The following is a 56511-nucleotide window of genomic DNA, read 5'->3' as shown; positions in this document are numbered from 1 at the left end:
GTGGTCCACGTCGACGAGGTCGACACGGACTCCGCGACCGCCGATGGCGCCCACGACGGTACGCAGAGCGCGTGCGGTGCGGCCGTTGCGGCCGATCACCTTGCCGAGGTCGTCGGGGTGGACCCGGACCTCCAGCACACGCCCGCGGCGCAGGTTGCGCGAGGCGACCTGCACATCGTCAGGGTTGTCGACGATGCCCTTCACGAGGTGCTCGAGAGCCTCCTCGAGCATGCTCAGGCCTCGGTCGACTCAGCCGAGGAGGACTCGGCAGCGGCCTCGTCCTTCTTCTCGGCCTTCTTCTTCTGGGTGATCGCCTCACCCTTGGCGTCGTCGTCGCCGCCGATGGCCTCGAACGACGGACGCGCGGGCTTCTCGGCCCGCTGCAGCAGCGGCGCCGGGGCGGGCTCGCCCTTGAACTTCTGCCAGTCGCCGGTCTTCTTCAGGATGGCGAGCACGGGCTCGGTCGGCTGGGCGCCGACGGAGAGCCAGTACGCCACGCGCTCGGCGTCGACCTCCATGACCGACGGGTTGTACGTCGGCTGGTACTTGCCGATCTCCTCGATGGCCCGGCCGTCACGGCGGGTGCGGGAGTCGGCGACGACGATGCGGTAGTGAGGCGAACGGATCTTGCCCAGACGCTTCAGCTTGATCTTGACTGCCACGGGAGTGGATTCTCCTGGAATTGACGTGGTTGGGCACGGCGGGTTCGCCGCGTGGGGTTGCGGTACCCGAGTGCCCGATGGACGCGTCAGCCGGAGGAGAGAGGGGTCCTGTGCGACTGTCGAGTACAGCTAGCCATTGTGCCACACCCTGCGGTCCGGTCCGGGCCGCAGGGTGCAGGGACCAGGGCATGCCGAAGGCGCATCCGGCGGCGACCTGAGGATCGCCGCCGGATGCGCGGCCCGGCGCTACGGGGTGACGCCGTGCGGCACCGGCAGCCACGAGATGCCGGTGCCGGACGTCCGCCCGCTACGCCGCACCCACGACCTCCGGGATCCGGAACGGCTTGCCGCAGCCGCCGCAGACGATCGGCGCCTGGGCCAGGACCGACGGGACGACGCGGACGTTGCGGCCGCAGTCGCAGACGGCCTTGACGCGCACGCCCCCACCGGAGGAGCCGTGCCGGGCGGCAGGGCCGCGGAAGGCACGGGTGGTCTCGGCCGAGGTCGCCGCCGAGTGGGCCTTGAGAGCGCGTTGCAGCCGCTCCATGGTCGGACGGTAGCGCCGCTTGGCCTCGGGGCTCAGCGTGACCAGGGAGAAGCCGCTGCTCGGGTGCGGTTCGTCCGGATGGTCCAGGCCGAGCTCCTCCGCCACGGCGAGGAATCTGCGGTTGTGGTAGCGGCCGGCACGGGAGGTGTCGCGCACGCCGCGCGCGGCGGCGACGCCATGGACTGCCTCATGAAGCAGTCGCTCGAAGGAGAGCTCGTGACCGCACGCGGACGACGACTCCCCGATCAGGGACTCGGGTGCGGCAAGGTCCGGCAGCTCGGGGTGGTACCGCTGAATGTCGGCCCACGCCTGTGCCAGCTCTGCGGCGAGTACAGGTGGTGTCTGTGTCGTGCTCACGTAATGACAACGAGCCGGAGGGCCTCTGTGTTCCGATTCCGGGCCATCCCAAATAATTTGCACGTACCCGTCAGTTGCGGCTGATGCCTCCCGACGAGGGCGGGTGCGCTGATCTGCGGAGAAGCCTCACAGCTCCCCCTAAGGCGGTACGTAGTCCGATGTAGGACCATCCGTCCGCCACCGCCCTCCGCGCTCGGACCCTCCCCCGGGCACCCGGCCGGTCCGGCACGCGAACGGGCCGCACGCCGTGACGGCAGGGCCGGCGGTTGCGCAAGAGGTGTTTCGGACACGCCCCAGCCGAAAGCCCGCTGTATCAGTAAGCGCGCGCGACGGCCGCGGCGTCACCCGGGGCGTACTCGGCCTCCGGAACCGGCCCTTACTCGGCGACCGGACACCGCACGGTCACGCCCCGCCCGGCGAGCCCCGCCTCTCCGTTCTCACCGAGTGAGGCCCACGGACACCCTCGAGCGCGTTCGCGGTGTACCCGTCCCCTTGATCCGGGTGCCCCTCGCGGCCGGCATCCGCTCCCACGGGGCGGACCCGTACGGGCGGATCACCACGGTGCCCCGCACCGGGCCGTTGTCCGCCGGCTCCGCCTCGGCGACGAGGTCCTGGTACCAGCGGGGGAGGTCTCGGCGCGCGGGGTGACAACCGGTGTCCTGGCCATGGCGCGATGGTACGGGCCGACGTTGCGGGCGTGTGAAATCTCGCCACCGGGGCGGTCAACTCCCAAACCGGGGGCGCCTTCCACTGGACGACCGGTCGGAGGCGGAGTTTCCTGGCATACAGGGGGGGAAGTTGCGAGCGCACTGCACGGGGGGCCCGGCGGTGCGCAGATCCGGGCACAGCAGCGACTCTCGGCGGATTGGGGCGCGTACCTATGACACCTACGCTCGTGCGGCAGCATCTCCCTCACGCGGGCCCGGCCCCCCGCGTGGACCTGTGTGCACGCGCGCGTGACTGGTCCGAGATCCAGGAGCGGATGCTCGTCCCGCTCTACGAGGCCGTCTACGAACGACTGGAAGTGGGCCCCGGCACCCGGCTGCTGGGTCTGGGCTGCGGCTCGGGCCTGGCCCTGTTGATGGCGGCCTCGCGCGGCGCGGAGATCACGGGCGTGGAGTGCCACTCCCCCGAGCGGCTGGCCCTGGCCCGCGACCGGCTGCTGCCCGAGGCGCCGGAGGCACCCGCGGGGGTGGAGGCACGGCTCGTCGAGGACTGCCCGGAGAACGTCACCGACACCCGGACGGCCCCGTACACCCTGGTGACGGCGTTCGAGCCGATCGGCTGCCTGGCAGGCGACTCGGAGGGGCTCGCGGAGCTGCTCGCGGGCGCGGTCCCGCTCGCCGAGCACGGGGCGGCGGTGGTGCTGGCGGGCTGGGGTCCGCCGGAACGGTGCACCACGTCCTCCGTGCTGCGGGTGGCCGCCCGGCTGGCCGATCCGCTGCGGTTCACCGGCGGCTGGCGTCCCACGCACCGCGACGACCTGGAAGAGGTCGCCCAGCGGGCCGGCCTGAAGCCGGACGGCTCGGGCCGGGTCGCCTGCCCGTTCGGCTACACCGGCCCCCGCAGCGCCGTCCGCGGCCTGCTGTCGACCGGACTGTTCGACGCGGCGATCGCGGCCACCGACCAGGCGCAGGTGGAGAAGGAGCTCACCGAGGCCCTGCACCCGCACCGGCGGCCGGACGGGACGGTGTGGATGCCGAACGTCTTCCGCTACCTCATCGCGCGCGTGCCGTAGGCATCCTGGGCGCAGCGGTGCGCGGGCGCGTCACGCCGCGGTGTCCTTCACTTGTCGCGTCACCTCCGCGTGCGGTACGCGTCGGTCTCCTCCGGCGTCTCCTGCTCCGGCAGCGCCTCGGCGTGGGCGTCGACCCGGTCGCTGGGACGGTCCTGCCGGCCGCAGGCCTCCTCGTGGCACGCGTCGACGATGCGGCGCATCTCGCCGCCGATCACGTCCAGGGTCTGCGGGGCGGCGGCGAGGCCGTACGCCCGCGGAGGAGAACGGCACCCCGGCCTCACCGGCGACCGCGCGTGTCGGTGTGGGCGTGCCCTCGGAGCGCCAGGGCTGGTCGGGAGACGTGCGCGGCGGGGCAGGACGTGCCGTGTCCGGACGCCACGGCACGTAAGCCGCACAAGCATGCGGATGCACGCGCCCCGGGGGCGCGTGTGCCGGCCCGAACCCGGAGGCCGGCCCCGCGGGGCCGGCCTCGTCCTGGGCCGCGCGCGAGGTGGCCGCGGTCGGTGGGCGGTCAGCCCATGAACTTCTTGAACTCGTCCGGGAGCTCGAACTCCTGCCCGCCCTGCTGGGGCAGGCCGAAGGCACCGCCCTCGGCGGCGGCCGCGCGGCGCGCGGCCTCCTCCTGCTCCTGCTGCTTGCGCTTCATGGGGTTGCCGGAGCGCTGCTTGCCCTTGGCCTTCTTCGGCTGCTTCTTCTGCCGGCCGGGGCCGCCGCCCATGCCCGGGATGCCCGGCATGCCGGGCATCCCGCCGCCCTGGGCCATGCGGGACATCATCTTGCGGGCCTCGAAGAATCGCTCGACCAGGTTCTTCACGGCGCTGACCTCGACACCGGAACCGCGGGCGATACGGGCGCGGCGGGAGCCGTTGATGATCGTCGGCTCCTGGCGCTCCGCCGGGGTCATCGACTTGATGATGGCGGCCGCGCGGTCGACGTCCCGCTCGTCCAGGTTCTGGATCTGGTCCTTGATCTGCCCCATGCCGGGCAGCATCCCGAGCAGCTTGCTGATGCTGCCCATCTTCCGGACCTGCTCCATCTGGGCCAGGAAGTCGTCGAGGGTGAAGTCCTGCCCCTTCTTGGACGCCAGCTTGGAGGCCATCTTGGCGGCCTCTTCCTGGCTGAAGGTCTTCTCCGCCTGCTCGATCAGGGTGAGCAGGTCACCCATGTCGAGGATGCGGGAGGCCATCCGGTCCGGGTGGAAGGCGTCGAAGTCGTCGAGCTTCTCACCGTTCGACGCGAACATGATCGGCATGCCGGTGACCTGCCGGATCGACAGGGCGGCACCACCACGGGCGTCACCGTCGAGCTTGGAGAGCACCACGCCGTCGAAGCCGACGCCGTCGCGGAAGGCCTCGGCGGTGTTGACCGCGTCCTGGCCGATCATCGCGTCGACGACGAAGAGGATCTCGTCGGGCGAGACCGCGTCCCGGATGTCGGCGGCCTGCTGCATCATCTCCTGGTCGATGCCGAGGCGGCCGGCGGTGTCCACGATCACGATGTCGTGGACCTTGACCTTCGCGTGGTCGATGGAGTCCTTGGCGACCTTGACCGGATCGCCGACGCCGTTGCCGGGCTCCGGCGCGTACACGGCCACGCCCGCGCGCTCGGCGACGACGCTGAGCTGGTTCACGGCGTTGGGGCGCTGGAGGTCACAGGCGACCAGCAGCGGCGAGTGGCCCTGCTCCTTGAGCCACTTGCCGAGCTTGCCGGCGAGGGTGGTCTTACCGGCACCCTGCAGACCCGCCAGCATGATGACGGTCGGGGGCTGCTTGGCGAAGCGCAGACGCCGGGTCTCGCCGCCGAGGATGGTGACCAGTTCCTCGTTGACGATCTTCAGGACCTGCTGGGCCGGATTGAGTGCCCGGGACACGTCGGAGCCGAGGGCGCGCTCCTTGACGTTCTTGATGAACGAGCGCACCACGGGCAGCGCCACGTCCGCCTCGAGAAGCGCGATGCGGATCTCGCGCGCGGTGGCGTCGATGTCCGCCTCGCTCAGACGCCCTTTGCCGCGCAGGTTCTTGAAGGTCGCTGAAAGGCGATCGGAGAGAGTATCGAACACGGCGACGTCGGTCCTCGGGGTCGGTGGCAGGGAAACGGATCGCCCTCCAGGGTATCCCGGCGGCACAAGTCGCCGGGCCGGGCTCACCCGCGCAGTGTCTCCTCCAGCTTCCGGGCCACCGCCGCGGCCTCCTCACCGGGCAGCGGAGCCCCCTCGGGCCCGGTCACGTAGAAGGCGTCCACGGCGTTGGCGCCCAGCGTCGAGACATGGGCGCTGCGCACCCGCACGGCCGCGTCCTCCAGGGCCCGCCCGATGCGGAACAGCAGGCCCGGGGCGTCCTGTGCGCGGACCTCGATGACCGTGGCGAGACGGGAGGCGGTGGGGTGGACGGTCACCCTGGGCGGCGGGGCCACCACGCCCCGGCGCCGCGGGTAGGCGGCGTCCCGCTCGGCGAGGCGGCCGGCGACGTCCAGGGAGCCGTCGAGGGCCCGGACGAGGTCCGCGCGCAGTCGCGTCGCCTGCGGCAGCGAACCGTACTCCGCGGCGACCCGCCAGTTCAGCAGCAGTACGGAGCCCTCGACGCCCTGTGGCAGCTCCAGGGCGCTCAGCTCGGCGGTCCGAACGGTGAGCCGGTGCACGGCGAGGACACCGGCGACCGCGGGCAGCACACCCGGCTGGTCGGGTACGGCGATGACGAGCTCCACGCCGAGCGGCTCCGGGTCCACCGCCTCCGCCGGCTCCTGGGTGCCCTCCGCCGCCTGCGGAGCGGCCTCGGTCTGCGCGCGCAGCGCCAGCACGGGTCCGCCGGTCGCGACGGCTTCCAGGGCGAGCCGCTCCTGTTCCGCGGTGGCCGTGGCGGGCTCGGGCTCCTCGGCGGCGTCCCCGGCGAGCACCGCGGCGACCCGGCGGACCAGCTCGGCGACGAGCGAGCCGCGCCAGGACGACCAGGCCGCCGGTCCGGTGGCCAGCGCGTCGGCCTCGGTGAGGGCGTGCAGGAGCTCCAGGGTGGACTGGCTGCCGACGGCCTCCGCGACCAGGCGCACGGTCGCGGGGTCCTCCAGGTCGCGCCGGGTGGCGGTGTCGACCAGCAGCAGGTGGTGGCGCACGAGGGTGGACAGCACGGCGGCGTCGGCCCGGTCGAAGCCGATACGGCCGGCCACGTCGCGGGCGATGATCTCCCCGGCCACGGAGTGGTCCCCGGGCCAGCCCTTGCCGATGTCGTGCAGCAGCGCGGCGACCAGCAGCAGGTCGGGGCGGCTGACGCGGCGGGTGAACGCGGAGGCGCGGACGGCCGTCTCGATGAGGTGCCGGTCGACGGTCCAGACGTGGACGGCGTTGCGCTGCGGACGGCAGCGGACCCGCTCCCAGTCGGGCAGGAGGCGGGTGACGAGCCCCTCGGCCTCCAGGGCCTCCCACACCTCGACCGTCGGACGGCCGGAGCCGAGGAGGGTCACCAGCTGCTCGCGGGCCTCCGCGGGCCAGGGCGTGGGCAGCGGGCGCACGGTCGTCGCGAGGTGCCGTACGGCGTGCAGCGACAGGGGCAGACCGGCCTGCGCGGCGGCGGCTGCGGCGCGCAGCGGCAGGACGGGGTCGCGTTCGGGGCGCGCGGCGCGGGCCAGCACGACCTCGCCGTCCTGCTCCACCACGCCCTCGGCCAGGGGGGAGCGCTCGGCGGGCTGTTTGCCTCCGCCGAGCATGGCACGCAGGCGCGGGCGCACCGAGCGCGAGCGCAGCACGCGCCCCACCTCGCGCCAGGTGACGTCACTGGCGTAGGAGATGACCCGGGCCGCCTCGTACACCTGGCGCAGCAGGGTGTCGGCGTCGAGCAGGCCCAGCTCGCCGGCGACCTGGTCCTGCTCCTGGAGCGACAGCCGGTCCGTCGCCCGTCCCGTGGTCAGGTGCAGGGCGTCGCGGACGTCCAGGAGGCGGCGGCGGGCTTCGGCGAGGCCCTCGCGGGGGGCGTCGGCGAGCCAGGAGGCGGCGACGGCACGCAGCGCGGTGGCGTCCCTGAGGCCGCCGCGGGCCTCCTTCAGGTCGGGTTCCAGCAGGTACTGGGCCTCACCCTGCCGGTCGGCCCGTTCGGCGCACAGCTCCTGCAGCTCGGGCAGGCGTTTGGGGGCCTGGTTGCGCCAGTCGGCGAGGACCGCCGTGCGCAGACCGGCCGTCAGTCCGAGGTCGCCGGCGATGTGGCGGGCGTCGAGCAGGCCGAGCTGGACCTTCAGGTCCTCGCCGGCGGTCGCGCGGGCCTGTGCCGGGGTGCGCACCGAATGGTCGAGCGCGAGGCCCAGGTCCCACACGGGGTACCAGATCCGGTCGGCGAGGGAGGCGACGGCGGCGGCGTCCGTGCCGTCGTGGAGGAGGAGCAGGTCGAGGTCGCTGCGCGGGCTCAGCTCGCCGCGGCCGTAGCCCCCCACGGCGACCAGGGACACCCCGCGCAGTTCGCCGGCGCCCGCGGTGAACAGCCCGGCGAGCCAGTCGTCGGTCAGTTCGGCGAGGGCGGCACGGCGCGGCGGCCCGGACTGCGCCCCCTCGGTGAGGAGGCGCAGCCGGGCCGCCGCGTAGCCGCTGGGTCCGGAGTCCTCTGCATCTTTCCGCACGTCCGTACTCGTCACCCAGCGACTCCTGTTCTTGATGCGTGTCAGAGCGCGTCCGGGCCGCGCTCGCCGGTCCGGACCCGTACGGCCGTCTCGACCGGGAGGGACCAGACCTTGCCGTCACCGATCTTGCCGGTACGGGCCGCCTTGACGATGACGTCGATCAGCTGCTCGGCGTCGTCGTCCTCGGCCAGCACCTCGATGCGGATCTTGGGAACCAGGTCGACGGTGTACTCGGCGCCCCGGTAGACCTCGGTGTGGCCCCTCTGCCGACCGTAACCGCTGGCCTCGGTGACCGTCAGACCGTGGACTCCGAAGGCCTGGAGGGCTTCCTTGATCTCGTCGAGCCGGTGGGGCTTGACGACGGCGGTGATGAGCTTCATGCGTCCACCTTCTTGCTCGTGGCGGCGGTGCCGGCCGGGGCGGGCGCGGCGGCGCTCAGGTGCGAGCCGGCGGTGCCGCTGAAGTCGTATGCAGTCTCGGCGTGCGCCGTCTGGTCGAGGCCGGTGACCTCGTCGTCCTCGGCGGCCCGGAAGCCGATCGTCTTCTGGATGACGAAGGCGAGGATGAAGGTGACCACGAAGGTGTAGCCCATGACGGAGAAGGCGCCGATGGCCTGGGAGACGAACTGCTTCCAGCCGCCGGCCCCGTCGATGGCCAGGAAGCCGACCATCAGGGTGCCGAGGACACCGCCGACGAGGTGGACGCCGACGACGTCCAGCGAGTCGTCGTAACCGAGCTTGTACTTGAGGCTGACGGCCCAGGAGCACACGACACCGGCGACGACACCGATGAGCAGCGCGCCGAAGACGTTGACGTTGCCGCCGGACGGGGTGATGGCGACCAGGCCCGCGACGGCGCCGGAGCAGGCGCCCAGGGTGGTGAAGGCGCCGTGGCGGATGCGCTCGTAGGCGAGCCAGCCCAGCATGGCGGCGGCCGTGGCGACCTGGGTGTTGATGGCCATGTTGGCGGTGGTGCCGTCGACGCCGAGCTCGGAGCCGGCGTTGAAGCCGAACCAGCCGAACCACAGCAGGGCGGTGCCGAGCAGGACCAGCGGCAGGTTGTGCGGGCGCATCGGGTCCTTCTTGAAGCCGACGCGCTTGCCGACGACGAGGACCGCGGCGAGTCCGGCGACACCCGCGTTGATGTGGACCGCGGTACCACCGGCGAAGTCGATCACCGCCGGGTCGAGCTGGGCGAGCCAGCCGCCGCCCCAGACCCAGTGGGCGACGGGGAAGTACACGACGGTGACCCACAGCCCGATGAAGACCATCCAGGAGCCGAACTTCACCCGGTCGGCCAGACCACCGCTTATCAGCGCCGCGGTGATCACCGCGAACAGCATCTGGAAGAGCGAGAAGGCGAAGGTCGAGATCTGGTGCGCCTTGCCGCCTGCGTCGGTGACGAAGCTGTCCACCACGCTGTCGGCGCTGACGCCCTTCAGCCCGATCATGTCGAGGTTGCCGATGAAGCCACCGGAGTCACCGCTGAAGGCGAGGGAGTGGCCGTAGAGCACCCACAGGACACTGACGACGCCCAGCGAGATGAAGGACATCATCAGCATGTTGAGGACGCTCTTGGAGCGGACCATGCCGCCGTAGAACAGGGCCAGCCCAGGCGTCATCACCATGACGAGCGCTGCACTGATCAATACGAATCCGGTATCTGTGCCGTTCAATGCCGGTATCTCCTCGTCGTAGGTACGGCCCCGTGCGGGGGAAGCCTGAGCGGCGTGAGGGGTGGGCCGGTTATGCGCCATGAGATTGGCGCAGCGCGGTTTCGGTGGAAGCCCCGCGTTGTTTCGCGGCCGTGACGAAGGCACCGCGCGTGTTACGCGTCGATGAACTGGCAGATATGGGCTGCGTCGATCGTTATCGTGGCGCAACCTTCGGCGGGGGAAACAGAACCGGCCGCGGACGGCCTTCCGATGACCTGGCACGGGGGAGCCGAGTCGGGCAGTTCGGGAGGGCCGGCCGCGGCCGGGGTCGGGGGTCCGCCTGTGCTCAGACCGCCTCCGCGGTCTCGGGCAGCTCGACGGAGAGACGGTCGGTGAGGTCGACGACCTGGGCGAGGTCGCCGAAGTCGCGGGCGGCGGTGTCGACCGTCTTTCGGATACGAGTGTTGACGCGCTCGGAACGGACCTTCTTGGCGACCTTCATGGCGTGCTGCGCGAAGACGGTGCTCTGCTCCGGCTCGCGCTGGAGCAGGTGCACGGTGGCCATGCCGATGAGGTTGAGCGCGTACGACCGCTGGTGTTCGCCGTCCTTGGCGAACAGGTCCACCGCCCGCTGCATCAGCGGCTCGGCGAGGGAGGCGTAGGCGGGGCTGCGGCCGGCGACGTAGGCGAGGTCGCGGAAGGAGTGGCTGTTCTCGCCGTGCAGCTCGGCCTCGGAGAAGAAGCGGATCCAGTCGGGGTCGGGCTCGTCCCACTCGTGGGCGTCGCTGAAGGTGTCCTCGGCCATCCGCACGGCCCGCTTGCACCTGCCCGGCTGGCCCATGTTGGCGTAGGCGCGGGCCTCCATCGCATACAGCATGGACTGGGTGCGCGGGCTCGCGCAGTCGCGGCTGCCGTACTGGGCGAGGTGGATGAGCTCCAGGGCGTCCTCGGGCCGCCCGAGGTGGATCATCTGGCGGCTCATGCTGGACAGGACGTAGGAGCCCAGCGGCCTGTCGCCGGCCTCCTTGGCGGCGTGCAGGGCGAGCACGAAGTACTTCTGGGCGGTGGGCTGGAGGCCGACGTCGTAGGACATCCATCCGGCCAGTTCGGCCAGCTCGGCGGCGACCTTGAACAGCCTCCTGGCGGTGGCCTCGGGCTGGGACTCCTGCAGGAGGTCGGTCACCTCGTGCAGCTGGCCGACGACGGCCTTGCGTCGCAGGCCGCCTCCGCACTGGGCGTCCCACTGCCGGAACATCGCGGTGGTGGACTCCAGCAGGTCCAGCTCGGGCCGGGACAGCCGTCCGCGCGTACGCAGGGAGCCGGGCTCGGGAGCCTGCACGGGCGAGGGGGGCGCGGGCACGAGCCAGCGCTGGAGGGGCTCGATGAGGGCCGGGCCCGCGGACAGGGCCAGCGAGCTCCCGAGGAAGCCGCGCCGTGCCAGCATCAGGTCGCTGCGCGAGAACTCGCTGAGCAGCGCCACGGTCTGCGGGCCCGTCCAGGGAAGGTCGACGCCGGTCGCGGAGGGCGACTGACGTGCGGTGCGCAGGCCCAGGTCCTCGACGGAGACGACACAGCCGAACCGCTCGGAGAAGAGCTCGGACAGGATGCGCGGGATGGGCTCGCGGGGGTTCTCACCGTCCAGCCAGCGGCGCACGCGCGAGGTGTCGGTGGAGATGTGGTTGGCGCCGAGCTGCCGGGCCCTGCGGTTGACCTGGCGGGCGAGCTCGCCCTTCGACCAGCCGCTGCGCACGAACCACGAACCCAGCAGCTCGTTGGGGCGCTTGTCCGCGTTCGTCCCGCCACCGCCGTTGCCGCTCACTGGAACGCCCCCATCCGTCAAGACCTCTGTGTCGCCGAGTGCGCCAACCCCTATCAGAATGCCGCTACACCCGGCGCCCGTCCGCACCTTCTCAGCCTCCGAACGGAAACCCGACTTGCCTCCGGCATACCCGCAGACGCATGTGCCCCGGGGTCTCGTGCACTCAAAGTAGTCCTACGATCACCCGTCCAGCCACGAGGAACCTGGAAACGCCACCATTCGCCACCCCTTCGAATGAACTCCCTGTCGCCCGCACACGATTCACTTGACATACGACAACCGAGAGCGAGCGGAACGGTGCACAGAGGGGCGCGCACCGCCGAGCGCACCACCACGTGCACTGCGACGCGCCGCCGACCGAGACCAAGGCGGTCACACGCAGTCACGATCCGGGCGCGTCTCGTAACCACCGGTGCGTCGGACCCGTTGGAGGGGGTATGGGATTCACGATCGGCAGCACTCGGGGCATCCGCGACATCCGGTCCGTCTCACGTCGCCGTGGTCGCTCGTCCGAGTGCCTCGCCGTCGCCGAGTTCACGGGCCTGTGGGGCTGGGACGTGGTCCCCGGCGCCCGGGCCGCCTCGGGGGCGTGCTCCTGCGGCCGCGCGGACTGTCCGGCACCGGGCGCGCATCCGCTGGACTTCGCGCCGGAGATCCACGCCGGCGCCACGCTGGACGAGGTGACCGAGGCCTGGGCCGAGGTGCCTGGTGCCGCGGTGATGCTGCCCGTAGGGCGCACGTTCGACGTGATCGAGGTGGCCGAGCCGGCGGGCCGGCGGGCGCTGGCCCGGCTGGAGCGCATGGGGTTGCCGGTCGGCCCGGTCGCCGCGACCCCTCAGGGCCGCGCCCACTTCTTCGTCGCGCCGGGCGGCGCGGCCGACCTGCCGCGGCTGCTGTACCGGATGGGCTGGGACGACCCTGCGCTCGACCTGCGCGGCCTCGGCCACGGCACGCACCTGACGGCACCGCCGTCCGACCGCGGCGGCCGGGGCCCGGTGCGATGGCTGCGCCCGCCGGCCCTGGACTCTGCGACGAAGCCGCCGGCGGCCAGACTGCTGCTGGGCACACTGGCCTACGTCGCCCACCGGTCGCGGGCCTAGCGCCACAAGGGCGCGGACCACGGCACCGCACGCGGGCACCGCACCACGAAGGGCGCGGCACACCGGCTCACCGCGCCCGGCGCGGATTCCCCTCCCGGCTCCCGGCTCCCGGCTCCCGGCTCCCGGCTCCCGGCTCCCGGCTCCCGGCTCCCGGCTCCCGGCTCCCGGCTCCCGGCTCCCGGCTGAGCGTTCCCGGTGCCGCGGGGGCGTACTCCTTCGGTCCGCCCGGTCCGGGGACGGCTCTCCGCCGCGCGGCGCACCGCGGGCTTCTCGGCGGGCCGTTCGCGCGGCGACGGCCGGCAGCCCGATCCCCCGGGCCGCCCCCTTCCGCCCTCGTGTGATTCCGTCCGCCGAGCCGGGCCCCGGCCCGTCCCGTCGAAGCGGCGGCCACGCCCCCCGTCACGGAACGGCGAAGCGCCCGTCCCCCGGCCTGCACCGCGGGGCGGGCGCTTCTCGCATGCGGCAGACGCCTCCGGTTCCCGGAGGCGGAGTGCTCAGTCGCCGATCAGCGCGTCCACGAACGCCTCCGGCTCGAACGGCGCCAGGTCGTCCGGGCCCTCTCCGAGTCCGACGAGCTTGACCGGCACGCCCAGCTCGCGCTGGACGGCGACGACGATGCCGCCCTTGGCGGTGCCGTCGAGCTTGGTGAGCGCGATGCCGGTGATGTCCACGACCTCGGCGAACACCCGGGCCTGGACGAGGCCGTTCTGCCCGGTGGTGGCGTCGAGGACGAGGAGCACCTCGTCGAGCGGGGCCTGCTTCTCCACGACCCGCTTGACCTTGCCCAGTTCGTCCATGAGCCCGGTCTTGGTGTGCAGACGGCCGGCGGTGTCGATGAGCACCACGTCGGCGCCCATCTCCTTGCCCTCCTTGACCGCGTCGAAGGCGACGGAGGCCGGGTCGCCGGCCTCCGGTCCGCGCACGGTGTGGGCGCCCACCCGCTCGCCCCAGGTCTGCAGCTGATCGGCGGCGGCGGCGCGGAAGGTGTCCGCTGCGCCGAGGACGACGCTGCGGCCGTCGGCGACCAGGACGCGGGCCAGCTTGCCGGTGGTGGTGGTCTTGCCGGTGCCGTTGACGCCGACGACCATCACGATGCCGGGCTTGCTCGCCTCGGGCTCGGTCCTCAGGGTGCGGTCCTGGTCGGTGCCGACCAGGGTGAGCAGTTCCTCGCGCAGCAGGCCGCGCAGTTCCTCGGGGGTACGGGTGCCGAGCACCTTGACGCGCTCGCGCAGCCGCTCGACCAGCTCCTGGGTGGGCTGCACGCCGACGTCGGCGGTGAGCAGCGTGTCCTCGACCTCCTCCCAGGTCTCCTCGTCGAGGTGCTCGCGCGACAGCAGGCCGAGCAGCCCCTTGCCGAGGGCGTTCTGGGAGCGGGCGAGGCGGGCGCGCAGGCGGACCATGCGGCCTGCGGTGGGCTCCGGGATCTCGATCTCCGGAGTCACGGCGAGCGGTTCGGCGGGGGGCTCCTCGACCGCTGTGGGGGCCGAGCCCTCCGGAAGATCCACCTCCTCTATGGTGCGCCGCGGTTCCTCCCGCGGCGTCTCGGCCTCTTCGCCGACGTGCGGCTCGGCCGGAGGGGCGGTGATGTCGGGCGCTGCGGGCGGCGGCGGGGGCAGCGGCTTCCTCCGCCGACTGCCGATGACGAGCCCGCCGATCGCGCCGAGCACGACCACGGCGATGACTACAGCAAGGATGACGGTTTCCATAACGCGTCCAGTATCAGTCATGGGGGTCGGTCGACCCCGTCATGCACCGTCCGCCGGCAGACGAACGACACCGGAGCGGACGAACCCGGCGAAGCGCGCCGCTGTCGGCCTCGTCGGCACGCGCAGGCGCAGCCGTCGCCCCGGGAACGCGTACCGCCCCGGCGCGGACGGTTCTCCGGGCCGGGGCGGTACGCCTCACGGGGGTCGAGGAGCGGGCAGCGGGGACATGGGCCCGTTCCTCGAGTCTGCGGTGGCTTCGCCCGTCGGCTCAGCCCATCTCCTCCAGGGCCTTGCCCTTCGTCTCCCTGACGAACTTCAGGACGAACGGAACGGAGAGCGCGGCGAAGAAGGTGTAGATCACGTATGTCGTGGAGAGGTTCCGGTCGGCCAGCGACGGGAAGCTCGCGGTGATCGCCCAGTTGGCGATCCACTGCGCGGCGGCCGCCACGCCCAGGGCTGCGGCGCGGATCTTGTTCGGGAACATCTCGCCGAGCATGACCCAGACGACCACACCCCAGGACAGGGCGAAGAAGAGGACGAAGATGTGGGCGGCGACCAGGGCCGTCCAGCCCTGCGCAGCCGGCAGCTTGCCGTCGACCAGGTCGTAGGAGAAGGCCCAGGCCTCCAGTGCCAGGCCGACCACCATGCCGACGGAGCCGATGACGGCGAGCGGGCGGCGGCCGATGCGGTCCACGAAGATCATCGCGATGACCGTGCCGACGATGTTGATGATCGACGTGGTGAAGGAGTAGAAGAACGAGTCCGCGGGGTCGACGCCCACCGACTGCCACAGTGTCGAGGAGTAGTAGAACGCGACGTTGATGCCGACGAACTGCTGGAAGACCGACAGGCCGATACCGACCCAGACGATCGGCTTGAAGAAGAAGGAGCCGCCCAGCAGGTCCTTGAAGGTGGACTTCCGCTCGCTCTTCATCGCGTGCTCGATCTCGGCGACACGGGCGCCGAGGTCGACGTTCCCGCCCTCGACCTCTTCGAGGATCTCGCGGGCGCGGTCGCGCTTGCCGACGGAGATGAGGAAGCGCGGGGACTCGGGGATGGCGAAGGAGAGCATGCCGTACAGGACGGCCGGGATCACCATGACGCCCAGCATGACCTGCCAGGCCTCCAGGCCCATCAGCTCACCGCGCTGGTCGCCGCCGGCGGCGTTCAGCAGACCCCAGTTGACCAGCTGCGAGATGGCGATGCCGACGACGATCGCGGCCTGCTGGAAGGAGCCGAGGCGCCCGCGGTAGGCGGGCGGGGCGACCTCGGCGATGTAGGCCGGGCCGATGACGGAGGCCATGCCGATGGCGAAGCCGCCGACGACGCGCCAGAGGGCGAGGTCCCACAGCGCGAAGGGCAGGGCCGAGCCGACGGCGCTGACGGTGAACAGGACGGCAGCGATCTGCATGCAGCGGATGCGGCCGATCCGGTCGGCTATGCGGCCGGCGGTGGCGGCGCCGACGGCACAGCCGATCAGGGCGATCGCGATGACCTGGGCGAGCGCCGCGGACCCGATGTCGTAGCGGTCGCGGATGGCCTCGACGGCGCCGTTGATCACGGAGCTGTCGTAGCCGAAGAGGAAACCGCCCATCGCGGCTGCCGCGGCGATGAAGATGACGTGCCCGAGATGTTCGGGGTGAGCCGTCCCGGCTCCTGGCTTGTGCGCCTGCGTCGTACTGGTCACGTGTACTCCTCGGGCCACCGGCAACGCTGCCGGGTGGGGGTCTGCCCTGTCAGGTGGCAGTGGCGCACACACGCACGCCGCTCACACCTGAAGGTAAGTGCAACGCCGCAGAGACTATGCCTTCAAGTTTCGAAGTCAAAAGCGGGGCCTCTTTCCAGCCTTCCCGCATCAGAGCAACAGCCCGGAGGGTGACTTCGTTCAGGAAATGAAGTCAAAGGGAAGTGCAGGGGAGAACAGGTGTAGGTGACACCCGATTCAGCGCAGCCGCTGCGAGATGACCTTCGACACACCATCGCCCTGCATGGACACGCCATAGAGGGCGTCGGCCACCTCCATGGTGCGCTTCTGATGCGTGATCACGATCAGCTGCGAGGCCTCCTGCAGCTCCTGCATGATGCGGATCAGCCGCTGCAGGTTGGTGTCGTCGAGGGCGGCTTCCACCTCGTCCATGACGTAGAACGGGCTCGGCCGTGCCTTGAAGATCGACACGAGCAGCGCCACGGCCGTCAGCGACCGCTCCCCGCCGGAGAGCAGGCTCAGCCGCTTCACCTTCTTGCCCGGCGGACGCGCCTCGACGTCCACGCCCGTGGTGAGCATGTTGTCGGGGTCGGTGAGCACGAGCCGCCCCTCGCCACCGGGGAAGAGGCGGCCGAAGACGCCCTCGAACTCGCGGGCGGTGTCCCGGTAGGCCTCCGTGAAGACCTGCTCGACGCGCTCGTCGACCTCTTTCACCACCCGCAGCAGGTCGGCGCGGGTCTTCTTCAGGTCCTCCAGCTGCTCGCTGAGGAACTGGTGGCGCTCCTCCAGCGCCGCGAACTCCTCCAGAGCGAGCGGGTTGACCTTCCCCAGCTGCTGGTACGCCCGCTCGGCCGCCCTGAGCCGCTTCTCCTGCTCGGCCCGCACGAAGGGACGGGGCCGGTTGCGCGGATGTGCGGGGTCCTCGGGCAGTTCCTCGCCCTCCGCGGGCGGTGAAGGCGGCACGGGCTGGTGGGGGCCGTACTCGGACACCAGACCCGCCGGCTCCACGCCGAGTTCCTCCAGCGCCCTGGTCTCCAGCTGCTCGATCCGCAACCGCTTCTCGGCCCCGAGCACCTCGCCCCGGTGCACGGAGTCCGTCAGCTTGTCGAGCTCCGCCTTGAGGTCGCGCCCCGCCGCCCGGGCGGCGGCCAGCTCCTCCTCGCGCCGGGCCTTGGCGACCTCGGCGGCGGTACGTTCCTGCTCGGCGCGCGCGAGCGAGACCTCGACGTGCGCCAGCAGCAGGCGGGCACCGAAGGCAACGGCCCCAGCGACGTCAGCCTCGTGACGCAGGCGCGCCCGGCGCTGCTCGGAACGCGCGCGGGCCTCGCGTTCCGCGCGGGCGGCGCGGTCCAGGGAGTCGGCCCGTCCGGCCAGCCCCTTGACGCGCTCCTCGTGCGTACGGACCTGGAGGCGGGCCTCCATCTCGGTCTGCCGGGCGTTGGCGCCGTCGGCGGCGAGCCGGTCGCGCACGGCGGTGTCGGGTTCCTCGTCGACCGGCATCTCCTCGGCGACCGCCAGCCGCTCGGCGAGCTCCTCGGCCTCCTCGCGCGCCCGGTCCAGCGCTTCCTGGGCTCGTGCGGCGGCGGCACTGGACCGCTCGGCCTCGCCCGCGGCCGCCCGGGCCTGTCCGGCCAGCCGGCCGAGCTGCTGGGCGACGGCCGACTTCTCCCGGTCGGCGGCCCGGCGGCGCTCCCCCAGCTCCCCGACCAGCGCCGCGCACTCTCCGCGCCGCTCCGCCGCCGCGTGCTGCGCCGCGGTCAGCGCCTCGCACTGCACACCGAGCTCCTCCAGCTCGGCGGCGGCCTCGTCGACGGAGGCCTGCACCTCCAGGAGGCTGGGCGCCCCCGCGGAGCCGCCGTGCGCGAAGTGCGGGCCGAGCACGTCCCCCTCTGCGGTGACCGCGGTGAGGTCGGGCCGCGCCCGGACCAGGTCCTCGGCATCCTCCAGGGTGCCGACGACGGCGATCCCGCGCAGCAGCCGCCGCACGGCGGGCAGGAGGTCGTCGGGTCCGTTCACGAGGTCGGCCGCCAAGGGCTGCGCCTCGGGCCGGGCGGGCTCGGGCACGTCGTCGAGGGCACCTCCGACGAGCAGCGCCGCCCGGCCGGCGTCCTGCTTGCGCAGCAGGCGGATGGCGTCGGCGGCGGCGGACGGGGTGGTCACGGCGAGGGCGTCCGCGGCGGCGCCGAACGCGGCGGCCAGGGCCACCTCGTGGCCGGCGGCCACGGTGAGCAGCTCCGCGGCGGGGCCGAGCAGGCCGGTGAGGCTGTCCCGGGCGTCCAGCAGCGCGCCCGTGCCGTCCTTGCGGCGCAGGCCGAGCGCGAGGGTCTCGTGGCGGGCCTGCGTGGCGGCGCGCCGACGTTCGGCGGCGGTGGAGGCCTCGCGGGCGACGGTCAGCGCGGCCTCGGCCTCGGCGAGCCGGTGCCCCGCGGCCTCGTGCTGCCCGGCGAGGTCGGCGTCGCCGGCGTCGAGGCCGTCGACCTCCGCCTTGAGGGCCTCGTACTCCTCCTGCGCGGAGGCGGCCCGCTCCTGAGCCGCGTCGCGGGCCTCGGCGAGCCGGTCGATCTCGGCCTGCGCCGAGGCGGCACGTGAACGGGCCGCGTTCACCTGCCCGTTGAGCCGTGCGAGGCCCTCGCGGCGGTCGGCGACGGCACGGGCGGCATCCTTCAGGCGCCTCTCCTCCGCGGCGAGTTCGCGCTCCAGTTCGGCGCGGTGGGCGACGGTGTCGTCCAGGGCGTGCCGGGCGGCCTCCAGGGCCGCTTCCAGTTCGGCCTCCTGCTCGCGGACGCGGGCCGCCTCGCGTTCGAGGTCCTCGGGGTCGCGACCGCGCCGCTCCTCGGGCGGGGCCGAGGTCGCGCTCTTGACCCGGGCGTCGGCCAGGGAGATGGTGCCGCGCACCCGCTCGGCGAGCTGGGAGAGCTCGTACCAGGTCTGCTGGGCTCGCTGGAGGCGCGGGGTGAGCCGGCGTACCTCGTCCTCCAGCAGCGCCTCGCGCTGGAGGGCCTTCTTCAGCTCCTCCTCTGCGGCCTCCTTGCGAGCCTTGAGCGCGGCCTCGTCGGCGACCTCGGCCCGCAGGGCCTCCCGGAGCCCCACGAGGTCGTCGGCGAGCAGGCGCAGCCGTGCGTCACGCAGGTCGGCCTGGATGACGGCGGCCCGGCGGGCGACAGCGGCCTGCCGGCCGAGCGGTTTGAGCTGGCGCCGCAGTTCGTCGGTCAGGTCCTGCACGCGCGCGAGATTGGCCTGCATCGCATCCAGCTTGCGCAGGGCCTTCTCCTTGCGCTTGCGGTGCTTGAGGACGCCGGCGGCCTCTTCGATGAAGGCGCGTCGGCCCATGGGGTCGGCGTGCAGGACGGAGTCGAGCTGGCCCTGGCCGACGATGACGTGCATCTCGCGCCCGATGCCGGAGTCGGAGAGGAGTTCCTGGATGTCCAGCAGACGGCAGGTGTCGCCGTTGATCTGGTACTCGCTGCCGCCGTTGCGGAACATGATCCGCGTGATGGTGACCTCGGCGTACTCGATGGGCAGGGCACCGTCGGAGTTGTCGATGGTCAGCGACACCTCGGCCCGGCCCAGCGGGGGCCGCCCGGTGGTGCCGGCGAAGATGACGTCCTCCATCTTGCCGCCGCGCAGCGACTTGGCGCCCTGCTCGCCCATGACCCAGCTGAGGGCGTCCACGACGTTGGACTTGCCCGAACCGTTCGGCCCGACGACGCACGTGATGCCCGGCTCGAAGCGCAGCGTGGTCGCAGAGGCGAACGATTTGAACCCGCGGAGGGTCAGGGCCTTGAGGTGCACGCCGCCGGACTCTACCTTCCGGACCCGTCCCACTCCATGAACCGGCGGTTTCGCCGTTGAACGTGCAGGGCAGACCACACGTTGAAGAAGGTGAAAGGATGCGCGGGGGAAAGAAAGAAGGGACGCCGAGGCGTCCCTTGCACATCTGACTACTGAGCGGTCGTACGGGCTGCCCGACCACTGCCTGTGTGCTGTCGTGGAGCGATGCAGTGATCAGGTGAGCGCAGGCTCCGCCTGGTTCGCGTCGATGCTCTCCATGATCCTGTCGTGAGAAGCGGCAGCATGCAGCGCCTCGTTCTCCGCCTGAATCCGTACGAGCTCGGATTCGAGGTCCTGGACACGCTGCTGGAGCCGTCGCATCTCGGCGAGGAGTCGAGGGTCGGAGCCGCCGACGTAACCGAGAAGCGCCTTTGCCATGATGGATGGTCCTCCACACTGAGTGACCGACCGAAGCGGTGTGGGTCGTGAGGGATTCGCACCCGCGGTTGCTTGGCAGGCCTGGAGTTGTACTGCCGTTCAGCCATGCCAAACAGCTAAGGTGCGCGGGGCTTTCAGCGTCTCACCAAAAAGTTTGACGGTCAACACGATCACGCCCCGTATCGGCGGGCGACCCGGTGCAGACGGCGGAAGAACAGCGGTGCTGCGGGCTTCTGCGGGGCCCTGGGGGCGTTGCGATCATCCTTGCGTGCGGAGGCTTCGGCCCGCAAGCCATTCTCGGCAACGACCTGGTCATTTCTCCCGGCGCCCCGCGGTCCGCGGGATCAGCGGATCGCGAAGCCGTCGTAGCCGCCCCTCGGTGTGTCCCAGATCTCGGTCACACCATCCACGCGTCCGGGCGTGTCGCTGCCCTCCAACCAGTCGAGGAGGCTTCGGCAACCCGCGCGAGGGCCCTCGGCGACCACCTGGACCCGTCCGTCGTCCAAATTGAGAGCAAAGCCACTCAGGCCGCCGATCTCCAATGCCTTCGCTCGTGTGAACCAGCGGAAACCCACACCTTGGACGCTTCCGCGCACCCAGGCGACCAGTCGCACTTCCTCGCTCATAGCTGCAACCTAACCGGCCAAAGTCACTCGGAGCACTCGCTCCCCCGGCGCCATGCGGTACCGTCCCGACCCAATGCATCTCATATGAAACTCACTCGATCGAGTGAGATTGGTCGGCTGCCGGGCCGGGGGGACGTGCTCGGACGGACCAGCGCATCGCACAGACCCGGGGCGGGCCCGGGTCGACCGCAAGGGACGAGGAAGGCCAGGACATGGGACGCCACCGACGCTCTGCCGCCGGCCGCGCCGCCACGGGCCGCGCCACGGGGGACACGTACACGGACGGCTCCTACCCGGACAGCCGCATCCCGGGGGACTCGTACGGTGGCGTGGACGCACCGCTGGGGATCGCGCCCTATCTGAACCCCGAGGCGTACGCCGAGGCCCACGCCAAGAGCCAGGAGTACCTCTTCGGCACCGAGGACGCCACCGCGATCTTCGCCTCTCCCGGGTTCACACCCGACGGCGGTTCCCGGCGTGCGGCCTCGCACCGGCGCCGGAAGAAGACGGTGCCGCCGGTCCGCACCGGACTGCTCGGCGTGTCGGCCGCCGTCGCCCTCGGCACGGTGGCGGTCGCCTCGGGTGTGGTGCCCGGCCTGGACAACTACCGCCTCGGCGGCGACGGCGGCTCCGGCGACCGGATCCAGGCCGCCGACTCCCCGACCAACTCGCCGAGCGAGCAGGGCGGCACGTCCGGCGCGGCCGACAGCCGCACCGAAGCACCGGGCTCCACCAGCCGGGACACGAGCCGCTCGTTGTCGCCGTCGGCCGCGCCCTCGACCTCCTCGGCCGCGCCGACGAAGACCCCCGAGACGAAGAAGCCCGAGCCGACGCCGTCGCGGACGGCCACACCGAGCGCGAAGCCCGAGCCGACCCGGACGCCGGTGCAGACCCCGACGCCCACCCCGACCAGGACGGCGCAGCGGACCACCGCCCCGGTGACGGTGTCGCCGGAGGCCGCCGTCGAGGCGGAGGTGCTGCGGCTCGTCAACGAGGAGCGGGCGAAGGTCGGCTGCAGCGCGGTGGCCGCGAACAGCTCCCTGACCTCGCTGGCGGAGGCCTTCAGCACGGACATGGCCGCGCGGGGCTTCTTCGACCACACCGACCCCGACGGCGCGACCCCCTGGGACCGGGCCGCGAAGGCCGGGATCACCGACCTCGGCGGCGAGAACATAGCCCGCGGCCAGGCCGACGCGGCGGCCGTGATGGAGGCCTGGATGAACAGCCCGGGCCACCGGGCCAACATCCTCAACTGCGACTTCAAGACGCTGGGGGTCGGCGTGCACTACGGCTCCGGCGGCCCGTGGTGGACGCAGGACTTCGGCTACTGAGATAACCGCAGGTCACATCTCCCCTCCTGCATAGGCTCGCGTTGTGATCACAGCCGAGCACGCCCGAGAGATCTTTGACGCGTTTCTTGCCCGAGCTACGCCCTACCCCCCGGACCCCGGCGTCACCGCTGTGTTCATCAGCGTGCGGGAGCACCGGTTCGGGTGGGAGTTCCACTATCAGAGCTCGACGTACGCCCGGACGGGAAACCCACGGGACATGTGGGTCGGGACCGGACCCGTCGTCGTGGACCGTCGCGACGGCCGCCTGCAGGAACTGGGCGGCAGGCAATTCGGTGACACAGTCGCCGCGTATCAACGACTGTACGACCAAGAGACGATCACTGACGGGACCCCGTGGTCCCCGCCCGTTCCGCTCCAGCCCCCTTCCGGGGCCGCCCCCCGGTCCGCCCCAAGGCGCTCGACGACGGTCGAGGCCGACGAGCCGGCGGCAGCCGAGCGGGCCACAGCGGTGTTGGAGGGAACGGCCGCAGGTGAGAGGCCCGCTCCTTCGCTTCATCAGCCACTGACATCAGCCTCCGGCATCGGCGACGCCGGGCAGGGCCGGGCACCAGCCGGTGCGGTCGGCCGTCGCCTCGGCCGGAGCTGGCTGATCAAAGGTAGACGTCGCGGCGGTCGACGCGGTGTTCCACGCCTGCGGGCGGGGGTGAGTCGATGCCTATGGTCCCGGATATCTCGCCGCCCGCACCGTAGGTCTCCAGGAAGCACCGGTAGTCGGAGGGATAGCGCCAACCGGTGCGTGCCGCGAGGTCCTCCCCGTCGAAGCGGTCGCCTCCGGAGTCCGCGAGCGGCGCCGGGACCTGGACCTGGTATCTGCCCCCGGAGTCGACCGGAGGCGGCGGCAGGATCCTCATCAGTGCGGCCACGCTGGGGTGAACCATGCGCGGAGTGCTCCGTCCCTGTGGGGCCGAGCCTGGAGCGGCACCGGCTGCCGCGCGGGGCCTCCCACTCACCCACGCGCGGCGACGGGCCCTCGGCCCCCGCGTGGGCGAGCAGTACGTCGGGGCAGGCGTCCTCCCTGGTCAGGCCCACGCGGAGGAACGAGTCTCGTGCCCGGACCGGGCGGGACACCGCGGGTGATCCGGGGCAGCACCGGAGCACTAACCCTTGGTTAGTGCAATCTGTTGGACAGCGCTGCCGTCCAGTACGCTGGCGGCATGACCACCACGCAGGAGCACACGTCGGAGCAGGACCTCCCGTACAACGTGTTCGCCAAGGCCTGCCCCTCGCGCGGCACCCTGGAACACGTGACCGGCAGGTGGGGCTCACTCACGCTCGGGGCGCTGCACGAGGGGTCACTGCGGTTCAACGAGCTGCGCCGCCGCGTCGACGGTGTGAGCGAGAAGATGCTCTCCCAGACACTGCACGCGCTGGAGCGCGACGGTCTGGTGCACCGGGAGGCACAGCCGACCAACCCGCCGCGCGTGGACTACGAGCTCACCCCGCTGGGCCGCGGCGTCGCCGAGCGCCTGCTCGCCCTCATCCACTTCGTCGAGGGCAGCATGGACGACGTCCTCGCCGCCCGGGAACGCTACGACGTGACGCGTGGCGGCCGCTGACAGCGCGGGCAGAAGTAGCTGGACCGGTTCATCCAGGGCCTGCGGAGCATCGGCGTGCCGCACCGCCGGCACGGCAGGCCCTCGCGGCCGTAGGCGTCGAGCGAGCGGTCGAAGTAGCCCGACTCGCCGTTGACGTTGACGTACAGGCTGTCGAAGCTCGTGCCGCCGACGGAGAGGGCCGCGTTCATCACGTCCCGGACGTGCCCGAGCAGCTCCACGGCGCGCGGGCGGGTAAGGCTCGCGGTCGGACGGTCGTAGTGGATGCGGGAACGCCAGAGCGCCTCGTCCGCATAGATGTTGCCGACCCCGCTGATCAGCGACTGGTCCAGCAGGGCCCGCTTGACGGTGGTGCGCTTGCGGCGCAGCGCCCGGTGGAAGGCGTCGTCGTCGAAGAGCGGGTCGAGAGGGTCGCGGGCGATGTGCGCGATGACGTCGGGCAGCCCGTCGAGGGTGGTGTCGTGCAGCGACAGGCCGCCGAAGGTGCGCTGGTCGACGAAGCGGAGCTCGGTGTCCTGGTCGTCCGCGAACCGGACGCGGATGCGCAGGTGCTTCTCCGGCGGCGCCTGGTGCGGCTGCACCAGCAGCTGGCCGCTCATGCCGAGGTGGGCCAGGACCGCCTGGTCGGTGTCCTCCAGGGGCAGCCACAGGTACTTGCCGCGGCGTCGGGGCGTGCCGATGCGGTGCCCCTTGAGGCGATGGGTGAAGTCGTCGGCACCGGCCACATGACGGCGGACCGCACGCGGGTGCAGCACCTCGGCGTCGGCGACGGTCCGGTGGGCGACCCACCGTTCCAGACCCCGCCGGACGACCTCGACCTCGGGCAGTTCGGGCACGGATCTCCTCAGGGCTCCTCAGGACGGCGCTGCCGGGAAGCCTAGCGCGGCAGCCGTGGACGTCCCTCGGCCACCGGGGGGCGGGGGACGCCGCTCGTCCCGGTGCGGCGGTGGCACGGACCGGTCGGGCGGCGGCGCCTCGGGCCGCCGGCAGCCCGGCGCCACCACGGCGGAGGCCCGGACCTGGGTCGTCGGGCCCGCACACCGCGCCCGGCACCCCGCCGGGGCTTCGGGTACGGGTCGAGCGCCCGCCCCGGGGCTCTGCCGGGGGCGGACGCTCGGTCCGGTGTATCGACTGGTGCCGGTCAGGCGGAGGCCGGCGCCTCGTCGGCGCCCTCGGTGGACTCGGACGCCTCGGCAGCTGCCTTGGCGCGTTCGTCCGCCGCGGCCCGGATGGCCCGCCACGCGGACTCCGCGGCCTGCTGCTCCGCCTCCTTCTTGCTGCGGCCGGTGCCGGTGCCGTACGAGACGCCTCCGACGCGGGCAGCAGCAGTGAAGGTCTTCTCGTGGTCGGGCCCGGTCTCCGTGACCAGGTACTCGGGAACACCGAGCCCCTCGGTCGCGGTGAGCTCCTGGAGGGACGTCTTCCAGTCCAGGCCGGCTCCCAGGTTGGAGGACTTCTCGATCAGGGGATCGAACAGGCGGTGCACCAGTTCGGAGGCCGCGTCGAGGCCCTGGTCGAGATAGACCGCACCGATCACCGCTTCCAGGGTGTCGGCGAGGATGGACGCCTTGTCCCGGCCGCCCGTGCCCTCTTCACCCCGGCCGAGCCGGATGAAGGAGCCCAGGTCGAGCCCACGGCCGACCTCCGCCAACGCACGCGAGTTGACCACCGCGGCCCGCAGCTTGGCCAGCTGGCCCTCGGGCAGGTCGGGGTGGGTGCGGTACAGCGTGTCGGTGACGACGAGGCCGAGCACGGAGTCCCCGAGGAACTCCAGTCGCTCGTTCGTCGGCAGACCGCCGTTCTCGTACGCGTACGAGCGGTGGGTCAGCGCACGCACCAGAAGGGCGGACTCGACCTTGTAGCCGAGCCGCCCTTCCAGAAGCGTGTGGGACGAGGCCTGGTTGTCCGCAGAGTTCTTCTTCGGCGTGGACACAGTGCCTCTCACCAGCCGCTCAGACCTCGAGGACCTGGCGCTTGTTGTAGGTGCCGCACGACGGGCACGCGATGTGCTGCTGCTTGGGCTCGTGGCAGCGCTCGCACGCGACCAGGGTGGGGACCGCAGCCTTCCACTGCGACCGGCGGTGGCGCGTGTTGCTGCGCGACATCTTCCGCTTCGGAACAGCCACGGCTACTTCTCCTGCTTCTCGTCGACGCGCGCTGATCGAGTCGCGTCGCCGCTCATCTCGTCCTTATCGCCGGCTTCGAGTGAATCGGCGAATCCCTGCAATGCCGCCCAACGGATGTCGACGGCGTCGTGATGGTGGTCCGGGTCGTCCGCGAGCCGCGCTCCGCACTGGGAGCACAGACCCGGGCAGTCTTCCTGGCACACCGGCTGCATCGGCAGTGCGAGCACCACCGCGTCCCGCAGCAGAGGTTCGAGGTCGAAAAGTCCGTCCTCGAGGAAGAGCCTGTCCTCGTCGTCCTCGGCGTCGTCGCCGGGCTCCGCGTGCTGGACGCGGCCCCGGTCGTCGGCGTCAGGGTACGAGAACATCTCCTGGAATTCCGCTTCGACATCGAGGCGAAGCGACTCCAGACACCTTACGCACTCCCCCTCGGCCTGTGCACGGGCGGTGCCTGTGACGAGCACCCCTTCCATGACGGACTCGAGTCGGAGTTCGAGCTCCAGCGGAGTACCTTCCGGCACGCCGATGACTCCCTGGACACCGAAGTCCCGGGGAGTGGGGACCGAGCGGTTCAGGCGCTGCAACGCACCAGGCCGCCGCCCCAGCTCGTGCGTGTCGAACACGAGAGGGTCGCGGTGGTCGAGGCGGGCGTTGTGAGCCATTACTGCTTTCGGTCTTCCAAACTTGGAGGAGACACCACCCCTCGGTGCTCCAGGGCAGCGCAGATCGCGGACGTAGACGCGACCGAAGGGCCAGGATACTTGACCTTTCGCCCAGGACCCAATCCGGTGCTCTACTGCAACCCGCGGCCCTGTTCGTAGGCCCTCAGCTGCTCCGCACTGATCATGCCTGTGTCGAAGAGGCTGGTCTCGTCGAGCGCGTAGCCCTGCGGGTCCTGCTGCTGGGGCTCGTGGGACGGGTGGGTCTGCTGAGGGTCGTAGCCGGGCTGCTGGGGGACCTCGTAGCCGCCCTGGTAGGAGGCGGCGCCCGCCGTGCCGTACCCGGAGGCGTAGGGGTCTGCCTGCGGGTAGCCGTAGGCGTCCTGCTGGGCGTACTGCTGCTGGTAGCCGGCGTAGGGGTCCGGCTGCTGCTGGTAGACGTACGACGACTGCTGCGACTGCTGCGCCTGGGCCGCTGCGTCCTGCTCGGCGAGGGCCGTGAGGTCGGCGAGGTAGTCGGCGTCGCTGGAGTGCTGGACGGTGGAGGTGTCGTCGGCCAGGGCGCCGAGGTCGTCCGTGGCGATCCGGCCGTGCAATTTCTGGCGGCCGCGGCCGACCGCCTCCAGGGTCTTGGCCAGGACCGCCTCGAACGCGCCGAGCTTGGTGTCGACATACGCGTCGGCGTCGCGGCGCAGGGTCTCGGGGTCGTGGCTGCGCTCGGGGGCGTCGTCGTCCTCCGGGTCCACGTAGCCCTGCTCCTCGGGGCGGGGCCCGGTCCCGAGGAGCTTCTCGCGGCCCCGGCCGACCGAGCCGAGGGTCTTGGTCAGGACGACCTCGAAGTTGGCGAGCTTGGAGTCGACGTAGTCGTCTGCCTCCGCGCGGACCTCCTCGGCCTCCTGGCGGGCTTCGGCGAGGATGCGGTCGCTCTCGGCCATGGAGCGGCGGGCGACCTCGGTGCCGGAGATCAGCGAGCCGCGCTCGCTGTGCGCCTGCTCGATGATCCGCTCGGCCTCGCGGCGGGCGTCCTCGACCATCTGCTCACGGCCGCCGATGAGTTCCTGGGCCTGGGCGAGGGAGCCGGGCAGGGCCTGCCGGACCTCCTCCAGCATCGCGAGCAGGTCGGCGCGGTTGACCACGCACGACGCCGACATGGGCATGGCTCGGGCGCTGGAGACCGTGGCCACGATCTCGTCGAGCTTCTTCTGCACGTCCACCGTGTGCTCGCCACTCTCTACCGATGTGTTGGAGACGGACGGGACGACTGTAGCCCGTTGGGCTGTGGCCCGTTCAGCCTTGGCGCAGACGCCGGTCGAGGGCCTCCAGGACGGCCGGCGGCACCAGGTGGGAGACGTCGCCGCCCCACTGGGCCACTTCCTTGACCAGGGAGGAGGACAGGAAGCTGTAGGTGGGGTTGGTCGGGACGAAGAGGGTCTCGACGCCGGTGAGGCCGTTGTTCATCTGGGCCATCTGCAGCTCGTAGTCGAAGTCGCTGACCGCGCGCAGGCCCTTGACGATGGCCGGGATGTCGCGCTGCTTGCAGAAGTCGACGAGCAGGCCGTGGAAGGCCTCGACGCGGACGTTCCCGTACTCGGCGGTGACGTCGCGGATCAGCTCGATCCGCTCCTCGATCTCGAACAGGCCCTTCTTGGCCTTGTTGATCATCACCGCGACGTACACCTCGTCGTACAGGCGGGAAGCCCGGGCGATGATGTCGAGGTGTCCGTTGGTGATCGGGTCGAACGACCCGGGACATACGGCGCGGCGCACTTGAGTTCCCTCGCTCTCCGGTCCGGTCATCGTGCGTCTTCGCACGTAGAGGCGGCGCGACCGTACCAAAACGTTCCCTCGCCGTAGCGACGGGCCCGAACGGCGTCGAAGCCGTCCGGCCACCGGAATTCGCCGCCTCTGGTGCTGCGCTCCACGGTGACGACGGCGGCGTCCGCGAGCCAGCCCTCCGAGCGGAGTGTGAGCAGGATCTCCCGAAGATCGTCGTCCGAGACGGCGTACGGCGGGTCGAGGAAGACGATGTCGTACGGCTCCGCGGGAGGTGCGCCGCGGACGACCTGTTCCGCTCTGCCCGCCCTGACCTCGGCGCCGGGAAGGCCCAGGTTCCGCACGTTCTCCCGGACGGTGCGGGCGGCGCGGGCGTCGGCCTCGACCAGCAGGGTGTGGCTCGCGCCGCGGGACAGGGCCTCCAGGCCCACGGCGCCGGAACCGGCGTACAGGTCGAGGACGCGCTCGCCGTCGAGGGGGCCGCCCAGGAGGGACTGCCAGGTGGAGAGGAGGCCCTCGCGTGCGCGGTCGGAGGTGGGGCGGGTGCCGTTGCCCGGCGGAACGGCCAGGCGGCGTCCGCCGGCTGCGCCGGCGATTACGCGGGTCATCTCGGGTCCTTGGTAGTGGGGTGCTTCGAGTTCAGTGTGGCGGGTCGCGCAGCGCGCTGCGCCCGCGGGCCGACCCGCCTCGGCCCTTCTCGGCTCCTCTCAGCCTTTCTCAGCCCTTCTCCAAGTACCGCTCCCTCTCCTCGTCCACCAGGGCGTCCAGGGCCGTCCGCAGGCCCGGGAGGCCGGTCAGCTCCGGGTCGGCCGCCACGACGGCCGAGGCTTCCTGGCGGGCCTCGGTGATGATCTCCTCGTCCTCGATGACCGCGAGGACGCGCAGACTGGACCGGGCACCGGACTGGGCCTGGCCGAGGACGTCGCCCTCGCGGCGCTGTTCGAGGTCGATGCGGGACAGTTCGAAGCCGTCGAGGGTGGAGGCGACGGCGCCGAGGCGCTGCCGGGCGGGAGAGGCCTCGGGCATCTCGGTGACCAGCAGGCACAGTCCGGGGGCGGAACCCCGCCCGACGCGACCGCGCAGCTGGTGCAGCTGGGAGACGCCGAAGCGGTCGGCGTCCATGATCACCATGACGGTGGCGTTGGGGACGTTGACGCCGACCTCGATGACGGTCGTGGCGACGAGCACGTCGGTCTCGCCGGCGGCGAAGCGACGCATGACGGCGTCCTTGTCGTCGGGCTGCATACGGCCGTGCAGCACCTCGACGGCGAGGCCGCCGAGCGGCCCGCGCGCCAGCTGCGCGGCCACGTCCAGGACGGCGAGCGGGGGCCGCTTCTCGGCCTCGTCCTCCGCGGATCCACCTGCTTTCCCGGCCTTTGCGGGACCGTCCTCCTCGTCGCCGATGCGGGGGCAGACGACGTACGCCTGGTGGCCCTTGGCGACCTCCTCCCGCACCCGCTCCCAGGTGCGGGCCAGGAAATGGGGCTTGTCGGCGGCGGGGACGACATGGCTGGCGATGGGTGAGCGGCCGGCCGGGAGCTGGTCGAGGACGGAGGTCTCCAGGTCGCCGAAGACGGTCATGGCGACGGTGCGGGGAATGGGCGTGGCGGTCATGACGAGCAGGTGCGGGGGCTGCTTGCCCTTGCCGCGCAGGGCGTCGCGCTGCTCGACGCCGAAGCGGTGCTGCTCGTCGACGACGACCAGGCCGAGGTCGTGGAAGCGGACCTTGTCCTCGATCAGCGCGTGCGTGCCGATGACGATGCCGGCCTCACCCGTGGCGAGGTCGAGCAGGGCCCGGCGGCGGGCGGCTGCCCCCATCGAGCCGGTGAGCAGGACCACCTTGGTGCCGTGGTCCGCGCCGCCGAGCATGCCTCCCTCGGCGAGCTCGCCCATCATCTCGGTGACGGACCGGTGGTGTTGCTGGGCGAGCACCTCGGTGGGGGCGAGCATGGCCGCCTGCCCGCCGGCGTCGACGACGGCGAGCATGGCGCGCAGGGCGACGAGGGTCTTGCCGGATCCGACCTCTCCCTGGAGCAGGCGGTGCATCGGGTGCTCGCGCGCCAGGTCGTCGAAGATCTCCGCGGAGACCTTCTGCTGGCCGTCGGTGAGCGTGAAGGGGAGGCGGTCGTCGAAGGCGGCGAGGATGCCGTCGGGCCCGGCGGTGCGAGGGACGGCCGGGAGTTGGGCGTCGGCGCGGCGGCGGCGGGCGAGGGCGACCTGGAGGACGAAGGCCTCGTCCCACTTGAGCCGGGCGCGGGCGTCGGCGATGTCGGCCTTGGTGTGCGGGCGGTGGATCTTGAGCAGGGCCTCGGGGAGGGAGACCAGGCCCCGGCCGTCGCGCAGGGAGTCGGGCAGCGGGTCGACCGCCTCCTGCGCGCTGGGCAGGACGGTCTGGACGGCTTTTCCGATCTTCCAGGACTCCAGCTTGGCGGTGGCCGGGTAGAGGGGGATGAGGGCGCCGGCCCAGGCCTCGGCGGTCTCCTCGCCCTCTTCGCCGTCGCGGCGGAGCAGTTCGTAGGCGGGGTGGGCGAGTTGCAGGCGGCGGTTGAAGACGGAGACCTTGCCGGCGAACATCGCCCGCGTGCCGGGCAGCAGTTCCTTGTGGGGCTTGTGCACTCCGTTGCCGAAGAAGACCAGCTGGAGCCGGCCGCTGCCGTCGGTGATCGTCACCTCCAGGCGCTGCCCCTTGCCGCGCGGGGCGCGCGCGGAGGCGAAGGTGTGCAGGCGGGCGTCGGCCACCTGGGCGACCACCGTGACGTGCTCGTCCATGGGGAGGTCGGCGAGGTGGGTGAGCTGCCCGCGCTCCTCGTATCTGCGCGGATAGTGGTGGAGGAGATCGCCGACGGTGTGCAGGCCGAGGTGCTCGGCCATCACCTTCGCGGTGGCGGGGCCGAGCACCGACTTCAACGGCTGTTCCAGTGGTTCTTGCAGTGCGGGCACGGGATCCATTGCACACCACGGCGCCGACAATGCCGCGGACCGGTGGCGACGGGGCCCGTGTACGTCTTGGGAAATCCCTGGTCAGCCCGGTCGATCGGGTCGTAGGATGACGCGCTCCGACCTCCTCCGCGGATTCCCGCCCCACAGGGACCGCCCGACCCCGCGCCGTCGAGCCTCCCCTGCCGTCGGCGCCGTGACGATGGACTCCCAGACCTCACAGTCATCACAGGCATCCCAGTCACCCCGATCACCGCATACGTTCCAGGTCGACCTGCGCGGTCTGGTGGACCTGCTCTCCCATCACCTCTATTCCAGCCCCAAGGTGTACCTGCGCGAGCTGCTGCAGAACGCGGTCGACGCGATCACCGCCCGGCGGGCCGAGGACCCCGGCGCCGCCGCCCGCGTGCGGCTGTACGCCGAGGACGGCGCGCTGCGTGTGGAGGACTCCGGGATCGGGCTCACCGAGACGGACGTGCACGACCTGCTGGCGACCATCGGCCGCAGCTCGAAGCGGGCGGACGGACTTCAGCAGGCACGCTCCGACTTCCTCGGGCAGTTCGGCATCGGGCTGCTGGCCTGTTTCGTGGTCGCCGAGCGGATCCGGGTGGTCAGCCGCAGCGCTCGCACGCCGGACGCGCCGCCGGTGGAGTGGACGGCGCGCGACGACGGCTCGTACACGGTGCGGACGTTGCCGCAGCAGGCCCGCCCCGAGCCGGGCACGACCGTGCATCTGGCCGCGCGGGCCGGCGCCGAGGAGTGGCTGGCGGCCGAGCGGGTCCTTGCGCTGGCACGGGACTTCGGCTCGCTGCTGCCGTACGACGTGCGCGTGGGCGACGAGCAGGTGAACGATCTGCCCGCCCCATGGGACCGGCCGTACCCCTCCCCCGCGGCGCGCCGTGTGGCCCTGGCACGCCACTGCCACGGGTTGTTCGGCTTCACGCCGCTGGACTCGATCGACCTGGACGTGCCCGTCGCCGGGATCCGCGGCGTGGCGTACGTGCTGCCGTCGGCGGTCAGCCCCGCCCAGCGGGCGGGTCATCGTGTGCACCTGAAGGGCATGCTGCTGACGGAGCGGGCGGAACAGCTGCTGCCCGACTGGGCGTTCTTCGTGCGCTGCGTGCTGGACACGGACAGTCTGCGGCCGACCGCCTCACGCGAGTCGCTGTACGAGGACGAGACACTGGCGGCGGTCCGCGAGGCGCTGGGCGACAGGATCCGGTCCTGGCTCACCGGGCTCGCGGCCGGCGATCCGGAGCGCCTGGCGGCATTCCTGTCGGTGCACCACCTGGGAGTGAAGTCCCTGGCCCGGCACGATCAGGGCATGCTGCGGACGATGCTGCCCTGGCTGCCGTTCGAGACGAGCGACGGACGGCTGTCGCTGCAGGAGTTCGCCCAGCGGCACCCGGTGGTGCACTTCACCCGGACGGTGGAGGAGTACCGGCAGGTCGCGCCGATCGCGGCCGCGCAGGGCGTCGGGGTGGTCAACGGCGGCTACACCTACGACAGCGAGCTGGTCGAGGCGCTGCCGTCGGTGCGGCCGGGCACGGTGGTCGCCGAGTTGGACGCGGACACCGTGACCGCCCATCTGGATGCGGTCGATCCGGCCGAGGAACTGGCGCTGTCGGGTTTCCTGTCGGCGGCCCGGGCCACCCTGGACCCGCTCGGCTGCGACGTCGTCCTGCGCGCCTTCCACCCTCTGTCGGTCCCGGCGCTGCACCTGGACGACCGCGACGCCCGGCACGAGCAGGCACGCGCGCAGGCCGCGGAACAGGCCGACGACCTGTGGGCGGGCATCCTCGGCTCGCTGCGCGGCAGCGCGCCCCGGGCCCGGCTGGTGCTCAACCACCTCAATCCGCTGGTCCGCCGGATCGGTTCGCTGGGGGATGGGGAGCTGATCGGCACGGCGACGGAGTCGCTGTACGGGCAGGCGCTGCTGAGGGCGCAGCGCCCGCTGGCGCCGGCCGACTCGGCGCTGCTGAACCGGGCGTTCATCGGACTGCTGGAATGGGCGACCCACGGGGAGGGCGACGGACGATGAGCGAGACCGGCGACTTCGACGAACTGCGCCGGGCGATGGCGCAGAACTCCGAGGAACCGGAGGGTCCGGCCCGCAACGCGCGCGCGGAGCAACTGCTCGCCGAGGCCGAGAGCCTGAACATCCCGCTCGCGGTGATCGAGGCGCTCGGGCACCAGCTGAAGGTCTACAACTACAGCTCCGAGAAGGCGAAGATGTTCGTCCCGTTCGCGCGGCTGCTGCGCATGTGGGACGAGCGGCCGGAGGACTTCGACGCCTACGAGGCCCACTCGCTGCACTGGGTGTTCAAGTGGATGACGGCCGGCATGCTGGACCAGCCGCACATCCCGCTGGCCTCCGTCGAGAAGTGGCTCGGCGAGATGGAGCACCGCTACCGGCTGGCGGGGCACTCCGAGCGGGCGGTGCGCAGCGCGGAGTTCAGCGTGGCGGCACACGTGGGGGACGTGGCGCGGGCGGAGCGGGCCTGCGCCGGGTGGCTGGCGGCCGACCGGGACCGCATGGCCGACTGCCACGCGTGCGAGCTGCACCAGCAGGGCTGGTGGCAGGCGGAGCGGGGGCGGGACGCCGAGGCGCTCAAGCTGTGGCGGCCGGTGCTGGAGGGCGAGTTCACGTGCGCCCACGAGCCGCACACGGTGCTCGCCTCCTCGCTGGCACCGCTGCTGCGCCTCGGCCGCGCGGACGAGGCGCGCGCCCACCATCTGCGGGGCTTTCGCCTGGTGCGCGCCATGGAGAGCATGCGCGGGGCGTACGCCGACCACGTCGAGTTCTGCGCGCTGACCGGGAACGAGGCGCGCGGCCTGGAACTGCTCGCCGAACGGCCGGCGTATTTCACCGACGACGGGCATCCGCGCAGCAGGCTGGAGTTCATGGCGGTGGTGGCACTGCTGATGGAACGGCTGGACGCCCTGGGGCTCGCCGGGCAGCAGGTGCCGGGGCCGCCCGGACGGGTGTGGACGGCGGGCGAACTCGCCGTGCACGCGCGCGCGGAGGCGCTCGCGCTGGCGGAGCGCTTCGACGAGCGCAACGGGAGCGCGTACGTCAGTGAGCGCGCCCGGGCGCGCATGGACCAGCCGGCGCTCGTGGAGCGGCTCCCGCTCGGCGTGCGCTCCGTGCGCCCGGCGCGCCCGGCACGCACCACCGCTCCCCCGGTGCCGGGCGAGCCCGGCGGGCAGGCCTCGCCGCACGCCCCTCGGTCGCCCTCCGCCTCCGATCTGCCGGCCCTGCTGGCCGAGGCGCGGCGCCTGTCCGGGATGCTCCGGCCGAACGCCGGCGAGGCGTGGGCGGCGGTGGCGCGGGCAGCGGAGCGCGCGGACGGCACCGGACACGAGGCGCTGACGGCGTACGACCGCGCGGAGATCATCGAGCACCGGGCCATGGAGCTCGGCCCGGAGAGCGCCGCCCGGTTCGAGCAGGCGGCCACCTGGTACGAGGAGGCGGACGACGCCGGGGAGGCGCTCGCCGCACGCGCGCGTGCGGCGAGTGCACGCGCCCTGGCCGGGGACGTCGACGGGGCGCTCACCGCGGTCGCCGCACCGTACGATCAGGTCCTCGCGCTGTACGCCGGGGGCGGCACAGGGGTCCGGCAGGCGGCGTCGGTGCTGATCAGCCGGGCGCGGATCCTGATGCGACGCGTCCACGAGGCCGAAGGGCCCGTCGGGGCCGCGGACGCCGGGGCCGTGGAGGCGGCCGTGCGTGAAGTGGTGGCGCTCGTCGACGGGCGCACGGGAGACGACGTCCGGCTGGCCGCGCGGCACGCCGAGTGCCTCGCGATGCTCGCGGAGCTCGCGGCGCGCGGCGGCGACGCGGAGGCGGGGGCACAGCTGTTCACGCGGGCCGCGGAGGAGTTCACCGGGGCGGGACTGCCGTGGTTCGCGGTGGAGTACGAGGCACGGCTGGCGCAGCTCGCCCACCATCTCGGTGATCCGGCCGGGGCGGAGCGGGCACTGCGGGCGGCCCTGGAGCACGGCGGGGAGCATCTGGAGGCGGTCGGGCGCGCCCAGCTGCACCTCCAGCTCGGCGAGGTCGTCGGGGGCCTGGGGCGCCTGCAGGAGGCGGCGGACCACGCCCTGGAGGCGGCGCACTGGGCGGACGAGGCGGGCGAGGGCCACGACCTCGGTGCCTGGGCGCGGCACCAGCTCGGCGGGTTCCTGGTCCACCAGGGGCGCTGGGCGGAGGCGGCCGAGGTGCTGGAGTCGGCGCTGCCCGACATACACGCCGACACGCACGGTGACGGCGCGGTCGTCCAGACCCTGTGGTGGCTCGGGGACTGCCTGAGCGAGCTGGGGGAACACGTCACGGCCGCGGAACGCCGGCTGCGGGCCGCGGAGATCGCCCGGCACTGGCCCGAGCAGCATGACCATGCCACGCTCGCGCACCTCGCCGCGGAGAGCCTCGGCCGGGCGGACCTGCCCGACGAGGCGGACCGGGCCTACGCCCGAGCGAGCGAGCTGTGGCGCGCCCTCGGCGACGCCCACGGTCTGGTGCGCTCCCTGCGGGCCCGCGCGTGGCTCGCCCTGCGCACCGAGGACCGGGACGGGCACCGTGCGGCCCGGGAGCTGATGGCGAGCGCGGTCGAGGCCTGCACGGCTGCACGGGAGGGGACCGACGACACACAGGCACGCCACCGGCTCACGGCCGAGCTGGGCCACACCCACCGCCAGTTCGCGGACCTCCTGGCCCGCTCCGGCACCGAAGTCGCCGAGCGCGCCGAGGGTGCCGAGAGCGGCGGGTCCGGCGGGGAGACCGGGGAGGACACGGCGCGGGTGGTGCTGACGGAGGCCCTGGCGCAGGCGCGGGCCGCGGTCGAGGTGTTCACGACGCTGGGTGCGCCCGCGCTGCACGCCCGTACCGGTGCGGAGCTCGCCGCGGGCCGGCTGGAGGCCGGGCTGGGGCGCTGGGAGCGGGCGGCGGCACACGCGCGTGCCGTGCTGGAGGCCTACCCGGACGGCGACGACCGTCCCGGGAGGGCCGGGGAGACCGACGAGGAGGAAGCGACGGTCGGGGACCGGCGGGCGGAGGCGGAGCGACTGCTCCGGTCCGCCCGCGACCGGACGGAGCCGTAGAGCGGGGAAGCGGGCGGTCAGCGACGCGCCGGGGCCGCTGCCGGGGGACCGAGCGGTCGGGGAGGCGGAGACCGGCGCCGGAGGAACCGGAGCCGAGGAGGCCGGCGAACGCCGGAGAGGCCGGTGCCCGAGTGGCCGGTGCTCGAGCGTGCGGGGCGTGGGGCTCACTCCACGCCGATCAGCAGCAGCGCGCCCTGCCGGCCGCCGCGGTACACCACGGTGTCGACCGCCAGGTAGGCCTCCCGCACCCGGGCCTCCAAGCGGTCGGCGACGCCCTCGGGGGCCTGGTCGCCGAGGACGAGCGTGACGAGTTCGCCGCCCGCCGCCAGCATCCGGTCCAGGACGGTCTCGGCGGTGGCGGTGACGTCGGTGCCGATGACGGCCACGTCGCCGTCGATGAGGCCGAGGACGTCTCCGGCCTGGCAGATGCCGGCCATCGTCCAGGCCTGCCGCTCGGCCACCGCGAGCTCGGCGTACCGGGTGGCGCCCGCCGCCGAGGTCATCGAGACGACGTCCTCGTCGAACCGGCGGTCCGGCTGGTGCACGGCCAGGGCGGCGATGCCCTGGACCGCGGAGCGCGTCGGGATCAGGGCCACCCGGATGCCCTCCGTGCGGGCCTGCTCGGCGGCAGCGGCCGCGGTGTGGCGCAGCTCGGCGTCGTTGGGCAGCAGGACGACCTCGCGCGCGTGGGCCCGCCGCACGGCCTCGACGAGCTCCCCGCTCGCCGGCGGCTCCCCGGGGCGTGCGAGCACAGTGGTCGCGCCGGCCTCGGTGTACAGCCCGGCCAGGCCCTCGCCGGGCACCACGGCCACCACCGCCCGCTGGGCCCGCTCGCGGGCCGGGCGCTCGCCGCGCGCGGTGTGCACGTCGCCCGCCCCGAAGTGCGTGATGCGGATCCGGTAGGGCCGTCCGGCCTCCACCCCGGCCTCGACGGCGGCACCCGCGTCGTCGACGTGCACATGGACGTTCCACAGCCCGTCGCCGCCCACGACGACAAGGGAGTCGCCGAGGGAGTCCAGCCGCCGCCGCAACCCGCCGACGGCGTCGTCGTCGGCCTCCAGCAGGTAGATCACCTCGAAGGCCGGCCCGTCCTCCGGGGGCGTGGCCGTCCCGTCGGGGCAGCCGGCCGCAGCGGCCACCGGTGCCTCCACGCGCGCGTGGGGCACGGGCGCCGGGGCCGCCGCCGGGGCCTCCCCGGTGAACGTCTCCACGAGGGCGGCCAGGACCGCCACCAGTCCCCGCCCGCCCGCGTCCACGACCCCGGCGCGCTCCAGCACGGCCAGCTGGCCGGGCGTCGCGGCGAGCGCCGTGCTGGCGCCGTCGTAGGCGGCCCGTGCCACGGCCCCGCAGTCGTCCTCGGCCACGGCGGCGGCCTCGGCGGCGGCCGAGGCGACCGACAGCACGGTGCCCTCGACCGGGTGGACGACCGCCTGGCGGGCGGAGTCGGCAGCGTGCCGCAGGGCGAGCCGGAGGCCCTGCCCGTCGGCCCGGATGCCCTCCTCCTCGGTGGCGAGCACCTGGGCCATGCCGCGCAGGAGCTGCGCCAGGATGGTCCCGGAGTTGCCGCGGGCGCCGATGAGCGCCCCGTGCGCCATCGCCCGCGCGGCGTCGGCGAGCGAGGGGCAGGCGCCCTCGCCGGAGCCGCCCGCCTCGTACCCCGTGAAGACCGCCTCGACGGCGGCGACGGCGGACTCCACCGTCAGGTAGAGGTTCGTGCCGGTGTCCCCGTCGGCGACGGGGTAGACGTTGATGGCGTCGATCTCCTCGCGCGCCCGCCCGAGCGCGTCCAGCGCGAGGCCGCACCAGGTGCGCACCGCGAGAGCATCGAGGAATGTCTGCGGCACCTGCGCCACCTGCGCCTCCTTGAGCTGCTGGATCGGGACGCAGCGTAGACCTTGAGGGGGTGTGCGCCGGAAGAGGGCCGGGAGCGGCCCCCTGAGCTGCCATGGTAGTTTCGTTGTACGGGAGCAGCCGTTGTATGCTGCTCCGGTTGGCCCGATCCTGATCGGGTCTATCCCCCCTGGCAACGCCACTCAGATCTCGGATCGAGACAGATCCTAAGATCTCGATCCCGGCATGCCGGGATTGACCGTTAGCGCATCTGAAGTCTTTGGAGTGACCCGTGGCTGCCAACTGCGACGTCTGCGGCAAGGGGCCGGGCTTCGGCAACAACATCTCGCACTCGCACCGCCGTACGTCCCGCCGCTGGAACCCGAACATCCAGCGTGTGCGTACCGTGGTCGGCGGGACGCCGAAGCGCGTGAACGCTTGCACCTCGTGCATCAAGGCCGGCAAGGTCTCGCGCTGACGCTTCGCTACAGCGCGCGGCCACTGTCCGGTCAGCTGCACTGAGCCGGTCCACCTCGTGTGGACCGGCTTTTTGCATGCTCGGACGCCACCTGCTCCCCCGGCGGCGCCGGGCCCCCGCGGCGCCGGAGCGCATGATCAGGACATCGGGTCGCGACACGCTCCGGTGCGGTCGGCCCGAGCCGGTTCCCGCCTCCGGCGCCGGGCACACGTCTCCGGCACCCCTCTCCGCCCCGACTCGCCGTACGGTCTCGCCCCCGGGCTCGCCGAACGGCCCGTGTCCCGGCGCAACGGCCCACGGCCACGCGCGTCGGCGGCGGGACGACGGGCGCCTGCCCCCACGCACGCGTGTCACCGCGTCCGACGGGGGCCGTACGCCCCGCTCCGGCCCTCCGTCCCCCGGGCCCGCGCTGCGCCGTCACCCCGTCACCCCGTCACGCCGTCACGCCGTCACGCCGTCACGCCGTCACTGTCCTCTGTCATCGGATCCTGCTCGCTTGCCATCGGACCGTGACGCCTATCGGTTTCGTGACAGCGAATCTTGTTCATGCGGGTCAGAAGCTGGTGTTCTGTCTCCTGCTGTCTGCTCCCGGTCTCAAGCAATCTGGTCCGATTTGTTCTTCGCCTCAGATGAACTGGTTCTTCGGGGTGGTCTTGCCCGTCCGGTAGCGCTGAACGTGGTGGCTTCCGCATCTTCCGGGCGTCGCCGGTCGTTGGTGCAGCGTCCGTGTCGGGTCTCGAGTCCGGAGCTACCGTGCACGCTCCCGTTGTGCCGTCCCCGCCTCCTGAACTGTTGGCCGGACGGGTACAGGACCCGTACCCCTACTTCGCCTGGCTGCGCCGGCATGCGCCCGCCCACGCGGACCGCAGACCCGGGCGTCCCACCGTGTGGCAGATCTCCCGTTACGAGGACGTCCGGGCTCTGCTGACCGACCGTCGGCTGAGCAAGGACCCGGGCCGGGTGCCCGGCTACGTACCGGGCCCGACCGGGCTCAACCGGCATGTGGTCCACTGTGATCCCCCGGACCACACCCGTCTGCGGACCCTGGTGCACGCCGCGTTCGTCCCCCGCCGGATCGCACAACTGGAACCCGTCATCACGGATACCGCGAACCGGCTGCTGGACCAGATCGAGCATCGCGCCCACCTGGATGTGATCGCGGACTTCGCGGCTCCCCTGACCTTCCGGATGATCTGCACGATCCTCGGAGTCCCCAGGGAACTGGACCACCAGGGGACCCGCGACACTCTCATGGCCACCATCGCCCCCACGCCGGGACCGGACCCGGCCCGGACGGAGAACGACCTGCACGTCCTGCTGGACACGCTGATCTCCGGCAAACGCGGCGGAGGCGAAAGTGCAGCGGACCTGCTGGGCGCTCTCGTGCGGGCCGGTGACGAAAGCGGGGCGATGAACGAGGCGGAACTACGCTCCACCGCCTACCTGCTGCTCCTGGTAGGACACGACACCACCATGAACCTCATCGGAAACGGCATGCTCGCCCTGCTCCGCAACCCCGGCCAGGCCGCCCGGCTCGCCGCACCACAAGTCGACCCGGGCACTGTCGCCACTGCAGTAGAGGAACTGCTGCGCTACGACTCCCCGGTGCGGGACGCGACCTTCCGGTGCGCCGCGGAACCGATCTCCCTCCACGGGCAACGGATCAGGAAGGGAGACGTCGTCAGCCTCCTGATCGGCTCCGCCAACCGGGACGGCACCCGCTTCCCGGACGCGGACCGGCTCGATGTGGCCCGAACGCCCAACGACCACCTCGCCTTCGGTCACGGACCCCACTACTGCATCGGCGCCGCCCTGGCCCGCCTCGAAGGGGCCGTCGCCTTCCCCCTGCTGCTCCGGTGTCTGGGCTCCGCGCGGCTGGCCAGGCCGGCCGACGAGCTCGTCTGGCGGCCGGCCCGGGTCATGCGCGGCCTGGCCGCACTACCCGTCGTGCGGAGCTGACCACCCCCGCCCGCCGCACCGGACATCCCTTTGACCAGGAGCACCGCATGGACAGCCAAGACCCCGTCGTCGTGACCGTACCGCGCCCCGGAGTCCTACTCATGACCCTCAACAGGCCCCGCGTCCGCAACGCCATCGACCAGCCCCTGGCCGAGGCCATGGACTCGGCCCTCACCCGCCTGGACGCCGACCCGGCCCTGACCGTCGGCATCCTGACCGGGGCAGGCGGTCACTTCTGTTCGGGCATGGACCTCAAGGCATTTCCCGCCGACGGCGTCCCGGTCGTCGCCGATCGCGGGCTCGCCGGCGTGACCCGCGCCCGCCTTCGCACACCGCTCATTGCCGCAGTCGAGGGCGCGGCCGTCGCCGGCGGTTTCGAACTCGCCCTCGCCTGCGACCTCATCACCGCCGCGGACACCGCGTTCTTCGCCCTGCCCGAGGTCGCCCGCGGGCTGGTCGCCGCCGAGGGCGGAGCCATCCGCCTGCCCGGCCGCCTCCCTTACCACGTGGCCATGGAAATGCTCCTGACCGCGGCTACGCTGCCCGCCCCGGACGCAGCCCGGTACGGACTGGTCAACCAGCTCAGCCGGGAAGGCGGGGCCCTCCACGCAGCCCTCGCCCTGGCCGAACGCGTCCAAGCCCACTCCCGCGATGCCGTCCGCATCACGAAGCAGATCGTTCAGGACACCCGCGGCCTCGACGACCACACGGCCTACACGGTCCAGGATCCCCTCAGCACACCTGTCTTCACCACCACCACTGCCGCTGAGGGCGCCCACGCGTTCACCGAGAAACGCCCACCGGTCTGGCAGCGGTAGGAACGCTCGGCCGCCACCCATCACCGCCGAACCCCCAAGGCCGGCAAGAGCTCGAATCAGTGGCAGCGGACCAGATCAACGCAGACGGCAGCCGTCATCCACACGCGGGCGGCCGCCCGGCTCTCGCACAGGCAGGCGCTCCCGCCGCCCTCCCCTGCCCTCAGGGTCCCGCGAGGCCCGCGCGGAGAACCGCCACGAGGACCCGGGCCGGAGTACGGCGGCCGGTGTCAGGCTCCGCTCGCGCCCCGTGCGAGGTCCCAACCGTGGTCGACGGGGCCGATCCCGCCGCCGAGCGCGAATCCCGCCGCGATGGCCCCGGTGACGTACACCTTGGCCGCCGCCACCGCCTCCGGCACCGACGCCCCCCGGGCCAGGCCGCAGGCGACAGCGGAGGCGAGGGTGCAGCCGGTGCCGTGGGTGTGCCGGTTGCCGTACCGGGGGGCGCGCAACCAGTGCTCGTCGGAGCCGTCGGTGAGCAGGTCGGCGGCCATCTCGCCGCCGGTACGCGCCGCGTCCGCGGCGAGATGGCCGCCCTTGATCAGCACCCAGCGCGGCCCGTACTCCAGCACGGCTGCCGCGGCCCGGCGCATGTCCGGCTCGGACTCGACCCGGACGCCGGTCAGTTGCGCCACCTCGTCGAGGTTCGGGGTGGCGACCGTGGCGGCCGGAAGCAGCTCGGTGCGCACCGCCTCCAGTGCGGAGGCGGCCAGCAGCGGGTCGCCGTGCTTGGAGACGCCCACCGGGTCGACGACCGCCGGCGCGTCCGTCGCGGCGATCAACCCGGCGACGGTGCGGACGAGTTCGGCGGAGGCCAGCATCCCGGTCTTCACCGCCTGCACGCCGATGTCGTCCACGACGCTGCGGTACTGCGCGCGCACCGCGTCCGCGGGCAGTTCCCAAGCGCCCTGCACGCCCAGGGAGTTCTGGGCGGTGACCGCGGTGACCACACTCATGCCGTGCACACCGAGCGCGAGCATCGTCTTCAGGTCGGCCTGGATCCCGGCGCCGCCGCCGGAGTCCGAGCCCGCCACGGTGAGAACCCTGGGCGGGGTCATGACTCGATGTCCCCGAAGTGGTCCCAGCCGCCCTTCCTGGTCCACGGGGCCCCGTCGACGGTCACCTGCGGAAGGGCCGAGGGGTTGAGCACCTCGCCGATCACCTTCCAGCGGGCGGGCAGCTTGGTGTCCGGAGGGAAGGTGGCCACGATGGCGTGGTCCTCGCCCCCGGTGAGCACCCACTGCAGTGGATCGACGCCGACGGCCTGTCCGATGTCGTTCATCTGGGTCGGGATGTCGATCGCGCCGGAGCGGACGTCGATCCGGACCTTGCTCGCCTCGGCGATGTGCCCGAGGTCGGCGATCAGCCCGTCGCTCACGTCGCACATCGCGGTGGCGCCGAGTGCCGCGGCGGCCGGACCGGCGTGGTAGGGCGGTTCGGGGCGGCGGTGGGCCTCCACGAAGGCGCGCGGCGAGCGGAAGCCGCGGGCGAGGACGGCGTACCCGGCCGCGGACCAGCCCAGCCAGCCCGTCACCGCGACGACGTCTCCGGGCTGTGCGCCTCCGCGGGTCACCGGCTCCTGGTTGCGCAGGTCGCCGAGCGCGGTGATCGACACCGTGATCGTGTCACCGCGCACCACGTCCCCGCCGACCACCGAGGCGCCCGCGACCTGGCACTCGTCGCGCAGCCCGTCCATCAGCTCCGTCGGCCAGGTCACCGGCAGATCGGCCGGCACCACCAGGCCGAGCAGCAGAGCGGTCGGCACGGCGCCCATCGCGGCGATGTCCGCGAGGTTCTGCGCGGCGGCCTTGCGGCCGACGTCGTAGGCCGTGGACCAGTCCCGCCGGAAGTGCCGCCCCTCCAGGAGGATGTCGGTGCTGGCCACGACCCGGCGGTCGGGCGCGGCCACCACCGCGGCGTCGTCGCCGGGGCCGACCCGCACCGCGGGAGTCGTGGTGAGACGGGAGGTGAGCTCCCTGATGAGCCCGAACTCCCCGAGCTCACCAACAGTGCCCTTCATGTCCCTTGCTCCCCTTCTGCCTCTGTCCGTTCCCGGTCGCGCCCGACCAGTGTGCTCGATACGGTCGAGGAGACCGTCGACTTCCCGACCGTCTGCACCCCGGCACGCAGGCGCCGGTGCCCGCAGGTCTCCCCGCGGCGAGCGGCGACGCGATACCGTGGCGTTCCTTTTCCCCACATGATCCTCGTGGCCGCCCTGGAGGTTCCGTGGTACAGGCGTACATCCTGATCCAGACGGAGGTCGGCAAAGCGTCGACCGTCGCCGAGACGATCAGCAAGATCCCTGGAGTCATCCAGGCCGAGGACGTCACAGGACCGTACGACGTCATCGTCCGGGCCCAGGCCGACACAGTCGACGGCCTGGGTCGCATGGTGGTTGCCAAGGTCCAGCAGGTGGACGGCATCACGCGCACCCTGACCTGCCCGGTGGTTCATCTGTAGCCCCCGTCTACCCTGGGCCGGTGAGCTTCTCCCGTCACCGGCCTCTCGGTCTGCCCGTACTCGCCCTGCTGATCACCGCTGTCGCAGGCTGCTCCTCGACGGACGACAGTCCGGCGGCGGCGGTTCCCTCGCCGGGGGCGAAGGTGTCCGGACTGTGCCGGAACCTGGACAGGGCACTTCCGTCCGAGGTCGACGGCCGGGATCGCCGGGACCCCGAGCCCGCGTCCGCGTTGACCGCGGGGTGGGGGGACCCGGCGATCATACTGCGATGCGGTGTGCCGCGGCCCTCCTCGATGTCCTCGACCGAGGCCGACGGGGTCGAGGTGAACGGCGTCGGCTGGCTGGTGGAGAAGCGGGACGGCGGGGCGTACCGGTTCACGACGACGCTGCGCACGGCGTACGTCGAGGTCACGCTCCCCGCGGAGCTGACCGCCGAAGGCATGGCACCGCTGGTCGATCTGGCGCCCGCCGTCAAGAAGGCGGTGCCCGAGGGGATAGCCGACCAGTAGGAGCGGTGACCGCAAGGGCCCGCCGGAAGGGCGGGCCGGGACGCTCGCGGCGGCCGCGGTGCGGCGCCTCGCACGGGTCCGGCGTACCGGGCCGGTGAACCTCACCGGTCGCGGGGGCCGGCGGGGTGCCCCGCGGGGCTCACCCGGCCTACCCGGGCCGCCCTCGGTGCCCCAGGGACCTCGCGAAGGCCGTTCGCAGCAGCCCCCTCACGGGAGGCCGCTCACGGGGAGCTGTTCACAGGGCGGTACGCCCGGGGCCCGGGGCGGGCGCCGAGGGCGGAGCCGTGTTCCGGTGCGGCCCCGGACGCCCGGGGCGGACTACCTCAGGCCCGTCGAACGGCGCAGCGCCGCCTGGATGAGCCGGTCCACCAGTTCCCCGTAGCCGACGCCGCTCGCCTGCCACATCTGCGGGTACATCGAGATGGGCGTGAAGCCGGGCATCGTGTTGATCTCGTTGATCACGAACTCGCCGTCCTCGGTGAGGAAGAAGTCCGCGCGGACGAGGCCCTCGCACGACGCCGCCTCGAACGCCTGTACGGCGAGCCTCTGCACCTCGGCGGTCTCCTCGCCCGTCAGCGGGGCGGGCACGATGCCCGGGGTGGAGTCGATGTACTTGGCCTCGAAGTCGTAGTACGCGTGGGCGTCCGGCGGCGGGATCTCGGCGGGGAGGGAGGCGCGCGGGCCGTCCTCGAACTCCAGGACGCCGCACTCGATCTCGCGGCCCCGCAGCGCGGCCTCGATCAGGATCTTGGGGTCGTGGCGGTGGGCCTCGGTGATCGCCTCGTCCAGGCCGGAGAGGTCCTCGACCTTGGTGATGCCGATCGACGAACCCGCGCGGGCCGGCTTCACGAACAGCGGCCAGCCGTGGTCGCCGGCGAAGTCGACGATCTTCTTACGGGCGGCGGGCCGGTCCCGCTCCCACTCGCGCGGCCGGATCACGAGGTACGGACCCACCGCGAGCCCGAAGGACGTGAAGACCCGCTTCATGTACTCCTTGTCCTGGCCGACGGCCGAGGCGAGCACGCCCGAGCCCACGTACGGCACCCCGGACAGCTCCAGCAGGCCCTGGAGGGTGCCGTCCTCGCCGTACGGGCCGTGCAGCACCGGGAAGACCACGTCGACCTCCCCGAGCGCCTTGGGCACCGAGCCGGGCTCGCTGTAGACGACCTCACGGCTCGCGGGGTCGACGGGGAGCACCACGCCGCCCTCACCGGACTCCGCCAGGTCCTCGACCTCGGGGGTGCGGCGGTCGGCGATGGCCATCCGCTGGGGCTCGTCGGCCGTCAGCACCCAGCGGCCTTCCCGGGTGATGCCGATCGGCAGGACGTCGTAGCGCGTCCGGTCGACGGCGCTCAGCACGGCACCCGCCGTGACCATGGAGATCCCGTGTTCGGAGCTGCGCCCACCGAACACGACGGCCACGCGCGGCTTGCGGGGCTGCTGATCAGGGCTCTGGGGGAGGTTCTCGGTGCTCATATCGCGATGAGCGTACCCGCCCGTAGGGCCCGAGTCAGCGTTCGGCGGGTCGTCCTTCGCCGACGGCGTTCCGGTCCCCGCTCAGCGTCGCTCCGGCTTTGCGCTGCGCGACATCAGCTCCTTGAGGGCCACCACGGGGGCCTTGCCCTCGTGCACGATGCCGACGACCGTCTCCGTGATCGGCATGTCGACGCCGTGCCGGCGGGCCAGATCGAGCACCGACTCGCAGGACTTGACGCCCTCGGCGGTCTGCCTGGTGACCGCGATGGTCTCCTGCAGGGTCATGCCCTTGCCGAGGTTGGTGCCGAAGGTGTGGTTGCGGGACAGCGGCGAGGAGCACGTCGCGACCAGGTCGCCGAGGCCGGCGAGCCCGGAGAAGGTGAGCGGGTCGGCGCCCATCGCCAGGCCGAGCCGGGTGGTCTCGGCGAGGCCGCGGGTGATGAGCGAGCCCTTGGCGTTGTCGCCGAGGCCCATGCCGTCCGCGATGCCGACGGCGAGGCCGATGACGTTCTTCACGGCGCCGCCCAGTTCGCAGCCGACGACGTCGGTGTTGGTGTACGGCCGGAAGTACGGCGTGTGGCAGGCGGCCTGGAGGCGGCGGGCGACGGACTCGTCGGTGCAGGCGACGACGGACGCGGCCGGCATCCGCGCGGCGATCTCGCGGGCCAGGTTGGGACCGGTGACCACGGCGACGCGGTCCGGGCCGACCTTGGCGACGTCCTCGATGACCTCGCTCATCCGCATGGTCGTGCCGAGTTCGACGCCCTTCATCAGGGAGACCAGGACGGTGTCCGGCGCGAGCAGCGGAGTCCACTGCGCGAGGTTGGCGCGCAGCGTCTGGGACGGCACGGACAGGACCGTGAAGTCGGCGCCGGCCGCGGCCTCGGCGGGGTCGGTGGTGGCCCGGACGTTCTCCGGTAGCTCGACACCGGGCAGGTAGTCGGGGTTGGTGCGGGTGGAGTTGATCGCCTCGGCGACCTCGGTGCGGCGTGCCCAGAGCACGACCTCGCACCCCGCGTCGGCGAGCACCCTTCCGAAGGCCGTGCCCCACGAACCGGCGCTGAGGACGGCGGCCTTGACCGGCCGGACCGGCTTGCTCACTTGCCCTGCCCTTCTGCCTGCGGCGACTGCGGCTGCGGCTGCGCGGATGCCTGCTTCAGCGTCTGCGCCTGGGTGCGGCGGCGCTGCTCGATGCGCTCGCGGCGCGGGTCGTACGGCGTATCGGGCGCCTTCTCGCCGCGGATCTCCTCCAGCTGGGCGGTGATGGCGGCCATGATGGCCTCGGTGGCCTCCTTGAGGAGGTCGGCCGTCATCTCCTTGCCGTAGAACCGGGAGAGGTCCACGGGTGGGCCGGCGAGGACGCGGTGGGTCTTGCGCGGCAGCAGGTTCGGCTTCGTGGCGTACGGCGGCAGCAGCTCGTTGCAGCCCCACTGGGCGACCGGGATGACCGGGCACCTGGTCTGCAGGGCGACGCGGGCGGCGCCGGTCTTGCCGGTCATGGGCCAGCCGTCCGGGTCGCGGGTGAGGGTGCCCTCGGGGTAGAACGCGACGCACTCGCCGCGCTCCACGGCGTCGATCGCGGCGCGGAAGGCGCTGAGCGCGTCGGTGGACTCTCGGTAGACGGGGATCTGCCCGGTGCCGCGCATCGCGGCGCCGACGAGGCCCTTCTTGAAAAGTCCGCTCTTCGCCAGGAATCGCGGAACCCGCCCGGTGTTGTACTGGAAGTGGGCGTAGGCGAAGGGGTCGACGTGCGAATTGTGGTTCACCACGGTGATGAATCCGCCCTCGGCCGGAATGTGTTCCATTCCGTGCCAGTCCCGCTTGACCAGGGCCAGCAGCGGGGGTTTGCAGATCACTGCGGCGAAGCGGTACCAGAAGCCGATTTTGCGGCGGGGCACGCGAGCACCTTCCTCTAGGGCTGCCACCAGGGCCGGGGGGCCGCACAAGTGTCGCCCCAGGCCGTCGGTCTGTCGAGAACACGGTACGCCCCGATGCGGCCACCGCCAGATGGCCCCGGTGACGGCTGAGTGACAATGGCCGCGACACGGAAGGGGCGGTGCGCCGGTGCAGTGGACCTTGGTCATCCCTCTGAAGCCCCTGGCACGGGCCAAGAGCAGACTCGCGGACGCGGCCGACGACGGGGTGCGGCCCGGTCTGGCGCTGGCGTTCGCGCAGGACACGGTGGCGGCGGCGCTGGCCACGCCCGCGGTGCGGGATGTGGCCGTCGTCACGGACGACGCACTGGCCGGCCGGGAGCTGGCGGCGCTGGGCGCGCGGATCGTCCCGGACGAGCCGGGCGGCGGGCTGAACGCCGCGTTGGCGCATGCGGCGGCGTCGGTGCGCGCCGCGCGCCCCGACGGCGCGGTGGCGGCTCTGAACGCGGACCTTCCCGCTCTTCGGCCGATGGAATTGACCAGGGTTCTGGATGCCGCGGCGGAATTCCCGCGCGCTTTTCTCCCGGATGCGGCCGGAATCGGCACCACCTTGCTCTCCGCGGCACCGGGCCGCGCATTGTGTCCGGAATTCGGTCCGGATTCCCGTGCCCGCCATCGCGCGTCGGGAGCGGTGGAGATCACCGTCGCGGAGGTGGATTCCGTGCGGCAGGACGTCGACACGGCGGACGATCTGCGGGCGGCGTTGACGCTGGGGGTGGGTCCACGGACGGCCCTGGCCACGCGGCGGCTTCCGGTGGCCGGGCAGTAGGCTGCCGTCATGCAGGCGACGGCATACACGTACGACCCCGCGACCCGCAGCGGGCAGGTGCTGCTCGACGACGGCACCCCGGTGCCCTTCGACGCGCCGGCGTTCGACGCGGGCGGGCTGCGACTGCTGCGGCCCGGCCAGCGGGTGCGGATCGAGACCACGGGCGAGGGCGCGGACCGCCGGATCACCCTGGTGACCCTGCAGACCTTCTGAGGCAGACCGTCCGAGCGCCGTCGAGCAGCTCAGCGCCGCCGGACACGCCGCGGGCCGGACTCCGACAGGGAGTCCGGCCCGGCGCGTGAGTGACCCCGTGCTCCGCGGGTCAGCGGGAGGTGGCCTTCTTGGCGGCGGTCTTGCGGGCCGTCGACTTCTTGGCGGGGGCCTTCTTCGCCGTGGCCTTCTTGGCCGGGGCCTTCTTCGCCGTCGTCTTCTTGGCGGTGGCGGCCTTCTTGGCCGCGGTCGCCTTCTTGGCCGCGGCCGTCGTGGTCTTCTTCGCGGGCGCCTTCTTCGCCGCAGCCTTCTTCGCTGCGGCCGTCGTGGTCTTCTTCGCGGGCGCCTTCTTCGCCGCGGCCTTCTTCGCTGCGGCCTTCTTGGTGGTGGCCTTCTTCGCGGCGGCCTTCTTGACCGTCGCGGTGGCGCCGCCGGTCAGGCTGCCCTTGGGGGCCTTCTTGACCGCGATGTCGCCCTTCGGGAGCTTCTTCGACCCGCTCACCAGGTCCTTGAAGCCCTGGCCCGCGCGGAAGCGCGGCACGGAGGTCTTCTTGACCCGAACCCGCTCGCCCGTCTGGGGGTTGCGGGCGTAACGGGCCGGACGGTCGACCTTCTCGAACGAACCGAACCCGGTGACCGAGACCCGGTCACCTGCGACGACCGCACGGACGATGGCGTCCAGGACCGCGTCGACAGCATCGGCGGCCTGCTGGCGGCCCCCCATCTTGTCGGCAATCGCTTCTACGAGCTGCGCCTTGTTCACGTCTTCCCCTTCGGAGACATTGCCCGAACGAAAGTGTTCAAGCGTTTTCGCACGTTAGGCAGATATATACCGCAAATCAAACACGAAACGGGCTAATCACCCGTGCGCCGCAACGAACTCGACTGTCACGGATGTGTTCAGCGGTCCTCTTCGGGGAATCGCCCCGCATCGAGGTCCGCGATGAACCCCTCCAGACGCCGTGCCGCATCGGCGAGATCGTGCTTGGCCGCGGCCGTAATGACCAGCAGCTTCCGGGTCAGCGCCATCCGTACGCCCTCCGGGACTTGCAGTGTGCGCACCCTGGCGTGCGCTTGTTTGAGTTGGTCCGCGACTGCCGTATAGAGCTGGAGTTGGCCGTCGTGGTCCATGCACAGATTGTGCCATCTGGGGCGAGTTGTCGCCCGCGCAGGGGGCAACTGCCGCCACGAACGGCCTCGTCCGCAACTCCGGGGGCCGCGACCTCCAGGCTCGCTTACCCCGGCAACCACCGTCTTAACGTGGGAAGTTGCCGAATGTCGCGGCGGCGCGCGGGGCCGTTCGGGTACAGAAACAGCCGTACCCCCGATCGGAGCGATCGGGGGTACGGCGGGGGTGTCGCGGTGGCCGAAACTCGACCTGTCCGGGGGTGCGGGAGGCTCCGGGCCCGGACCGTTTCGGCCAGGCGGGGATCAGGCCTGGACGGTGCGCGGCTTGTGCGCCGGGCGCTTCTCCTCGTGCGCGGCGATGTCCGCCTCGTTCCCCAGGGTGATCGAGATGTCGTCCAGGCCGTTGAGCAGCCGCCAGCGGGAGTTCTCGTCCAGCTCGAAGGAGGCGGTGACGCCCTCGGCGCGGACCTCGCGCTCGACGAGGTCGACGGTGATCTCCGCCTGCGGGTCGGCCTCGACGAGATCCCACAGCGCGTCCACGGTCTGCTGCTCCAGCACCACCGTGAGCAGCCCGTTCTTCAGCGAGTTACCACGGAAGATGTCAGCGAAGCGGGAGGAGATCACGGTCTTGAAGCCGTAGTTCTGCAGGGCCCAGACGGCGTGCTCGCGGGAGGAGCCGGTGCCGAAATCGGGTCCGGCCACCAGGACCGTGGCGCCCCGCCGCTCGGGGCGGTTGAGGACGAAGTCCGCGTCCTTGCGCCAGGCCTCGAACAGACCGTCCTCGAAACCGTCGCGGGTGACCTTCTTCAGCCAGTGAGCTGGGATGATCTGGTCGGTGTCGACGTTGGAGCGGCGCAGCGGAACCGCCCGGCCGGTGTGGGTGGTGAAAGCTTCCATGACTGATCAGACTCCAGCGGGCGTACGGGTCTCGGCGTCGGACAGATCGGCCGGGGAGGCCAGGTGGCCCAGGACCGCCGTGGCGGCGGCGACCTGCGGCGACACCAGGTGGGTCCGGCCGCCCTTGCCCTGCCGGCCCTCGAAGTTGCGGTTGGAGGTGGAGGCGGAGCGCTCACCGGGGGCCAGCTGGTCCGGGTTCATGCCCAGGCACATCGAGCAGCCCGCGTGCCGCCACTCGGCGCCGGCCTCCTTGAAGACCACGTCCAGGCCCTCGGAGACGGCCTGCAGACCGACCCGCGCGGAGCCCGGGACGACCAGCATCCGCACGCCGTCGGCGACTTTGCGGTTCCGCAGGATGTCGGCGGCGGCACGCAGGTCCTCGATGCGGCCGTTGGTGCAGGAGCCTACGAAGACGGTGTCCACGCCGATGGAGCGCAGCGGCTGCCCGGCCTCCAACCCCATGTACTCCAGGGCCTTCTCGGCGGCCAGGCGCTCCGAGGCGTCTTCGTACGAAGCGGGATCGGGGACGGAGGCCGAAAGCGGGGCGCCCTGGCCCGGGTTGGTGCCCCAGGTGACGAACGGCGACAGCTCGGCGGCGTCGATGACCACCTCGGCGTCGAACTCGGCGTCGTCGTCGGTACGCAGCGTGCTCCAGTACGCGACGGCCTCGTCCCAGTCGGCGCCCTCGGGGGCGTGTGCGCGCCCCTTGAGGTACGCGAAGGTCGTCTCGTCGGGGGCGATCATGCCCGCGCGGGCGCCGGCCTCGATCGACATGTTGCAGATCGTCATCCGGGCCTCCATCGAGAGCTTCTCGATGGCCTCGCCGCGGTACTCCAGGACGTAGCCCTGGCCGCCGCCCGTGCCGATCCGGGCGATGATCGCCAGGATGAGGTCCTTGGCGGTGACGCCCTCGGGCAGTTCGCCGTCGACGGTGATCGCCATGGTCCTCGGGCGGGCCATCGGCAGCGTCTGGGTGGCCAGCACGTGCTCGACCTGCGAGGTGCCGATACCGAAGGCCAGCGCGCCGAAGGCGCCGTGGGTGGAGGTGTGGGAGTCGCCGCAGACGACGGTCGTGCCGGGCTGGGTCAGACCCAGCTGCGGTCCCACCACGTGGACGACGCCCTGCTCCACGTCGCCGAGCGGGTGCAGGCGCACGCCGAACTCGGCGCAGTTCTTGCGCAGCGTCTCCAGCTGGGCCCGGGAGACCGGGTCGGCGATGGGCTTGTCGATGTCGAGGGTGGGGGTGTTGTGGTCCTCGGTGGCGATGGTCAGGTCGAGACGGCGCACGCTGCGGCCGTTCTTGCGGAGGCCGTCGAAGGCCTGCGGGCTGGTCACCTCGTGCAGCAGGTGCAGATCGATGTAGAGGAGGTCGGGCTCGCCCTCGGCGCGCCGGACGACGTGGTCGTCCCAGACCTTCTCCGCGAGTGTCCTACCCATCGCTTTCCCTCCGGCCGGCAAGCGTCCACCGGCCCAACTAGAGATCTTGAGGAGGCGTCGCCCGCGCCCCGGCGTCCGGGCGACCACCGCCAGGCCCGTTGAGACGCGGGCCGCTGTGCCTTCGTGACATCCAGAGTGGCGCGTTCCACGGAAAATTGAACTTGCGTTTCACAGAGTGAGACGTGAGTATCGTTGCATGGACAACAGTAGCGGCGTCGGCGTTCTGGACAAGGCGGCACTCGTCCTGAGCGCTCTGGAGTCCGGTCCGGCCACCCTCGCGGGTCTGGTCACGGCCACCGGACTGGCACGACCCACGGCCCACCGCCTGGCCGTGGCCCTGGAACACCACCGCATGGTGGCACGGGACATGCAGGGCCGGTTCATTCTCGGCCCGCGCCTGGCGGAACTCGCGGCGGCGGCCGGCGAGGACCGCCTCCTCGCCACGGCGGGGCCGGTGCTCACGCACCTGCGCGACGTCACCGGCGAGAGCGCGCAGCTCTACCGCCGCCAGGGCGACATGCGGATCTGCGTGGCCGCCGCGGAGCGGCTTTCCGGTCTGCGGGACACCGTCCCGGTCGGTTCGACGCTCACGATGAAGGCGGGCTCCTCCGCGCAGATCCTGATGGCGTGGGAGGAGCCGGAGCGGCTGCACCGTGGCCTGCAGGGCGCCCGGTTCACGGCCACGGCCCTGTCGGGCGTACGGCGCCGCGGCTGGGCCCAGTCGATCGGCGAGCGCGAGCCGGGCGTCGCCTCCGTCTCCGCGCCGGTGCGCGGCCCCTCCAACCGCGTGGTGGCCGCGGTGTCCGTCTCCGGCCCGATCGAGCGTCTGAGCCGCCACCCGGGCCGCATGCACGCCCAGGCGGTCATCGACGCGGCGGCCCGGCTGTCGGAGGCCCTGCGCCGCTCGGGCTGAGTCCCGCCCCGCATTACGGCCCCACCGAGGAGGAGCCGGCCTCAACGCCGCGGCAGGTTCTTCCCGACGGGGCCGACGCCTCACGGGACGCGGGCGCCCGCGCGGGGATCCCCGGCGCGGGCGCCCCTCCCTATCCTGACGCCTCCCGCGGGGGACAGCGCACCCGCACAGGTCTCCCCCGGCGTGCGCGCGCCCGCGGGCCCGGGAGGGCTACCCCCGCGCCTCGGTGCGGTGGGCGAACCGGTCCTTCGCGTACCGCCCGCGCGCCTCCAGGGGCACCTGGCCGTGCGCCGCCGCCAGTCCGAACGCCGGCATGTCGCCGTAGACGGCCTCGTAGGACCCCTCCGGCACGACGTACGCCTCGTGCCAGATGCCGACGTGCCCGCGCACCTCGCCTGCGCGCTCCTTGCGGTTGATCTTCGCCCACACCCGGTGGTGGAAGGCGTCGGGAGCGGTCGCGTAGGAGTAGAGCTTCTCCTTGGAGTCCCAGTACTGGACGACGTAGTACGTGCGCGGTGACGCGGTCAGCAGCACGTGGGAGAGCAGTCCGCGCTCCGGGGCCTTCCGCAGCTCGGTGAGCATGCGGATCATCGCCAGCATCACCGGAAGCCACTGGTGCACCGCCCAGAAGCGGTTGATCCGCATGCCGATCAGCAGCACCACCACCTCCCCCCGGGCGTCGGCGGTGGTACGGGTGGCGGCGGTCGGTCTCCACGGCATGGCATCCCCCTGCGGGTGGGCGGCAGGCCCGGGACGGGCGTGCTTGGATAGTGCCGTTATCCAAGAAGGGACGCAAGAGGATGCGGCTGACGGAACTGAGCGAGCGCAGCGGGGTGTCCACCGCGACGATCAAGTACTACCTGCGCGAGGGGCTGTTGCTGCCCGGCCGCGAGATCAACCGGACCACGGCCGAGTACGACGAGGGCCACCTGCGCCGGCTGCGCCTGGTGCGGGCGATGGTGCAGGTGGGACGGCTGCCGGTCGCCACGGTGAAGGAGGTGCTCGGCCACGTCGACGACGACTCCCTGGGCCGCACGGTCCGCCTGGGCGCGGCCTTGTGGGCGCTGCCGCAGGTGCCGGAGCCGGACGCGGAGGACGCCTACGTGCGCGGCGCCCACGAGGAGGTGGAGGAGTTGCTGCGCACGCTGGGATGGTCCAACGCCGCCCTGCTGACCTCGGTCTCACCGGCGTTCCGCTCCTTGGTGGTGGCGGTGGCGGCACTGCGGCGGCTCGGCTACGACTGGGGCCCCGAACTGCTGGTGGACCGGGCGCGCTTGATGCACCGGGCGGCCGTCCTCGATCTCGACTTCGTGGACACCCAGCCGTCGGAGGCGGAGCGGGTGGAGGCGGCGGTGCTGGGGGCGATCCTGGTGGAGCCGATGCTGAGCGCCCTGCACCGGCTGGCGCAGGAGGAGGAGTCGGCGCGGCGATACGGCTTCGAGTGACCCGGATCCCGAGCCGGGGCCGACCCGCGGCACGCGAAGCCGACGGGCGGGCCCGCCCGCCCCGGACACGGCGAAGGCCCTCCAGCGCGCTGGAGGGCCTTCGTCCCACGTACCCCCGACCGGATTCGAACCGGCGCTACCGCCTTGAGAGGGCGGCGTGCTAGGCCGCTACACAACGGGGGCGCAGATCATGCGTTTCCGCAGATCAGCTGGTCTACCTGGACTCGAACCAAGACTAACTGAACCAGAATCAGTCGTGCTGCCAATTACACCATAGACCAAGGTGGTTCAGACCACTGAGGTCTTCACCTGCAGTACCCCCGACCGGATTCGAACCGGCGCTACCGCCTTGAGAGGGCGGCGTGCTAGGCCGCTACACAACGGGGGCCCTGGCGATCCCTGGCTTCCCTGGGATCAGTACCCCCGACCGGATTCGAACCGGCGCTACTGCCTTGAGAGGGCAGCGTGCTAGGCCGCTACACAACGGGGGCTCGCGGATGGGATCCGCGGGTGCAGATGAGCTCTGCGAGCTGGCCTACCTGGACTCGAACCAAGACTAACTGAACCAGAATCAGTCGTGCTGCCAATTACACCATAGGCCACTGGAACGCAACCCCGCCAGGGGCTTGTGTTCTAGTCTTTTGCGCTTGGGTTTCCGGCCTTTCGGCCCGCTCCCCTCGGCGCAGGAAGAACATTACCCGAAGGTGGACGGGGCTCCAAAACGAGTTCCCGCCCCGAGGAGGGCGGGGAGTTCGGCGAGGGAGGCGATCCGGCGCGGGGCGCCGGGGCCCTCACCGAGCGTGTGGACGCCGTCACGGTCGATCCAGATCGACAGCAGCCCCGCCTCGGCCGCGCCCCACCCGTCGATCTCGGGGTGGTCGCCGACGTAGGCGACCTGGTGCGGGGCGAGGTTCAAGGCCTCGCAGGCGGCATGGAAGGCGCCGGCCTCCGGCTTGGAGACGCCGAGCTCGGCGGCGCACAGAATGATCTCGAAGCGGTCGTACACACCCAGCCTGCGCAGCTTGCGGTCCTGCACGGTGAGGCTGGAGTTGGACAGCACGGCGTGCCGGTGGCTGGCGGCGAGGGCGTCCAGCGCGGGCAGCACGTCAGGGAAGAGGGACCAGGCCGCCTCGTAGTGTCCGACGTACCGAGCGAACCACGCATCCGCGCCGGCGTCGCTCAGCTCGGTGTCCAGGAACGTCCGTACGCGGTCCCGGCGCTGCTCCTCGAAGGTCGCCTCGCCCGCGGAGAAGCGGCCCCAATGCAGGTGGGTGGCCTCCCGCCAGCGTTCGAGTGCGTCCTCCGCGCTGCCGTAGCGGGCCAGCAGCCCTTCCGCGAGCAGATGCGCGCGCATACCGGCGCGATCCGCATTCGTGTAGTCGAAGAGGGTGTCGTCGACGTCCCAGACCACGGCACTGATGCTCATGAGGGGACGGTATCCCGCGGTCCGGTGGCATGTCCCGTGATCGGCCGCCGAGCGGCCGGGAGGCGGACTCCGCGCAACCGCCCACCCCGGGCCCGGCACGGGGCCGGGTGACTCGCGCAGGGCCGGCGTGCTACCGGCACGGAAGACCCGAGGGCGGCATCCGGAACCGGATGCCGCCCTCGGGTACACGCCCGCTCAGGCGCGCGTGGTCGCGCCCGACGCGCTCGTCACGCCGTCAGCCTGGCCAGCGCCGCGTCGATGCGGGCCAGCGACTTCTCCTTGCCGAGGATCTCCAGGGACTCGAACAGCGGCAGGCCGACCGTGCGGCCGGTGACGGCCACGCGAACCGGCGCCTGAGCCTTGCCGAGCTTGAGGCCGTGGGCCTCGCCGGCAGCCAGGACGGCCTCCTTGAGGGAGTCGGGAGAGGTCCAGTCGGCGGCGTCGAGCTTCTCCCTCGCCGTGCGCAGGAGCGCGTCGCTGCCCTCCTTCATGGCCTTGGCCCAGCTCGCCTCGTCGAGGACCGGCTCGGGCAGGAACAGGAAGTCGACGTTGTCGGTGATCTCCGACAGGACCTTCAGGCGGGTCTGCGCCTGCGGGGCGATGGCCTGC

General features: G+C 72.2%; 50 protein-coding genes, 5 tRNA genes and 3 pseudogenes (2 of these 58 running past the window's edge). 16 read left to right on the top strand and 42 right to left on the bottom strand.

What is annotated here, in order from left to right; genetic code table 11:
* The 4 genes and pseudogenes from JS756_RS19465 to JS756_RS36860 all read right to left on the bottom strand — a co-directional run.
* Positions 1-231, bottom strand: partial view of an RNA-binding protein gene (locus tag JS756_RS19465; protein WP_003973401.1) — the 5' portion only. The gene continues 9 nt to the left of window position 1, outside the view; 231 of the gene's 240 nt are visible here — the first part of the coding sequence; it begins with the start codon at positions 229-231; its stop codon lies beyond the left edge, outside the window.
* A gap of 2 nt (positions 232-233) precedes the next feature.
* Positions 234-662: a 30S ribosomal protein S16 gene (gene rpsP, locus JS756_RS19460; protein WP_205384395.1), complete on the bottom strand. Its 429-nt coding sequence runs from the start codon at positions 660-662 to the stop codon at positions 234-236.
* Positions 663-969: 307 nt separating this feature from the next.
* Positions 970-1566: a hypothetical protein gene (locus tag JS756_RS19455; RefSeq protein ID WP_205384394.1), complete on the bottom strand. Its 597-nt coding sequence runs from the start codon at positions 1564-1566 to the stop codon at positions 970-972.
* A 482-nt stretch (positions 1567-2048) separates the two neighbouring features.
* Positions 2049-2233 (bottom strand): annotated as a pseudogene (locus JS756_RS36860) (proline--tRNA ligase); the annotation flags it as partial.
* A 213-nt stretch (positions 2234-2446) separates the two neighbouring features.
* On the opposite strand from JS756_RS36860, the gene JS756_RS19450 reads away from it, so the two are divergent.
* On the top strand, positions 2447-3304 hold the full coding sequence (locus JS756_RS19450; protein ID WP_205384393.1) for a class I SAM-dependent methyltransferase: 858 nt from the start codon (positions 2447-2449) through the stop codon (positions 3302-3304).
* Positions 3305-3363: 59 nt separating this feature from the next.
* Here JS756_RS19450 and JS756_RS19445 read toward each other — a convergent pair whose 3' ends face one another.
* The 6 genes from JS756_RS19445 to nsdA form a co-directional block, all read right to left on the bottom strand.
* Positions 3364-3519, bottom strand: coding sequence for a hypothetical protein (locus JS756_RS19445; RefSeq protein ID WP_205384392.1), 156 nt, complete (start codon positions 3517-3519; stop codon positions 3364-3366).
* A 296-nt stretch (positions 3520-3815) separates the two neighbouring features.
* Positions 3816-5363: a signal recognition particle protein gene (ffh, locus tag JS756_RS19440; RefSeq protein WP_205384391.1), complete on the bottom strand. Its 1548-nt coding sequence runs from the start codon at positions 5361-5363 to the stop codon at positions 3816-3818.
* 83 nt (positions 5364-5446) lie between these two features.
* Positions 5447-7915 (bottom strand): [protein-PII] uridylyltransferase, encoded by a 2469-nt coding sequence (locus JS756_RS19435; RefSeq protein ID WP_205384390.1) that lies wholly within the window; start codon positions 7913-7915, stop codon positions 5447-5449.
* Between the two features lie 26 nt (positions 7916-7941).
* Positions 7942-8280, bottom strand: a complete 339-nt coding sequence (locus tag JS756_RS19430; RefSeq protein WP_003997576.1) for a P-II family nitrogen regulator — start codon at positions 8278-8280, stop codon at positions 7942-7944.
* Positions 8277-9575, bottom strand: coding sequence for an ammonium transporter (locus JS756_RS19425; protein ID WP_205384389.1), 1299 nt, complete (start codon positions 9573-9575; stop codon positions 8277-8279). Before JS756_RS19425 ends, JS756_RS19430 begins: the two co-directional genes overlap by 4 nt.
* A gap of 325 nt (positions 9576-9900) precedes the next feature.
* Positions 9901-11373 carry a transcriptional repressor NsdA gene (gene nsdA / locus JS756_RS19420; RefSeq protein WP_205384388.1) on the bottom strand — a complete coding sequence of 491 codons (1473 nt, stop codon included), beginning with the start codon at positions 11371-11373 and terminating at the stop codon, positions 9901-9903.
* Positions 11374-11810: 437 nt separating this feature from the next.
* Here nsdA and JS756_RS19415 point away from each other — a divergent pair, with 437 nt between their 5' ends.
* Positions 11811-12473 (top strand): bifunctional DNA primase/polymerase, encoded by a 663-nt coding sequence (locus tag JS756_RS19415; protein ID WP_205384387.1) that lies wholly within the window; start codon positions 11811-11813, stop codon positions 12471-12473.
* Positions 12474-12967: 494 nt separating this feature from the next.
* Here the strand turns inward: JS756_RS19415 and ftsY are convergent, their stop codons facing one another.
* From ftsY to JS756_RS19390, 5 genes are all read right to left on the bottom strand, one after another.
* A complete protein-coding gene (gene ftsY, locus JS756_RS19410) occupies positions 12968-14179 on the bottom strand; it encodes a signal recognition particle-docking protein FtsY (RefSeq protein ID WP_205384386.1) in 1212 nt (403 codons plus the stop codon).
* Positions 14180-14447: 268 nt separating this feature from the next.
* The gene (locus tag JS756_RS19405; protein WP_205384385.1) at positions 14448-15866 is read right to left on the bottom strand and encodes a sugar porter family MFS transporter; all 1419 of its coding nucleotides are present in this window, start codon (positions 15864-15866) and stop codon (positions 14448-14450) included.
* 255 nt (positions 15867-16121) lie between these two features.
* The gene (gene smc / locus JS756_RS19400) at positions 16122-19676 is read right to left on the bottom strand and encodes a chromosome segregation protein SMC (protein WP_205384384.1); all 3555 of its coding nucleotides are present in this window, start codon (positions 19674-19676) and stop codon (positions 16122-16124) included.
* Between the two features lie 213 nt (positions 19677-19889).
* Positions 19890-20093, bottom strand: a complete 204-nt coding sequence (locus JS756_RS19395; protein ID WP_205384383.1) for a hypothetical protein — start codon at positions 20091-20093, stop codon at positions 19890-19892.
* A 344-nt stretch (positions 20094-20437) separates the two neighbouring features.
* Positions 20438-20719, bottom strand: coding sequence for an acylphosphatase (locus JS756_RS19390; protein ID WP_205384382.1), 282 nt, complete (start codon positions 20717-20719; stop codon positions 20438-20440).
* Between the two features lie 212 nt (positions 20720-20931).
* Between JS756_RS19390 and JS756_RS19385 the strand changes: the two genes are divergently transcribed.
* Together JS756_RS19385 and JS756_RS38075 are read left to right on the top strand one after the other, a co-directional pair.
* The gene (locus JS756_RS19385; protein WP_205384381.1) at positions 20932-22050 is read left to right on the top strand and encodes a CAP domain-containing protein; all 1119 of its coding nucleotides are present in this window, start codon (positions 20932-20934) and stop codon (positions 22048-22050) included.
* Between the two features lie 43 nt (positions 22051-22093).
* A pseudogene (locus tag JS756_RS38075) lies at positions 22094-22306 on the top strand (YrhB domain-containing protein); the annotation flags it as partial.
* A 355-nt stretch (positions 22307-22661) separates the two neighbouring features.
* On the opposite strand, the gene JS756_RS19375 reads toward JS756_RS38075, so the two are convergent.
* The gene (locus JS756_RS19375) at positions 22662-22949 is read right to left on the bottom strand and encodes a hypothetical protein (protein ID WP_205384380.1); all 288 of its coding nucleotides are present in this window, start codon (positions 22947-22949) and stop codon (positions 22662-22664) included.
* Between the two features lie 276 nt (positions 22950-23225).
* Between JS756_RS19375 and JS756_RS19370 the strand changes: the two genes are divergently transcribed.
* Entirely contained in the window at positions 23226-23627 is a 402-nt protein-coding gene (locus JS756_RS19370) for a winged helix-turn-helix transcriptional regulator (protein WP_205384379.1), read from the top strand.
* Here the strand turns inward: JS756_RS19370 and mutM are convergent.
* From mutM to recG, 8 genes and pseudogenes are all read right to left on the bottom strand, one after another.
* Positions 23600-24460 (bottom strand): bifunctional DNA-formamidopyrimidine glycosylase/DNA-(apurinic or apyrimidinic site) lyase, encoded by an 861-nt coding sequence (mutM, locus tag JS756_RS19365; protein WP_205384378.1) that lies wholly within the window; start codon positions 24458-24460, stop codon positions 23600-23602. The two genes, JS756_RS19370 and mutM, sit on opposite strands and share 28 nt — an antisense overlap.
* Before the next feature lie 305 nt (positions 24461-24765).
* On the bottom strand, positions 24766-25557 hold the full coding sequence (gene rnc, locus JS756_RS19360) for a ribonuclease III (protein ID WP_205384421.1): 792 nt from the start codon (positions 25555-25557) through the stop codon (positions 24766-24768).
* Positions 25558-25576: 19 nt separating this feature from the next.
* The gene (gene rpmF, locus JS756_RS19355; protein WP_003951102.1) at positions 25577-25750 is read right to left on the bottom strand and encodes a 50S ribosomal protein L32; all 174 of its coding nucleotides are present in this window, start codon (positions 25748-25750) and stop codon (positions 25577-25579) included.
* Between the two features lie 2 nt (positions 25751-25752).
* The gene (locus JS756_RS19350) at positions 25753-26409 is read right to left on the bottom strand and encodes a YceD family protein (protein WP_205384377.1); all 657 of its coding nucleotides are present in this window, start codon (positions 26407-26409) and stop codon (positions 25753-25755) included.
* 131 nt (positions 26410-26540) lie between these two features.
* Positions 26541-27620, bottom strand: coding sequence for a F0F1 ATP synthase subunit B (locus JS756_RS19345; protein WP_205384376.1), 1080 nt, complete (start codon positions 27618-27620; stop codon positions 26541-26543).
* 73 nt (positions 27621-27693) lie between these two features.
* Positions 27694-28173: a pantetheine-phosphate adenylyltransferase gene (gene coaD / locus JS756_RS19340; protein ID WP_307790799.1), complete on the bottom strand. Its 480-nt coding sequence runs from the start codon at positions 28171-28173 to the stop codon at positions 27694-27696.
* Between the two features lie 26 nt (positions 28174-28199).
* Positions 28200-28790 (bottom strand): annotated as a pseudogene (gene rsmD, locus JS756_RS19335) (16S rRNA (guanine(966)-N(2))-methyltransferase RsmD); the annotation flags it as partial.
* Positions 28791-28896: 106 nt separating this feature from the next.
* A complete protein-coding gene (recG, locus tag JS756_RS19330; protein WP_205384373.1) occupies positions 28897-31128 on the bottom strand; it encodes an ATP-dependent DNA helicase RecG in 2232 nt (743 codons plus the stop codon).
* Between the two features lie 190 nt (positions 31129-31318).
* Here recG and JS756_RS19325 point away from each other — a divergent pair, with 190 nt between their 5' ends.
* Positions 31319-33157 carry an HSP90 family protein gene (locus JS756_RS19325; protein ID WP_205384420.1) on the top strand — a complete coding sequence of 613 codons (1839 nt, stop codon included), beginning with the start codon at positions 31319-31321 and terminating at the stop codon, positions 33155-33157.
* Positions 33154-36216 carry a tetratricopeptide repeat protein gene (locus JS756_RS19320; protein WP_205384372.1) on the top strand — a complete coding sequence of 1021 codons (3063 nt, stop codon included), beginning with the start codon at positions 33154-33156 and terminating at the stop codon, positions 36214-36216. Before JS756_RS19325 ends, JS756_RS19320 begins: the two co-directional genes overlap by 4 nt.
* A gap of 164 nt (positions 36217-36380) precedes the next feature.
* Here the strand turns inward: JS756_RS19320 and JS756_RS19315 are convergent, their stop codons facing one another.
* Entirely contained in the window at positions 36381-38069 is a 1689-nt protein-coding gene (locus JS756_RS19315; RefSeq protein ID WP_205384371.1) for a DAK2 domain-containing protein, read from the bottom strand.
* Between the two features lie 269 nt (positions 38070-38338).
* On the opposite strand from JS756_RS19315, the gene rpmB reads away from it, so the two are divergent.
* From rpmB to JS756_RS19300, 3 genes are all read left to right on the top strand, one after another.
* Positions 38339-38524, top strand: coding sequence for a 50S ribosomal protein L28 (gene rpmB / locus JS756_RS19310; RefSeq protein WP_003993230.1), 186 nt, complete (start codon positions 38339-38341; stop codon positions 38522-38524).
* A gap of 792 nt (positions 38525-39316) precedes the next feature.
* Positions 39317-40483, top strand: coding sequence for a cytochrome P450 family protein (locus tag JS756_RS19305; protein ID WP_205384370.1), 1167 nt, complete (start codon positions 39317-39319; stop codon positions 40481-40483).
* A gap of 47 nt (positions 40484-40530) precedes the next feature.
* Positions 40531-41301, top strand: a complete 771-nt coding sequence (locus JS756_RS19300; RefSeq protein WP_205384369.1) for a crotonase/enoyl-CoA hydratase family protein — start codon at positions 40531-40533, stop codon at positions 41299-41301.
* A gap of 227 nt (positions 41302-41528) precedes the next feature.
* On the opposite strand, the gene thiD is transcribed toward JS756_RS19300, so the two are convergent.
* Positions 41529-42356 carry a bifunctional hydroxymethylpyrimidine kinase/phosphomethylpyrimidine kinase gene (gene thiD / locus JS756_RS19295; protein ID WP_205384368.1) on the bottom strand — a complete coding sequence of 276 codons (828 nt, stop codon included), beginning with the start codon at positions 42354-42356 and terminating at the stop codon, positions 41529-41531.
* Positions 42353-43318, bottom strand: a complete 966-nt coding sequence (locus JS756_RS19290; RefSeq protein ID WP_205384367.1) for a thiamine-phosphate kinase — start codon at positions 43316-43318, stop codon at positions 42353-42355. Before JS756_RS19290 ends, thiD begins: the two co-directional genes overlap by 4 nt.
* A gap of 206 nt (positions 43319-43524) precedes the next feature.
* Between JS756_RS19290 and JS756_RS19285 the strand changes: the two genes are divergently transcribed.
* Entirely contained in the window at positions 43525-43758 is a 234-nt protein-coding gene (locus JS756_RS19285; RefSeq protein WP_111002102.1) for an Lrp/AsnC family transcriptional regulator, read from the top strand.
* Positions 43759-43778: 20 nt separating this feature from the next.
* On the top strand, positions 43779-44267 hold the full coding sequence (locus JS756_RS19280; RefSeq protein ID WP_205384366.1) for a DUF3515 domain-containing protein: 489 nt from the start codon (positions 43779-43781) through the stop codon (positions 44265-44267).
* Positions 44268-44585: 318 nt separating this feature from the next.
* Here JS756_RS19280 and JS756_RS19275 read toward each other — a convergent pair whose 3' ends face one another.
* The 3 genes from JS756_RS19275 to JS756_RS19265 form a co-directional block, all read right to left on the bottom strand.
* A complete protein-coding gene (locus JS756_RS19275; RefSeq protein WP_205384365.1) occupies positions 44586-45743 on the bottom strand; it encodes a D-alanine--D-alanine ligase family protein in 1158 nt (385 codons plus the stop codon).
* Positions 45744-45824: 81 nt separating this feature from the next.
* A complete protein-coding gene (locus tag JS756_RS19270) occupies positions 45825-46844 on the bottom strand; it encodes an NAD(P)H-dependent glycerol-3-phosphate dehydrogenase (RefSeq protein ID WP_205384364.1) in 1020 nt (339 codons plus the stop codon).
* Positions 46841-47641 carry a lysophospholipid acyltransferase family protein gene (locus tag JS756_RS19265; RefSeq protein ID WP_205384363.1) on the bottom strand — a complete coding sequence of 267 codons (801 nt, stop codon included), beginning with the start codon at positions 47639-47641 and terminating at the stop codon, positions 46841-46843. The genes JS756_RS19270 and JS756_RS19265 overlap by 4 nt, the downstream gene beginning before the upstream one ends.
* A gap of 166 nt (positions 47642-47807) precedes the next feature.
* Between JS756_RS19265 and cofC the strand changes: the two genes are divergently transcribed.
* Positions 47808-48446, top strand: a complete 639-nt coding sequence (gene cofC / locus JS756_RS19260) for a 2-phospho-L-lactate guanylyltransferase (RefSeq protein WP_205384362.1) — start codon at positions 47808-47810, stop codon at positions 48444-48446.
* A gap of 9 nt (positions 48447-48455) precedes the next feature.
* The gene (locus JS756_RS19255) at positions 48456-48659 is read left to right on the top strand and encodes a hypothetical protein (protein ID WP_205384361.1); all 204 of its coding nucleotides are present in this window, start codon (positions 48456-48458) and stop codon (positions 48657-48659) included.
* 109 nt (positions 48660-48768) lie between these two features.
* Here JS756_RS19255 and JS756_RS19250 read toward each other — a convergent pair whose 3' ends face one another.
* The 4 genes from JS756_RS19250 to leuC form a co-directional block, all read right to left on the bottom strand.
* On the bottom strand, positions 48769-49419 hold the full coding sequence (locus JS756_RS19250) for an HU family DNA-binding protein (protein WP_205384360.1): 651 nt from the start codon (positions 49417-49419) through the stop codon (positions 48769-48771).
* A 137-nt stretch (positions 49420-49556) separates the two neighbouring features.
* Complete coding sequence (locus JS756_RS19245; RefSeq protein WP_205384359.1) at positions 49557-49787, bottom strand: SCO5555 family protein; 231 nt, start codon at positions 49785-49787, stop codon at positions 49557-49559.
* Positions 49788-50087: 300 nt separating this feature from the next.
* Positions 50088-50681: a 3-isopropylmalate dehydratase small subunit gene (gene leuD / locus JS756_RS19240; protein WP_205384358.1), complete on the bottom strand. Its 594-nt coding sequence runs from the start codon at positions 50679-50681 to the stop codon at positions 50088-50090.
* Between the two features lie 6 nt (positions 50682-50687).
* The gene (gene leuC / locus JS756_RS19235; protein WP_205384357.1) at positions 50688-52118 is read right to left on the bottom strand and encodes a 3-isopropylmalate dehydratase large subunit; all 1431 of its coding nucleotides are present in this window, start codon (positions 52116-52118) and stop codon (positions 50688-50690) included.
* A 196-nt stretch (positions 52119-52314) separates the two neighbouring features.
* Between leuC and ndgR the strand changes: the two genes are divergently transcribed.
* Positions 52315-53031 (top strand): IclR family transcriptional regulator NdgR, encoded by a 717-nt coding sequence (ndgR, locus tag JS756_RS19230; protein WP_205384356.1) that lies wholly within the window; start codon positions 52315-52317, stop codon positions 53029-53031.
* Between the two features lie 210 nt (positions 53032-53241).
* Here ndgR and JS756_RS19225 read toward each other — a convergent pair whose 3' ends face one another.
* On the bottom strand, positions 53242-53751 hold the full coding sequence (locus tag JS756_RS19225; RefSeq protein ID WP_205384355.1) for a DUF4188 domain-containing protein: 510 nt from the start codon (positions 53749-53751) through the stop codon (positions 53242-53244).
* 80 nt (positions 53752-53831) lie between these two features.
* Here JS756_RS19225 and JS756_RS19220 point away from each other — a divergent pair, with 80 nt between their 5' ends.
* Positions 53832-54476, top strand: a complete 645-nt coding sequence (locus JS756_RS19220; protein ID WP_205384354.1) for a MerR family transcriptional regulator — start codon at positions 53832-53834, stop codon at positions 54474-54476.
* A 110-nt stretch (positions 54477-54586) separates the two neighbouring features.
* On the opposite strand, the gene JS756_RS19215 is transcribed toward JS756_RS19220, so the two are convergent.
* The 7 genes from JS756_RS19215 to gltX all read right to left on the bottom strand — a co-directional run.
* Positions 54587-54659, bottom strand: a tRNA-Glu gene (locus JS756_RS19215).
* 26 nt (positions 54660-54685) lie between these two features.
* Positions 54686-54757 (bottom strand) — tRNA-Gln (locus JS756_RS19210).
* A gap of 34 nt (positions 54758-54791) precedes the next feature.
* Positions 54792-54864, bottom strand: a tRNA-Glu gene (locus JS756_RS19205).
* 30 nt (positions 54865-54894) lie between these two features.
* Positions 54895-54967 (bottom strand) — tRNA-Glu (locus JS756_RS19200).
* A gap of 39 nt (positions 54968-55006) precedes the next feature.
* A tRNA-Gln gene (locus JS756_RS19195) sits at positions 55007-55078 on the bottom strand.
* Between the two features lie 92 nt (positions 55079-55170).
* On the bottom strand, positions 55171-55902 hold the full coding sequence (locus tag JS756_RS19190; RefSeq protein WP_205384353.1) for an HAD family hydrolase: 732 nt from the start codon (positions 55900-55902) through the stop codon (positions 55171-55173).
* 227 nt (positions 55903-56129) lie between these two features.
* On the bottom strand, positions 56130-56511 hold the end of the coding sequence (gltX, locus tag JS756_RS19185; protein WP_205384352.1) for a glutamate--tRNA ligase. It continues 1103 nt past the right edge of the window; only the last 382 of its 1485 coding nucleotides appear in the window; the start codon falls outside the window, past its right edge; the stop codon is at positions 56130-56132.

The sequence above is a fragment of the Streptomyces actuosus genome (assembly GCF_016921115.1).
Classification (GTDB): domain Bacteria; phylum Actinomycetota; class Actinomycetes; order Streptomycetales; family Streptomycetaceae; genus Streptomyces; species Streptomyces actuosus_A.
The sequence above is the reverse complement of the archived record's forward strand: the minus strand, read 5'-3'. Positions and strand labels throughout refer to the sequence as shown.

Coding starts and splice junctions, on each gene's coding strand:
- JS756_RS19450 (WP_205384393.1), top strand. CDS start 2,447: ATGACACCTACGCTCGTGCGGCAGCATCTCCCTCACGCGGGCCCGGCC.
- JS756_RS19430 (WP_003997576.1), bottom strand. CDS start 8,280: ATGAAGCTCATCACCGCCGTCGTCAAGCCCCACCGGCTCGACGAGATC.
- JS756_RS19415 (WP_205384387.1), top strand. CDS start 11,811: ATGGGATTCACGATCGGCAGCACTCGGGGCATCCGCGACATCCGGTCC.
- ftsY (WP_205384386.1), bottom strand. CDS start 14,179: ATGGAAACCGTCATCCTTGCTGTAGTCATCGCCGTGGTCGTGCTCGGC.
- JS756_RS19395 (WP_205384383.1), bottom strand. CDS start 20,093: ATGGCAAAGGCGCTTCTCGGTTACGTCGGCGGCTCCGACCCTCGACTC.
- JS756_RS19390 (WP_205384382.1), bottom strand. CDS start 20,719: ATGAGCGAGGAAGTGCGACTGGTCGCCTGGGTGCGCGGAAGCGTCCAA.
- JS756_RS19385 (WP_205384381.1), top strand. CDS start 20,932: ATGGGACGCCACCGACGCTCTGCCGCCGGCCGCGCCGCCACGGGCCGC.
- JS756_RS19375 (WP_205384380.1), bottom strand. CDS start 22,949: ATGGTTCACCCCAGCGTGGCCGCACTGATGAGGATCCTGCCGCCGCCT.
- JS756_RS19370 (WP_205384379.1), top strand. CDS start 23,226: ATGACCACCACGCAGGAGCACACGTCGGAGCAGGACCTCCCGTACAAC.
- JS756_RS19350 (WP_205384377.1), bottom strand. CDS start 26,409: ATGGCTCACAACGCCCGCCTCGACCACCGCGACCCTCTCGTGTTCGAC.
- recG (WP_205384373.1), bottom strand. CDS start 31,128: ATGGATCCCGTGCCCGCACTGCAAGAACCACTGGAACAGCCGTTGAAG.
- JS756_RS19325 (WP_205384420.1), top strand. CDS start 31,319: ATGGACTCCCAGACCTCACAGTCATCACAGGCATCCCAGTCACCCCGA.
- JS756_RS19320 (WP_205384372.1), top strand. CDS start 33,154: ATGAGCGAGACCGGCGACTTCGACGAACTGCGCCGGGCGATGGCGCAG.
- JS756_RS19300 (WP_205384369.1), top strand. CDS start 40,531: ATGGACAGCCAAGACCCCGTCGTCGTGACCGTACCGCGCCCCGGAGTC.
- thiD (WP_205384368.1), bottom strand. CDS start 42,356: ATGACCCCGCCCAGGGTTCTCACCGTGGCGGGCTCGGACTCCGGCGGC.
- JS756_RS19290 (WP_205384367.1), bottom strand. CDS start 43,318: ATGAAGGGCACTGTTGGTGAGCTCGGGGAGTTCGGGCTCATCAGGGAG.
- JS756_RS19275 (WP_205384365.1), bottom strand. CDS start 45,743: ATGAGCACCGAGAACCTCCCCCAGAGCCCTGATCAGCAGCCCCGCAAG.
- JS756_RS19255 (WP_205384361.1), top strand. CDS start 48,456: ATGCAGGCGACGGCATACACGTACGACCCCGCGACCCGCAGCGGGCAG.
- JS756_RS19245 (WP_205384359.1), bottom strand. CDS start 49,787: ATGGACCACGACGGCCAACTCCAGCTCTATACGGCAGTCGCGGACCAA.
- leuD (WP_205384358.1), bottom strand. CDS start 50,681: ATGGAAGCTTTCACCACCCACACCGGCCGGGCGGTTCCGCTGCGCCGC.
- leuC (WP_205384357.1), bottom strand. CDS start 52,118: ATGGGTAGGACACTCGCGGAGAAGGTCTGGGACGACCACGTCGTCCGG.
- ndgR (WP_205384356.1), top strand. CDS start 52,315: ATGGACAACAGTAGCGGCGTCGGCGTTCTGGACAAGGCGGCACTCGTC.
- JS756_RS19225 (WP_205384355.1), bottom strand. CDS start 53,751: ATGCCGTGGAGACCGACCGCCGCCACCCGTACCACCGCCGACGCCCGG.
- JS756_RS19220 (WP_205384354.1), top strand. CDS start 53,832: ATGCGGCTGACGGAACTGAGCGAGCGCAGCGGGGTGTCCACCGCGACG.
- JS756_RS19190 (WP_205384353.1), bottom strand. CDS start 55,902: ATGAGCATCAGTGCCGTGGTCTGGGACGTCGACGACACCCTCTTCGAC.